The following is a 57,671-nucleotide window of genomic DNA, read 5'->3' on the forward strand; positions in this document are numbered from 1 at the left end:
ACAACCACTGTGGCAGAAAGGAATACCGCAATCCATACATCGGGCACCTTGATTCTGCAGCTCTTTTTCTTTGAGCGGTTTGGTAAACTCTTTGTAGTGTTTGATACGCTCTTTGACAGGAGCATAAACCTCATCTTGTCGCTCATATTCCATGAATCCGGTAGTCTTTCCCATTGCAATCGATTATAAGGTTTCCAATTGTTCTTTTTCCAATCTGATCAATGCCTGTCTATATTCTTCAGGGAATACCTTGATGAATTTAGAAAGACAGCTTTCCCAATTTTCCAAAATTCGCTGAGCTAACGGGCTCAATGTTGCATTATAGTGGTTTTCAATCAGTTCGCGTAATTCCCTGATATCGTTGTCTTCTTCAACGGCCAGTAAATTCAAGGCTTCGCCATTACAATTCTTTGTAAAGGAGCCATCTTCGTCAAAAACATAGGCGATACCGCCGCTCATGCCTGCACCAAAATTTCGACCGACTTTGCCAAGAATCACGGCAATACCCCCCGTCATGTATTCACAGCCATGGTCTCCGATGCCCTCGACCACAGCCTTTGCCCCAGAATTTCTGACACAAAAACGCTCACCTGCCTTACCGTTGATATAGGCCTCGCCAGAAGTGGCACCATATAGCGTCACGTTGCCGGTTATGATATTTTCCTCAGGGACCAGCGTTGATTTGTCAGGAACTTTGATGATCAATTTGGCACCCGATAGGCCTTTTCCCAAATAATCATTGGTATTGCCGTTTACGATCATGGTAAGGCCTTTTGTGGCAAAAGCCCCAAAACTTTGACCCGCAGACCCTGTGAAATTGAGTTTAAGGGTATTGTGCGGTAAGCCCTCCGCACCATAAATTTTTGAAATCTCATTGCTGATTATGGCACCTACCGCCCTATCGGTATTTTTTATGGGAAACTCCAAGGTTGTCTTTTCTTTTCTGAACAATGCCGGATGTGCCTTGGCGATGATATCAAACTCAATTGAGTTTTCAATACCATGATACTGCTTTTCGTTATTGTAAAACTTGGTGCCCTCGGGCACTTCTACTTTGTAAAGTATGGGGGTCAAGTCAACGCCCGCGGCTTTGTAATGTTCAATGGCCTTTTTTCTATTCAGTTTATGAACCTGTCCGACCATTTCATTAACGGTTCTGAAACCTAATTTGGCCATTATTTCTCGAAGTTCTCGAGCGATGAAGTACATATAGTTGACTACATGTTCTGGCTTGCCCTTGAACTTTTTGCGCAATTCAGGATTTTGGGTCGCAATGCCCACTGGGCAGGTATTCAAGTGACAAACGCGCATCATGATACAACCTGAAGCTACCAATGGTGCAGTGGCAAAACCAAACTCTTCAGCACCTAAAAGACAGGCTATCGCAACATCACGCCCAGTTTTCAATTGGCCATCACATTCCAATACGACCCGATTTCGTAAATCGTTCAATACAAGTGTCTGTTGGGCTTCTGCAATACCGAGTTCCCAAGGTAGGCCCGCATGCTTCAACGAGGTCAATGGAGAGGCTCCCGTACCGCCGTCAAACCCAGAAATCAAAATAACATCTGCCTTGGCTTTAGCAACACCAGCAGCCACGGTACCTACGCCCACTTCTGATACCAATTTCACATTGATCCTGGCATCGCGATTGGCAGATTTCAAATCATAGATAAGTTGTGATAAATCTTCAATCGAATAAATATCGTGGTGTGGGGGTGGTGATATTAACCCAACGTAAGGGGTAGAATTTCTGGTCTTCGCAATAGCGGGGTTTACTTTTGGGCCTGGTAATTGGCCCCCTTCACCGGGCTTGGCTCCCTGCGCCATTTTAATCTGTATTTCTTGGGCGCTGGCGAGGTAATTTGAGGTTACACCAAACCTGCCCGAGGCCACTTGCTTTATGGCACTGTTGCGCCAATCACCAGATTGATTTTTGTAGAATCGCTCAGCATCTTCACCACCTTCACCAGAATTGCTTTTTCCGCCTATTCGGTTCATGGCAATCGCGAGGTTCTCGTGGGCTTCTTTGCTGATGCTTCCGTAAGACATGGCCCCTGTTTTGAAACGCTTCACGATTTCTGTCCATGGTTCGACTTCTTCGATGGGTATTGGGTCAAAATTGGAAAACTCGAACAGCCCGCGTATGGTCATGAGGTTTTTTGATTGCTCATTGACCATCTCAGAGAATTCTTTATAGGTGGCCGGCTCGTTATTTCTGACCGCTTTTTGCAGTGTGGCTACACTCAATGGATTGAACATGTGTTTCTCACCATTGCGCCGCCAACGGTACTCGCCCCCGATTTCAATATCAAGGTTGGCCGCAATGCCTCCATTTTTAAAAGCTTTTTTGTGTCGTCGGGCGATTTCTTTTTCAATTTCATATAGTCCGATTCCCTGTATTCTGGTCGGGGTGTTCGGAAAGTATTTATCGACTACTTTGGTATTTAGGCCTATACATTCAAATAATTGTGCCCCCCTATAGGAGTTCAAGGTAGAAATACCAATTTTGTTCATCACTTTGAGAATACCCTTGCCGATGGCCTTGTTATAGTTTTTGATGGCTTGGTCAAAAGTGTATTCGGTGATGTCATTGTCTTTGATCTGTTGATCGATGATCTCGTTCACCATATACGGGTTGATGGCACTGGCCCCAAAACCGAACAAAAGGGCAAAATGATGTACTTCTCGAGGCTCTGCCGACTCGACAATGATGCTCAATTTTGAACGCTTTTTCAACCTGCTCAGACCACAGTTCACATAAGAACATGCCAACAATGCTGGAATGGGAGCCATTTCTTTGCTGATCATCCGGTCAGAAAGTATGATGATGTTGGCCCCTTCATCCGCTGCTTTTGAGGCTTGGTCTAAAATAGAGTCCAATGCCTCTTCAAGGCCATTGTGGCCTTTTTCGATTTCATAAAGAATGGGGATAGGAACCACTTTGTAATCTGGACTTGAATCATAGTTCTTGATTTTGTCCAGATCCTCTTTGGAAATCACCGGATTTTGAATCTTCAATTTTCGACAGTGGAGTTCATCAACATCAAAAATGTTTTGATCGCTGCCCAAGGTAAGGCTGATATCACAGATCAACTCTTCCCTGATACCATCCAAAGGTGGGTTGGTGACCTGTGCGAACAGTTGCTTGAAATAATTATAGATCAGCTGTGGGCGCTCAGAAAGTACGGCGATAGGAGTATCTGACCCCATAGACCCAATAGGTTCCTTTCCATTTTTGGCCATGGGCAGGATAATGGTGTTGATATCCTCTAATGTATAGCCAAATGCCGAACTACGGGTTTCTAAAGGAAATTCACCAAAAAACAATGGACAATCATTATAGGGAATATCCCTCAGATGTACCAAATTATTTTTTAGCCATTTTTTATAGGGATGTTGCTTGGCGATATGTTCCTTGATCTCCTCATCATTTACAATTCTTCCCTCTTCCATATTGACCAAAAACATCTTGCCGGGCTCCAATCTACCGTGAAATTCTATTTCCTCGGGTTGAAGGTCAACAACACCGGTCTCAGACGACATGATGACATAACCCTTTTTGGTTACAGAATACCTTGAGGGGCGCAGGCCGTTCCTGTCCAAAACCGCACCTATATAATTTCCATCGGTAAATGGAATGGATGCCGGACCGTCCCAAGGCTCCATCAAGCAAGAATTGTACTCATAAAAGGCCTTTTTTGATTCAGACATTTCAGGGTTCTTTTCCCAAGCTTCGGGAACAAGCATCATCATTACTTCAGGTAGCGAACGGCCAGTCATCAAAAGTAGCTCTACGACCATGTCCATACTGGCAGAGTCAGATTTGCCCGGCAGTACAACAGGAAGAATGCTCTTTAATTCATCACCGAACCATTCACTTTTCATGAGCTCTTCCCGCGAGCGCATACGGGCCACATTGCCTCTTAGCGTATTGATCTCTCCATTGTGGCACATATAGCGGAAAGGCTGTGCCAAATCCCAAGTAGGGAAGGTGTTGGTCGAAAAGCGTTGGTGCACCAATGCCAATCGGGTGACCACTCTCGGGTCTAATAGGTCTTCATAGTACCTGCTGATGTCATTGGGCATCAAAAGTCCTTTGAAAATAATGATTTTGGTCGACAGGCTCGGCACATAAAAAAATGCTGACTGCGATAGCTGTGAGTCGATGATGGCGTGCTCGGTCACCTTTCTGGCTATGAAAAGCTTCAGGTTGAACTGAAAATCATCCTCACTATCGCCTTTGGCAACGAAAAGTTGTTTTACAAAAGGCTCGGTCTCGGCCGCTATTTGGCCTGGCACACCTTTATTGACGGGTACATTGCGCCACCCGAGCAATTCAAGGCCTTGCTGTTTGATATTTTCTTCAAATATCTCAATACAGTGGTTTCGTTGGTTTTCTTTCTGTGGAAGGAATACGTTGCTTACGGCGTAATCGCCGGGTTCAGGCAGTTCAAAGGCGCAAACATCACTGAAAAAATCATGGGGTATATCGATCAAAATACCGGCACCGTCACCGGTTTTGCCATCGGCACTGACGGCACCTCTATGCTCTAGTTTGTCAAGAATCTCCAAAGCCTTGTGGATGATATCGTTCGATTTCTCTCCTCTTAGGCTACAGATAAATCCCGCTCCGCAATTGTCATGTTCAAACTCTGGGAGATATAGTCCTTGTCGTTCTGGCTTCATCTTTACGAAATTTCGGGTAAAACATCCTAAATTATAAATAAAAATCAGCCTTTACGAACAAATGAAATGGAATAATCAATGTTTAGATCAAAACATAAAAAAATATATAATTTGAAAATTTCAAAGGAGATATTTTGCCATTTTGGCAATTAGGGTCTCAGGAAATCAGTATTGAAACTTAATCCTTTAAAATAGTTCTAGAAATTACGATTTTCTGAATTTCTGAAGTGCCCTCATATATTTGGGTGATCTTGGCATCCCGCATCATTCGCTCGACATGATAATCTTTTACAAAACCATTGCCGCCGTGTATCTGAACGGCTTCAACCGTGGTTTCCATGGCCACCTCTGAAGCGTATAGTTTGGCCATGGCGCCCGATAGATCATAATTTTCACCCTTGTCTTTATCGCAGGCCGCTTTGTAGACCAAATGGCGGGCGGCTTGAATTTTGGTGTGCATATCGGCCAATTTGAAAGCTATTGCCTGATGGTTGGCAATTTCTGTGCCGAAGGCCTTTCGTTCTTTTGAGTACTTCAGTGACAGTTCATAAGCGCCCGCGGCAATGCCCAATGCTTGGGCCGCGATGCCGATTCTGCCCCCTGCCAAGGTTTTCATCGCAAATTTGAAGCCGAAACCGTCTTCACCGATACGATTCTCTTTCGGCACCTTTACATCGTTGAAGTTCAGAGAGTGGGTGTCGCTTCCACGAATACCCAGTTTGTTTTCTTTTGGACCTATTTCAAAGCCTTCCATTCCTTTTTCCACGATCAGCGCATTAATGCCCTTATGTCCCTTTTCGGCATCGGTCTGTGCAATGACCAAATAGATTTCGGCCGAGTTTCCGTTGGTGATCCAATTTTTGGTGCCGTTCAGTACATAATGGTCTCCTTGGTCGATTGCCGTGGTCTTTTGAGAAGTGGCATCACTACCGGCTTCCGGTTCTGACAGGCAAAAGGCCCCGAGAACTTCTCCTGAGGCCAAACGGGTGAGGTATTTTTCTTTTTGTTCTTCCGTTCCGAAAGTTTCCAATCCCCAACAGACCAAAGAATTGTTGACCGATACGATGACCGATGCGGACGCATCGATCTTTGATAGCTCTTCCATGACCAGTACATATGACAAGGTATCCAGTCCGCTACCCCCATATTTGGGGTCGACCATCATACCCATGAAACCCAATTCCGCCATTTTTTTTACTTGCTCTGTAGGAAATTTTTGTTGATCGTCACGTTCAATGACCCCTGGAAGCAATTCGGTCTGTGAAAAGTCTCGCGCAGCTTGCTGTATCATTAACTGCTCTTCTGAAAAGGTAAAATCCATGATAGTTGTAAAATGAACAAAATAGCAGTGCAAATATACAGTTTCGCTGCGTCATTTTCAGAAAACATCCCTTCAAAATGCGAATTACGCAAACCGCAATTTTGTCAGAAACACTGAACGACTTTAAGAAAAACTTAATTTCTTCATTTCAAAGGGTCGGTTTGTGCTAGAAAAGCTTTTTTGAATATCTTTAGCCTCATACGACATCTTGTATGTTGTTGACGATAAAACCAACTACTATATGGAAACCATTGTTATCATAGTCTTTCTTGCAGGTTATTTAGCCATTACTTTAGAACACAATCTCAAAATCGACAAACTGATTCCCGCTTTGGCCATGATGGCCATTTTGTGGGCAATTATCGCTTTGGCCCATCTTGATGTTTTTGAGGTCAATGCGCAATTAAAAGAGTTGGAGCCTACCCATATCGATGAAATTCTGTTGCACCACTTGGGTAAAACAGCAGAGATATTGGTCTTTCTATTGGGAGCCATGACCATTGTTGAGATCATTGATTATTTTGACGGGTTTGCCACCATAAAGGGCTACATCAAGACGCGTAGCAAGAGAAAACTACTTTGGATATTCTCTATTTTGGCCTTTATACTTTCAGCCATTATCGACAACCTTACGGCCACCATCGTTCTAGTGACCATTTTGCAAAAAGTGATTCGGGATCGAAACACCAGACTTTGGTTTGCGGGACTTATTATTATAAATGCGAATGCGGGGGGTGCATGGTCACCGATTGGTGATGTGACCACCACTATGTTGTGGATAGCCGAAAAAGTAGAGGCGGGCTCATTGGTGACAAGAGTATTGGTGCCCTCGATATTCTGTACCATTGTACCTACTTTGATCGCAAGTAGATTTAAGGTTTTCAGCGGCGAAATAGAAACAGATCTTGAGGGCAGTATTGAGGCACCCAAGTCGAAATTTGGCCCTACCATGCTCTATTTGGGTCTTGGGTCGATTGTTTTCGTGCCTTTCTTCAAAACGATTACGCATTTGCCCCCTTATGTGGGCATGATGCTTTCTTTGGCCATTGTGGCCACTTTTGCCGAGATTTACAGTAACGCAAAGTTCAGTATCAGTTCTGCAATTGATGAGGACCATCACGAATCTGCGCACCATAGTCCTGTGCATACGGCACTAACAAAGATTGAGTTGCCGAGCATTCTATTTTTCTTGGGAATTTTACTGGCAGTGGCGGCATTGGAATCACTCGGATATCTTTTCAACTATGCCGAAAGTCTCAATGAGGCGATACCCCAGACCGATATCGTCGTGATGCTTTTGGGAGTGGGTTCGGCGGTCATCGATAATGTTCCTTTGGTTGCAGCTAGTATGGGTATGTTCTCTGAACCTATGGACCACCCATTATGGCACTTCATTGCCTATTCTGCAGGAACCGGTGGAAGCATGTTGATCATTGGTTCAGCTGCCGGTGTGGTTGCCATGGGTATGGAGAAAATCGATTTCTTCTGGTATCTCAGAAAAATTGCTTGGTTGGCCTTGGCAGGCTTTTTGGCAGGTGCCATTGTATTCATACTGATGCGCGATTTTATGTTCTAGGCATACTTATTTCAAAAAATCTCCGTTATTATTGCAACAAAAATTGGGGATTTTTATGCTATTATTTCAAGATTTGGAAGAAGGGGCTGAGATTGGTGCAACCATTTCAGAAGAGAAAACCCTTTCGGTTATTGACTTGATCGTCAATGGTGGTACTGGTAGTATCGTGATCATTGCAGTACTTTTTGTGCTTTTATTTGTAGCGCTCTACATTTATTTTGAACGGATTTTTGCCATAAAAGCGGCGTCGAGAATCGACAAAAACTTTATGGACCAAATTCGTGACCATGTTACCAGCGGAAAATTGGAAGCTGCCAAACTGCTCTGCGCCCAAACTGATTCGCCCGTGGCCAGACTTACTGAGAAGGGAATCTCAAGAATCGGAAAACCATTGGATGACATCAATGTGGCCATTGAGAATGCTGGTACCCTTGAAGTATATAAGCTCGAAAAGAATGTGAACATTTTGGCCACTGTGGCCGGTGCTGCCCCCATGATCGGGTTTTTGGGCACGGTCATTGGCATGATTTTGGCATTTCACCAAATGGCCAGCAGTGGTGGCCAAGCAGAAATGGGGTTGTTGGCCTCAGGTATCTATACGGCCATGACGACCACTGTGGCAGGTTTGATCGTTGGTATCATCGCTTATATCGGGTACAATCACCTGGTCAACAGAACTGATAAGGTCGTGCACAAGATGGAGGCCAATGCGGTGGAGTTTCTTGATTTGTTGAACGAACCGGTTTAATGACATTGTATGAAACTAAAGGGTAGAAATAAGGTAAGTCCTGAATTTAGTATGTCGTCGATGACAGACATCGTGTTTTTGTTGTTGGTGTTTTTTATGCTGACCTCGAACGCTCCAAACGCCTTGGATCTGCTGCTGCCCAAGGCCAAGGGTAAATCGACCAATACTCAGAACGTGTCGGTCACCATAGATAAAGATCTGAGGTATTTTGTGAACAACGAGCAGATTAACGGAGAATACATTGAAATTGAATTAAAAAAAGCACTTAAGGGCCAAGAAAAGCCTACAATTATCCTGAGGGCAGAAGAAAGTGTTGCCATCAGGGAGGCGGTCAATGTGATGGATATTGCAAACCGCAACAGTTACAAGGTCATCTTGGCCGTGCGGCCAAAATAATGTCGTTTTTAGATACGAGACACAAGAAAAAATCCTTTACCCTTACCACCTTGCTGCTCAGTTTGGTGCTATTGTTGCTTTTTTATATCGGATTGACCTATCTAGATCCACCCATTGAAAACGGCATTGCCGTGAATTTTGGCACGATGGATTTCGGCAGTGGGAATATTCAGCCGAGAGAGAGGGTGCAATCAGAGCCCCGTGACATTCCGAAGCCGCCCAATCCACCAGAAGAGGTACAGGAAGCGGTTGAACAGCCCGTTGAGGAAGAGGTCATCAAAGAAGAAGTGGTTGAAAAAGAGCAGCCCAGCGAAAAATTGATGACACAAGAGTCTGAAGAGTCCATCAAAATAAAACAACAAAGGGAAGCGAAGCGAAAAGCTGAAGAGGCAGCCAAAAAGGCAAAGGCAGAAGCCGAACGAAAAGAAAGGGAGCGGCAACTGGCCGAAGAGCGCAAGCGGCAACAAGAAGAGGCCAAAAAGAAAAAGCTTGACGCCCTTATCGGTGGTATCGGAAAGTCTGATGGCAATGCTTCGGGCAGTGAGGGCGATGACAATAGACCTGGTGACAAGGGCCAACCAGATGGCGACCCTTATGCCACCACTTACTATGGTGCACCTGGCAGTGGAAGTGGAACGGGCGGTTATGGCCTGAGCGGACGGTCATTGGTGAGCAAGGGCAAGGTGCAACAAGAGTGCAATGAAGATGGCAGGGTAGTGGTGCGCATTGTCGTTGACAGAAATGGAAAGGTAATACAGGCCACACCGGGGGTGAAGGGTACGACCAATAATGCACAATGCTTATTGGAACCCGCCAGAAAGACCGCTTTACTTCATAAATGGAATCTAGATTCCAACGCCCCTGCACAACAGATAGGCTTTGTGGTCGTCAACTTCAAATTAGGACAATAGTGACCTATAAGCAGACATTGGATTTCATGTTCGCCCAGCTTCCGATGTATCAGCAAAAAGGGGTTGTTGCACTCAATGCCAAGCTTGATAACATCAAATTGTTCGCCGAAAGGCTAGGTTCTCCAGAAAGAAAGTTCAAGAGCATTCATGTGGCCGGCACCAATGGTAAAGGCTCGAGCAGTCATATGCTGGCTTCGGTCTTGCAAGAAGCGGGGTACGAAGTTGGGCTATATACTTCACCCCATTTGAAAGATTTTAGGGAACGTATCAAAATCAACGGCGAAAGCATTCCCAAAGAAAATGTCCAGTATTTTATCGAGAACCACAAGTCTTTTCTCAAAGAAAACAAGCTCTCTTTCTTTGAAATGACCGTGGGCATGGCCTTTGATTATTTTGCCAATAGAAAAGTTGACATTGCTATTATCGAAGTAGGACTGGGCGGAAGGTTAGACTCAACGAACATCATCGAACCATTGGCTACGTTGATCACCAATATCGGGTTTGATCATATGGATGTATTGGGTGATACGCTAGAAAAAATAGCTTTTGAAAAAGCGGGAACCATCAAAAAAGGTGTGCCTGTGGTCATCAGTGAAACACAAACCGAAACGGAAACTGTTTTTAAAGGGGTAGCCGCACAACACGGTTCAAGAATCATTTTTGCCGATCAAAAGGTTTCGAAACAGTACAAGACCGATTTATTGGGTCATTATCAAAAGAAGAATATGCTCGGTGTGGTCGCTTGTTTAAAAGAGTTGAAAGGCTTTGCCATTTCTGATAAGGATATTGAAAAGGGTTTAAGGCAAGTGGTCAAGAATACCAGACTTTTGGGACGCTGGCAAATTCTTGCCGAAACACCCTATGTGGTATGTGATACAGCCCATAATACTGAAGGTATAAAGAGCGTCTTGGCCCAAATTGCGCATAGTGATTTTGTGAAACTTCACATGGTACTGGGTTTTGTAGATGATAAGCGGTTGGATGCCATTTTGCCACTTTTCCCCAAAAAGGCGACTTATTATTTTGTAAGACCCAATGTACCAAGGGGGTTGGGGGAAAATGAACTTAAGAGCACTGCAGATGGTTTTGGACTGAAGGGCGATGCCTACCGATCGGTCTCCGAAGGTTTTGAAAAGGCTGTTCAAACAGCAGATAAAGATGATTTCGTATTTGTTGGGGGCAGCACCTTTGTAGTGGCCGAAGTGGTCTGATTTTTTGTTCTTTTTCTTGTCGGTAACAAAAAAATCATGCTATATTTGCACTCCATTTTAAAAATGGTATGGGCTCTTGGCTCATCCCGATAGCTATCGGGAGGTACAGAGCAACTGCCTTACAGGTAGGGGTCAGTAACTGTTTGGAAGATGGAATAAGATATAGGGCTCTTAGCTCAGTTGGTTCAGAGCACCTGCCTTACAAGCAGGGGGTCACTGGTTCGAATCCAGTAGGGCCCACATCAGTAACGACAAGGCCTCCGAGAAATCGGGGGCTTTTTTATTTCTGGGTTTTGTCGAATATATGTCGAACTTTTAGAGCTGGAATTTGCCACTGGATAGAGCCAATTGAAAAGAAATTGTGGTTGATAACTTTTAATATTGATAACCATCAATACTGTTTTTCCTTGAAATTAATTTTGAATTATATCAATTAATCGGAGTTTTGCTGGGGATTTCCCATAGGTCCCAAAGAGCATGAAAATTTCTTATAAGACAGAAATGCCTTAAACAGCTAAAAAATTGACAAGGGCTGAATGTGCTCCAACGTGTTCGTGTATGGTTTGTTGCATTTTCACTAAGATAGCAAATAAAGACAGACCTATTGTTCAGAAGCGAAAGAAATTCCGAATAGGAATTTCCGAGCAATGAACTATACACGTTGTTAGGTGCTGTTTTTTATTTTGTTTTCTATTTGTTTGAGTATATCAATGAATTTTTCAAATTGCTCAATATCATTTATTCCTCTTTCAGGTGTTAATACAATTCGGTCAGTCGATTTTTTAGGCATTGTTTCTATGTAAATTCTTTCATCGATTATACTTTCGTTGAATTGTTTATCTGAAGTGATTTGTCTGATTAGTTTTTTATCGCCTCCAAACCAAAATTGTTTTAAAATTTTTTGAGGGATAAACGCTCTTCTTTTTGGAAAAAGAAAATCCAATAGCTTATTCCACAAATCTTTTGGAAAAATATTTAATTCAGTTTGATAGGCTTTATCTAGATAAAGAGTAATCCGAAAAGGTTCAGTTCCATACATTGCGTCACTAACTTCATTTAAATTAATACTGACTTTTGATCCATCAATATTAATAATTCCATTTTTTGGTTGATAAGAATATTTTCCTGAAGGACTATTAAAACTTGCGGCTGGGTTTTCAGAGTATTTTCCGTTATACTTTTTTGTTATTTCCTGAATAATACTCATTCATTTTGAGTTTTCTAAAATTGCACCTAACGGTCTCAGCTATGATTTGTGGCGGTGAAGAAATGCGGAGCATTTCCACCGTGGCAAATCCAGCCGTTGATGGTTTCTAATTTTCAAGTTAACGAATTCCTGTCTGCCGACAGGCAGGCGCAATGAGCTATACACCATGTTAGCTTTAGTTTTTTATTTTTTCTATTTACTGGTACAAGTCCATGCGCTATCAGTATTCGAAAAACATTATTAGGTAATACAGAGGAGCGAATATCGCAATTGCCAATATATAGTTCAGAATTGTTTTTGTCATGTCCAACTTCTGGGCAACTTTTAGTCCTTTGTAAAAAAGGATGAAAGACCAAATAGCTGGCACAATCATTCCAATATTTAAAATGATTGTTAATAATGATAAGAATATGTTTGAGGAAGAAGTTTCTTCTTGAGCTAGTATAACTCTGACGAAAATTAAACTCAAAATAATTATTATGCAGGCTATTATTAATGGAATTGAAGACCATGCAAATACCGCGTATATTTTTTTCAAATTATTTTCTGCTTTGAATATTCGGCCGGTGACTTTGACTAGGTAACCAACAAATAGATTGGAAATTATTCCCCAAATCGAACCAATGACAATAATTCCCAAAATAGCACCCCAAAGCTTACCATTACTGGCAAGATTATATCCTTTTTCCGCTTTAATCAAATAGTAAACTACATAAATTCCATTTACGGCAAATAGAGGCAAAATTTCAATCCATCTAATTTCCCTAGAAAGGATATCATTAAAAGTTTTGGTCGGATTTGTCCAGAGTTTTTGAAGCATTATCAAAATTAAAGCTAACGGTCCCGGCTTTGATTTCGTTGCGCAATTTTCCGCAGGAAATATTCCCGATGTTGAGTAAGCCACATAAAAGTATGAATTTTCAAGTTGGATCATGGGACAGCAATGGATTATAGCTATTGTTGCCCAACGTTTTTTGTATCGCATCCTAGAAACTTGTTTTTTATCTAAAAAGCTGAAATATTCCTCAAGAGGATAAATATATTTGTATGCTTAGCAGGACAATTTTTTTGTTTTAGATATCCAATATATTTTAATGAATGGTTTATTTGATAAAGTTTGCCCGCACACTTCTATGTTTATCAATATTATTGTCGTCTTTTTTAATATTAATGTCTTGTTCTAGTGACAATTCTTCTAGCGAGGTAATGGATGACAATTCCTTTGGTGAGGAGACGGATGACAATTCTTCTAGCGAGGAGACGGATGACAATTCTCCTGATGATGATATGGAAAGAGCTGAATATATTCCGATGACCATTTACAGTGAAAACATTTACAGTGAGTATTCTCAAGTAACTATTTCCGAAGATGGAACAGTAACTACCACCAATCTCAATGATGAGCTTCAGCTGAATTCTGCATCAAACTACTACGAAGTATTGTCTAAGGAACTTCTCACTTTTTATTCCCTAATGGAGGATAACTTGGGAATAAAATAAAAGAATCTTGTTACTGGGGCTATTACAACACTACAGAATTTTTGCCCTTCGGATAGTACAGAAGCACTATGGAATCTTACTAGCAACGGAGATATATTCGCTAGGCTTGGTTGGGATAGAACCGAGAGCGGGCGTTTATACCATCTTGATGTATACAATGAAACAGTTGGACTACCTTGCGATAGAATTGATATTGCTGAAGTATTGAGTGAGAATATCAGTTTTAGAGTGATTGATCTAGAGAGTTATGACAATTATATCTTAGTTAACTATTATGGTGGTGATTCTGGAAAACACTTTTTAACGGTAGTTGATTTGGCTTCTGGAAGTATAGCCCATGAGTTTGTCTTCGATACTAATATTTGGACCGCTTTTATCCTGGAAAATGAAATATACCTAACTACAAACTTTTATGAATTTCAAGTATATGGACTATCTGATTTCGAATTTAAGAGAGATTTTGTATTGCCTGCACAAGCACGTCTTGGCTTTGGGCTAGTCCATCCCAAAATATATCAAAATCAGTTGGTCGTTGAACTGCCAAGAATTCAACCTTCGTCATCTGAGTCAACTCCCGGAATCATCAACATTAACGACGGAAATTTATCTTTCGAACCCAACGACGAGGATTTAGTACTTTTGAATAATGAGGTTCAACGATGGATCGTAGATAATTTGGACTTCGATTTTATACGTTCTTTTGATGATTTTATGATTGATATGAAATCTGAAACTTTTGTCTTTAAATATTTGGTTTCAGACACTTCTGGACTTATTGTTTTTGCAGATTATTCTGGGACCATATTGTCTTATGTTCCCGTACCTGTTAATCCGCAAATAATGATTTTACATTGAAGGTTAAATGATTTTTTGATGGTTTCCCTTGAGCGTGGACTAATCCGTCGGATATTCTATTCGTGAATAGACGGGAAATTACGAACAGGATTGTAAATTATTTGATGCTCCTATTGGAATTTATACCTTTTCCCGTTCTTCCTCGCAGTTGATTAAATGTTGGGTACGTTCTCTATATGGTGCGTATCCCGAAGGGTATGCACTATATATCTTGTTGTAGATAGCTTTTTAATATTTCTTTTCCAAGTACAGCTTTCGTTTGCCGTCTTTCCATATAAAGTATTTGATTCCTTCTAATGAAACTTCTTCTTCAATTACATTATCGGGAGTATTTTTTTCTAAGTTAACAGGGTTGTCCTTGTCAAGGATGCAGAATCCATCTTTTGAAACGAATAGGTATTCACCAATTTTATCTGGAAGTTCCTGATAGTAAACCACTCGCTTCAAAACATAATAGGAAGTACTGCCATTTTTTTCTTCTATCCTAGTTAATTCTTCTTTGATTTTCCTGCCTTGATTAAAATATGTAATTAGATGAATATTGGAAAAATCAGAATAACCAATGGTTTTATATAATGCACCTCCCAGATTATTGTATTTCCATAATCCCACTTTTTTCTGGTCTTTGAATTGTCCTTCAGCATGTTTGGCTTTAAGGTATCCATCTGTGTGATAAGCTTTAAATTCCTCGATACTAAAATCAAAAGGCTCTTTTCTTTCCGTTTTAGGAGTAGAATAATATTTTAAAAGCACTGTCGCAGTCATGCCATACTTATAAAAATTCTCTTCTGAATCTCCTAGGAGTTTGCTTAGAATGTCAAGTTTTAGTTCATTTTCAAAGAGGGATGTTGCATAGAATAACCCTTCATTAATTTCAATATTATCTGAGTCAAGTTGATGCAGTCCTTCAAAATGAATCTTCGATTTTTCAAATTCCTCATCAAAAAAGTATTTCCATCCCTCTTTTATATTATTGGCTGATAGAGATTGAGAACTTGATTGACTGTTAAAGATAAAAATGAAGAATATCGAAATTAAAAATGGTTTCATGTGCTTCGTCATAATTATCTACAACGGTCTCGTGTATGGCTTCGTTGCGGAAAACGTCCAACGGACTTTTCCGTGCTGAATCCAGCCGTTTTGTTTGTTTTAGGGTTTCAAGTTAGTCAGAATCTAGCAATGAATTATGGCCATTGTTAGCAACTGTGAGATATTGTTATTCCCTATTTACGACTTCCTTTGAAATGATCTATTGCAGATACAATTCTCCAATTATCATTAAACTTGTACAAAAAGATATAGTCAATCGCAACAAGTTTATCTCTTTCAAATTCTATTTTGGCACTTGCAGCATCACCTTCAATATCAAGGTAAACAATAGTGTAACTTACTTCAGGTAGACTTAAGCGTTTTTTTCTTTGTTGAATCCATTCATCTCTTGTTTTTTTTGTGAGTAAACTGTCTTTGTGTCCCAATATTATGAAATCCTCATGGATACCTTGTTTTGCTTTCTGAAAATCTTTAGCATCTATTAATCCATGGATATATGAGTCAACAATTACTTCTTCTACTTTCTTTTTATCACTTGATTGTGAAAACAAATTGAATGAGAATAATGATAAGATTATTGTTAAAAGAAATACTTTTTTATTCATATCTGTAATATTTTTTCAGTCCTTATATCTTTATGTTTTTAGTTGTTGCCAACTTGCCTATATAGATGTAAAACACATCCATATACCTACAAAATAGGGATAAAACCGATGAAAACAGTTGTTTTTTATTTTAGAGTTCAAAATCATCGAAGGGATTTTTGATTTTATCTAAACTGGTAGTGCTTATATGAGTGTAAATCATCGTTGTTTTTGGACTGTTATGCCCTAGTTCTTGAATAAAGGGCAAGTCAGTGCCGTTCTCCAACAAATGTGTGGCGTGGCTGTGCCTTAGCACATGTAACGTTATGGTTTTCTGGATTCCTGCCTTTACCAATGAACGCTTTAAGACCTGTCTTGCACTTACATCGGTGTATTTTCCTTCCTTTTGTTCTTCAAAAATAAATAGGCCAGGTTTATATGCTTCTAAATATTGCTTCAGTAGAGCAACCATTTGTACCGGTATGGGCACATATCTGTCTTTTGCCCCCTTAGCGGATTTGATGTGCATAAAGCGTCTTTCAAGATCAATGTCTTTTGGCTGAAGTTTAAGTGCCTCTCCAATTCTTGGCCCACAAGCATACAATAAACTAAGTAGGGTTTTATGCTTGAGGTTTGGGTGTTTTCTAAAATAAGCCTTACTTCATTTATGCTCAATACCGCAGTACAAAATTGAGTTTTAACAAGTAAAATCCCATCGGGGTTTATTTCTTTACCTGTAAATCCTTATCGGGAAAACCTATACTCCTCTCATTTCTTGTTAATTATATGCTAATCAATCAAAAACGCATGACAGAAATGAAAAAGTTTTTAAAAATTCTGGCCAAAAAATACCTTTCTGAACATGAACAGGAACAAGGGCGGGTATACAATGAAAAGTATAGAAAATCAGGGCTGACCCTTGAACAGGCCATTTCAATCAAGAATCAAATTGATATCGCTTTTAAAAGTGACCGATTATATCGTGATAATGACCTAGGGTTATTGGAGCTAGCAGATTATATTGGTCATGACAGGTACAAAGTATCAGAGGTAATCAACAAATATTACTCGATGAACTTTTATGCCTTACTTAATTCTTATAGAATCAATGAGGCAAAAGAACTACTGGTGACCAAACCATTTTCAAGCGTTAAATCTGTTATGTATGAAGTTGGTTTTAACAGCAAGAACAGTTTTTATAATGCATTCAAAAAAGATACGGGTCTAAGCCCCAATAGTTATAGAAATCTGCGGGCATATACCGATAGTACTCCTCGGCAACAACTTCAATTTCACTAAACGCCGGCTATATATTAAACGGAATGTTTTTTCTTCTGGTACCGCTTTTAAAACCTTTAAAAGCTGGGCCCCATTTATTAATTGAGTAAGATAAATTATTGTTTGTCCGCAGCTGTTTCTTCTTAATGACTGGGACGCCCATATGACCACGAATACTTACCTGTCTTCTTAAAGATATCATAATTTTAAGAGCAATTTCTTCCTAGTTGAAAAAGGTCTGTGAATCAATACTTTAGCTATTCAGCTCAAAAAAAAGCCGGAAATACCTTCCCTTAGAAATGTTAAAAAGAGTAGTTGCCGATGGGCAAAACACTCTTTCTTGTACTCCCCGTTTTAAAAGTACTTTTCCTAATCCGGCCTTTGATTGTTTTGTTATGCAATTGTAAAGGTAGGGCGGTGAGAGGCCTTACTTCTTTTAAAACAACTTCCATTAAGTTTTGTTTTCTCATTTAAGAGGTATTATTTGAATTAGCTATCAACACACTTCTCCCGCCCGCCTTTCTCAGTTGCACTAACTCATTATGATTTACTAACAAAACTTTAACTCTATGAAAGTAAAGAAACTGTTTGGGGCATTGGCAATTATGCTGCTCTTTGCGGCAACCGCCCAGTCCCAAGAAAAGACGATTACAGGTACGGTCGTTGACGAAGGAGGTATACCATTACCTGGCGTCAATATCGTGGTTGAGGGTACTACCACTGGTACCCAGACCGATTTTGACGGCAATTATGCCATCAGCGCCAGTGAAGGTCAGGTTTTGATCTTCACCTACATTGGGCAGAGTGATGAAAGAAGAACGGTAGGTGCCCAAGATGTGATCAATGTTCAAATGCAAGAAGATGCCCAGGCCCTTGAAGAGGTTGTTGTGACCGCACAGGGTATCCAAAGAGAAGAAAGATCTTTGGGGTATGCGGTTACCACTGTTAACGAGGATCAGGTAGCGTCAAGACCTGAAGCGGATATTGGCCGGGTACTTCAAGGAAAAGTTGCAGGTGTCAACATCACTTCCAATAATGGTTTGTCAGGTTCAGGTACCAATATAATCATTCGTGGGTACTCTTCTGTGACGCAGTCTAACCAACCATTATTTGTGGTAGATGGTGTGCCAGTTGATTCTGGAACCAATACCCAGACCTCTTTCTTGGATGGGAATACCGAGTCGAGCAGATTTTTGGATATTGACCCCAATACCATAGAAAGTCTTAGTGTTCTTAAAGGATTGAGTGCTACGGTTCTTTATGGTAACCGAGGTAGAAATGGCGTAATATTGATTACGACCAAAGGATCTACAACAGGTGAATCGGTAAGTAAAACTGAGATAACGGTCAATCAATCAGTGTTCATGTCCGATGCCATACTGCCAATCTATCAAGATAATTACGGTGGAGGTTTTCACCAAGGGTTCGGTTACTTCTTCTCAAACTGGGGCCCAAGGTTTGATAGAACCGATGATGATGGTATTTCGCAAGCGGCCCAGTTTACCGGTAATCCCGGCGGCCCGGCAATATTATTGCATCCGTATAATTTCATAGCAGACCAAACATTGATAGCAGGTAATGAGGATTTATTGTCACAGCCTTACGAGTATCGCCCATATAATGGTGTCGAGGAGTTTTTTAGAAAAGGTGTTGTGACAAGTACGTCAATAAATGTTAGGGGAGGCGCAGAAAATGTGAGCTTCAACCTGAATTATGGGCGTACCGAAGATAGGGGAATTACCCCAGGAAATAGGGTGCTCAGAAATAATTTCAGCTTGGGTGGTAATGCAAGGCTAAGCAACAAGTTCAGTATTAATGGGGTGTTTAACTTCATTCGAACCGATTTCACATCTCCACCGAACGCCGTGAGTACGGGTAGTGGTGCCGCCTTTAACGGGGGTGCAGTTTTTGGGGATTTAATGTATACCCCCAGAAGTGTCGACCTGACCAATTTGCCCTTTCAGGCAGCAGACGGTAGAAGTGTATACTACAGGTCAGGAAATGACATCCAGAACCCATACTGGACAGTGGCCAACGTGAGGACGGGGCAAGATACCGATCGTTTCTTGGGCAATGCGTCCATTAACTATGCAATCAACGATTGGATGAATATAACTTACCGACTAGGTCTTGATACGTATTCTGAATTCAATTTTTACGGTCAGAATAAAGGAGGGGTCGATGGGGTTCCCTTAGGGGTTTTGCGAACTACTTCTGTTCGAAATACCATTTGGAACCATGATATCATTCTAACAGCAGATCGAGACCTTACAGAGGATATTAATTTTAAGGCCATTGCAGGGCTTAACAGCCGAAGGGACGAATATGCCCAAGATGGTATTGAGAGCCAAGGCCAACTGGTTTTTGGTGTGCTAGAGCATTTTAACTTTACCACCCCTTCATCGGTGAATTCATTGGTAAGAACCGGTAATGCAAACCTGAACCAGAATTTTGAAGAGAATCTGGTCGGTGCCTATTTAGATTTGACGCTTTCGTACAAAGACTTTTTATTCTTCAATGCGGTAGGCAGAAATGACTGGTCATCAACACTTGAGAGGGAGAACAATTCCCTGTTCTACCCTGGTGCCAGTATTTCGTTTGTGCCGACCTCGGCATTCGAGGGAATTCAAGGAAATGCGCTGAACTATCTTAAACTACGTTTAGGATATGGTTCATCGGCTGGTTTTCCTACTCCTTTCAGTACCAGAAGTGTATTGGGCTTGAATGCAAGAAGTCTTGTTGACATCAATGGAAATGTCATCTCTTCGAATAGTGTCGACAATGTGCTCGGAAATAGGGATTTAAAGCCAGAGCGAATTGAAGAATTTGAAGTAGGTATAGATTCTAGGCTTTTCAACAGATTCAACCTAAATGTCAGTCTTTTTGAAAAAACGACTACAGATTTGATTACCAACAGGGCCTTGGATAGTTCTACAGGATTCCAAAGCACAACGGTAAATATTGGTGAAATACAGTCTCAAGGGGTTGAAGTAGATTTTGACTTTGATGTACTCAGGGAAAGCACCGATAAAATAGGCGTTAACATAGCAGGTAACTTTTCTGCCATTGAAACAACGGTAACAGATTTGGCAGAGGGTACCAATAACATCTTGCTTACAGATGCTGTTTCGGGCGAGGCTGCCAACTATGCTGTTGAAGGAAGACCTTTCGGTGTTCTCTTGGGCAGTACTTATCAGCGTGACGCAGATGGAAACAGACTGGTGAATGATGCGGGTAGATATCTGTTCGATCCCAATATCAGTGAAATCGGAGATCCAAATCCAGATTGGACAGCAGCCGTTGTACCCACGATTACGTTTAAGAATTTCACGCTTTCTGCCAATTTGCAGTACCGTCATGGCGGTGACATCTATTCTGTCACAACTGCAGCTCTAATAGGTAGGGGAGTTGTTGACTTCAACGATCCCATCGATAGGGAGTCACAATATATTCTTCCAGGGGTCAAGGCATCTGATGGTACCCCCAATGATGTGGCAATCAGTTCTACTGAATTCGGATTCAATACCTTTTTTGGTGGAAATATAAATGAGATCAACGTCTTTGATGGTACTACTATCAGGTTGCAAGAAGCTTCTTTGGGATATACCCTGCCAAAAGATCTACTGAGGGGCACGCCTTTTGGAAGCATGTCATTTACCATTTCAGGTCAAAACCTTTGGTATGATGCAGTGAATTTCCCCGACAATGTTCGATATGATACCAATTCCTCGAGTACAGGGGTAGGTAATGGTCAGGGAGTGGATTTCTTCACAGGCCCTTCTGCAAGAAGATATGGATTCACCGTAAGAGCTACTTTCTAACACGTTAAGAAATGAAAAATATTATAAAGAATAGTATGAAAAATAGGTTTAAGACTATTGGTTTGGCGTTTGTCGCCTCATCAATGTTATTGACGAACGGATGCGAGACCACAGGGTTGGAAGTGGTGCCAAGTCCGAACTTTTTAAACCCAGAACAGGCAGATGTAGATTTTTTCCTGAACAGTATTCAGCAATTGGTCGCAAAACTACATTCTGGAACCGAAGGACGTGCTGAAAACGGATGGGCCCAATTTGGTATGGAGGCCGTTCGAATTCAACATCAGTTTGGCCCAACATATAGAGAATCATATGAACCTTCAGATTTTGATCAGATTTGGGACGATGCGTATTCTGAAGCGTTGATCGATATCAGAACCATGAACCCTCTGGCTGAAGAGGCAGGTCAGTTTACACATCTTGCCATTGGTCAAATATTAGAGGCGTATATCATAACCACATTGGTCGATCTGTTTGGCGATGTTCCGTATACAGAAGCTGTACTTGGCAATGAAGGTGTCTTGAATCCGGCCTTGGATACAGGTGCTTCCATCTATGCCGCGGCCGATCAGCTGTTGGTCGATGCGATCGCCAACTTGAATCGCAGTGAATTGTCATTGCCGACAAATGATATCTATTACGGTGGCGATGAGAGCCAATGGGTAAAGGCGGCCAATACGATGCGATTAAGACTTGCCATCCAGTCTCGTTTGGCAAACCCGGCCGAATCTACCAGTATTATCAACAGTTTGGTAGCAGGAGGCAACTTGATTCTTGATTTTGCTGATGATATGCAGTTTCAATGGGGTACCAATAACGCGGCTCCTGATAGCCGGCACCCCTATTTTGATCAAAATTATGATGGTCAAGGGCCTAGTTCTGATTTCTATACCTGTAACTACTATATGGACCTCATGGCCAATCAATATGGTGATGTCGATCCCAGGATACGCTATTATTTCTATAGACAACAAAGTGATTTTTCGGGTGCCGATGTAATTACCAAAGAATGTGTCACCGAGATTACCATTCCGGCTTGGTGGGCAGACTTCAATACGTATTGTTTGGTTCCCAATGTAAATGGATATAATGGTCTGTGGGGCAGAAACCACCTAGATGATGATGGTATTCCGCCAGACGATGCTTTCCGTACGCTACATGGGTTATACCCGATCGGTGGCCCGTTTGATGATGATTCGTTCAGAAATGTTGCCGGATCGGCAGCCGTTAGTGAAGGATTGGCAGGTGGAGGCATCTCACCTATTTTCTTGGCCTCTAACACGAATTTGATGTTGGCTGAGGCCGCACTTGTTCTGGGTACGACAGGAAACGCTAGAACCTATTTAGAGAATGGGATAAGACAGTCTATGAATAAAGTAGCTGCTTTTGGTGCTGTTTTGGCAGCAGGTAGCGGTTTCGAGGCTACTCCGGCCTTGATCGATTCGCACGTGGCAGAGATTCTTACGGCTTTCGATGCGGGTGATGATACAGATAAGTTAAGAATCATAGCCGAACAGTTGTTCATTGCTGATTGGTGCAATGGTATGGATGCATACAATGCGTACAGAAGAACAGGGCAACCTGATAACTTAACACCGGCGACCAGGGTTCAAGACCCAGGTACTTTTCAACGTTCTATGTGGTATCCACAAGTCGCCGCAGACAACAATATCAATATCACTCAGAAAACCAATCCGGATACTCCGGTATTTTGGGACACAAACCCTGAAGGATTTGTAGACTGATAATTAAAAAAAATGAGAAAAATGAGAAAAATAAATAAATTCATTATTTGCTTATTACTTGTTCCAATCGCTTTTATTTCGTGCAAGGACGAGGATAAGGATCCATTCACCGTAGCTGAGGATGAAACAAACATTGCTCCTTGGGTTCGAATAAAGGATTTTCAGTCTGTTGTGGCTGCAGGTGATATAGCATCCAGTAGTTTTGACGCCACTGTTGATGTTGTTCGAGACAATGTGGCATCATGGGATGTTACGGTAAGTTTGGAGTCTGGTGGTACCACAATAGATCCAGTGCCCCTTACCTCCATTACCAGTTTTCCGGCCGATATATCCATTCCCTATACTGATATAGCCTCTCTTCTTGGTATAACCACAGATGATATGAATGGAGGGGATTTCATCCGTTTTCTGGGGACTACGACCGCAACCGACGGTAGGGTGTATACCTTTGAAAATTATAGTGCGAGTATTACGGGTCAGCCTGAACAATTGCAGGCACTGAATTTTATTGTATTGGTAAAATGTTCTCCCATTTCTGATGCAACAATTTCGGGTACTTGGACCTTAGAGATGGAAGATAGTTTTGGAGATGGTTGGGATGGTGCTTTCGTTACCTTTGAAGTCGATGGGGTAAGCACCAACTATACTATTTCTGCTGGCCAAGGTGGTGCTGCAACACATGTCATTGACGTTCCTGCAGGAACATCAGAACTGATTATCTCTTATACAAGTGGTTCTTTTGAAGAAGAGCATTCGTATACAGTAGAAACACCTGATGGTGATATTAGAGGGCCTTTTGGTGCCCCTGGACCCGATGGGCCTGGGCCGCCTCCTTGTATCAACTAATTTCAAAATTTAGAAAAACGGAAGGGTCGCAATCAGCGACCCTTTTCTTTTGGGGCATTCTTCTTCTCAATCAGTTTTTTATTTTCTTTGGTCTTGCCGAGATATGATTATTTTTACAATTACTTTTTAACTCAGTTAAATGATTGCAACAATTTGTAGAAAAGCACATTTCAATGCTGCCCATAGGCTGCACAACCCTAATTGGAGTGACGAGAAGAACGTTGAGGTTTTTGGAAAGTGCAACAGCCCAAATTATCATGGCCATAACTTTGATTTAGAGGTAAGGGTAAGGGGTGAAGTGGACCAAGATACCGGCTTTATTATGGATTTGGCCGAGCTGGGCCGAATCATAAGGGACAAAGTTGAAGAACGCTTCGATCACAAGAACTTAAACGAAGACTGTCCAGAATTCAAGAGCGTACTTCCTTCAACCGAAAATTTTGTGAAAGTCATCTATGATATATTGAAACCCGAACTGAAATCTGGACAAAAACTGCACATTACCCTGCACGAAACACAAAAGAATTCTGCAGAGTATGGAGATTGGTAACAAATTTCCGATATTTGCCGCCTCAACGGAAAGTCGGCTTTGGTTACCTGCCCGCCGAATATAATTTGGAGTATTAGCTCAGTTGGTTTAGAGCGCTGCCTTGACAGGGCAGAGGTCACTGGTTCGAATCCAGTATACTCCACTACTCTTCTTTAAAGGGAAACTGAGCAGGTCGCTGACTTTCCGAACCAATGTACCCTATTTTTAGATGCAATTTTATATACGGTATCCCGCACTGTTCTGGGAACGAACCCCAAAGGAGCGGCGATCAATTTCCATTTGGGCACCTTTGAGACAATTTTGAGAAAACCATCAGAGTGGGTAAAAATAGTGTCACATTCAATTAGTATCACGGTTTCGAGCATTTGGGTCGAGAAGCCATTCTGTAAGAGTAGTGACTGTCCTTTTCGGGATTGGAACGGAACGAACTCAAAAACATCATTTGGAGCTACTTTAAAAAGCCAATTGACCACACCATTGCAGAGATTGCATTCCCCATCGAATATGATTAGACTTTTTTTCATGAATCAAGTAGCATTGATGACTTGGTCGGACAGGTGGGCCAACTATTTCATAAGAAAGCGATATTTTACAAAATTTTAGTATTTGCTAGAGCAGATCAAGCAGACGTTCCAATGCCATGCCTCGAGAGCCCTTGATCAGAATGGTAGAAGGCTCTAAGGGATTTTCCTTTAAATGATCGGCTATTTTCTGAAAATCCTCAAATTTTTGAAAACTGTTTTTGGTCTGGCTGAAATTTTTACCGATGAGATAAACATGGTGAAATCCTAAATCGGCAGTGACATCAGTGATTTTTTGATGTTCTTGTGCCGAAGCTTCACCAAGTTCGAACATATCGCCCAAAAACAACACTTTTGGGGCACCTGCCATGGTGACAAAATTCTTCAGCGCGGCCAACATACTGGTCGGATTGGCATTGTAGGCATCCAGCACGATCGTATGATTGTTCTTCTTTAAGACTTCAGACCTGTTGTTTGCAGGGCGATAGCCCTCTAGGGCCAATTTTATATCTCTCTTGGGCACATTGAAGTACTTGCCCACGGTGATGGCAATGGCACAGTTGCTAAAATTGTATTCCCCGATCAGTTGTGTTTCAATTTGCAGCCCTTCAAATTCGATGACCACAAAGGGATCCGTTTTCACTGGTCGTATTTGGTAAAAGTCATGATTGTGGGTGCTGAATCCGATTTTTTTGATGTATGGCGCGAGTTTTTCCCTTTGAATGGGATCGTCTGCGTTCATGAAAACATATCGGTCGTTGGCCATTAGGTAATCGTAGAGCTCGCTTTTCCCTTTTATGACCCCCTGTACCCCTCCAAAACCTTCAAGATGCGCCTTACCGAAATTTGTGATATAGCCATAGTCAGGCTGTGAGATACCAGAAAGAAATGCAATTTCTCCCTGATGGTTGGCCCCCATTTCAATAATGGCTATTTCTGTATCTTCTTTGATGGTCAATAGGGTAAGGGGCACCCCGATATGGTTGTTCAGGTTTCCTGAAGTTGCTATGGTGCGGTATTTTTTGTCGAGCACTGCATGAATCAGCTCTTTTGTGGTGGTCTTGCCGTTGCTTCCGGTCAATGAGATGATTTTGGCCTTGCAATGGTTTCGATGGTAAATGGCAAGCTTTTGTAGGGTTTCCAACACATTTTCAACCAAAATGGTCTTTCCCTCTTCATGAAACCCTGGTTCATCGATAATGGCATATTTTGCTCCTTTTTCAAGCGCTTCGGCCGCAAATTCATTTCCGTTGAAGTTAGGTCCCTTAAGGGCAAAGAAAAGGCAATCTGATTCAATTTTTCGGGTATCTGTACTGACTATGGGGTATCTCAAAAAGAGGTCGTGAAGTGCTGTCAATGTCATGGGTCGAAGATAAAAAAAACCCTGACGTTGTCGGTCAGGGTTTCAAATTTCCATAGAATTTTTTTATCGTGCTTTTTTGTGCCGTACGGTCTTGTTCTTTGTCTTTGACTTTGAACCGACCCTTGACATGGCACATCTGAATCCGATATCATCGGTGGCCATGTATTGGGGCAAATATCTTCTTTGCGCTGGGTCTAACCAAAAGGCCCTATCACGCCAAGAACCACCTTTGTACACCCGTACTTCATCATTGATCAGTGATGTTCTGAAGTTCGAGGTGTCGTATTGACGTAAGATTTTACCGGTAGAATCACGCTCTACCTTATGCTGTGGAGAATCGTACATTTTTCTAGAGTCACCGTCATCATCGCTGAACCTTTCGAAGAAACGTGAAGAACCTGGGTCACCATCGCGATAGCCCCTGTTGTCACTTTTTGAAAAATTGGTTCTTAGATAGGTCTCTTCATCCCCAACAGGTACTTCTTTGATTTCACCTGGCAGGTTAAGGGCCACAATTCTACCATTGGGAAGGGTATCGTAGACAATGGAATCTCTCAATACCTTTACCTTACCGTCTTCACCTATGGCCTTTTTGGTATAGATGTTTCCGCGGTAATAGTTGAAGTCGCTGATTTCATCATCAACAATGGGGCGGTATACATCGGCAACCCATTCTGAAACATTGCCGGCCATATCGTAAAGACCAAAATCATTGGGCTTGTATGATTTGGCAGGTGCAGTGATATCGGCACCATCATCTGACCAACCAGCTATTCCGCCATAATCACCCTTGCCTTGTTTGAAGTTGGCCAATTGGTCACCACGGCCAACGCGTTGGCCATTTCTTGTATAATCGCCTTCCCATGGATATTTTTTCCTTCCGCGGTAATTGTTGTACTCTCGGCTTCCGATAAGCGCCTGTGCGGCATATTCCCATTCGGTTTCGGTAGGCAATCTGTACTCGGGCATCAAAACACCACTGGTTCTCTTGGCAAAAACTGAGATGGAATCTCTCTTCTGCTTTCCTTGAAGGGAATCGATTTCGCCACCATAGACCGACTCTGGATTATTGAGGTATGCGTCGGTGCTGAAAGTGCCTCCGACCTCACCGTTCAAAACGCTATACAAGGCCTCTTCTTGAATGAAGCCCTCTTTGGCCAACATCAGTTCGTTTACCCTATCGGTACGCCATTCGGCATATTGGGTAGCTTGTACCCAGTTTACACCGACCACTGGGTATTCGGCATATGCAGGGTGTCTTAGATAGTTGTTGGTCATGGTCTCGTTGAAACCGAGCCTGTTTCGCCAAACCAAGGTGTCGGGCAAGGCGCCTTTATAAATATTTTCGTATTTCGGATTTTCTGGAGGATATACCTTCTTCAAGTAATCAAGGTACTCCATGTACATTTTATTGGTCACCTCCGTTTCATCCATGTAGAATGACTGCACGTGCTGTTGGGTAGGGGTATTGTTCCAATCATACATCACGTCGTCTTGTACCTTACCTTTGGTAAAGGTTCCACCTTCTATGAACACGGTGCCTGGAGGAGTCTCTTGTTCTTTGAAATCTGAATTGTACTGAAAACCGCCATCCTTGGCATTGATTTTCCATCCTGTTGCGCGTGAAAGATTTTTTGATGAGGACATTGACGAATTTTTGCAACTTGTAATGCCTACCATGATTACTGCACAAGAAAGTACAACCTTGATAGAGTGTTTTTTCATAATTTGGGCTTGAGTACTTGAAAAACAGGTATTTACTCCATTTTTCACAATAATTCAATTAGTGTTTACATTCAGTTTCGCCAATAGAACGCATAAAATCGGAAGATATTTTGCGGTGTCGCATATTTGTGGACAAAAAAACTTCGTATTATGTGATGGCTACCCTGATAACGTTTTGAAGGGCAAATTAGTATTGAAATCAATGCAAAAGTATAGCTCAGTGGGGGTACAGACCCTTTGATTTCAAATTAATTTGAAGAGAGGAATAAAAATTCAAAAAAAAGCACTTCAATACACAAGAATTTGTTAAAACACCCGTTTACAGGTAATACATCTAATTTATTTTCCCTTTTTGGACATATTTTAGACTTTTGCGATCGTAAAAAACTAAATTGAAATAATGAAAAAGTTACTGATTTGTTTTCTGCTCGTAGGCTTGTTGAAAACCTTTGGCCAACAAGAGCGGGTAATCACCACAGCCGTTCCCTTTTTGAACATTGCTTCTGATGCCAGATCCTCTGGTATGGGCGATATGGGTGTGGCCACTAGCGTAGATGCTTTCTCTCAACAGTGGAATCCGGCCAAGTTTGCCTTTGCAGAGCGAAAAATGGGCATTGGGGTTAGTTACACGCCCTATCTTGAAAGTATCGTCAATGATGTTTCGTTGCTCAATGCCAACTACTACAATAAAATAAACGAGAGAAGTGCCTTTGCAGTAAGTTTGAGATATTTCGGTCTGGGTGAAATCGAGTTAAGACAGACCATTGACCAAGAGGCCACTCTGGTGAAGCCCAATGAATTTGCCATTGATGGATCGTATTCGTTGAAGCTGAGCGAGACGTTTTCGATGGCCGTTGCAGGGCGCTTTATCAGCTCGAACCTAAGATTTCAAGAAATTCAGAATGTCGACTCACAAGCTGCCAATGCCTTTGCGGTAGATGTGGCCGGTTTTTATCGTTCGCGCGAAATTGCCTATAACAGTTTTGATGGCCGATGGAGAGCAGGTTTCAATCTTTCAAATCTTGGTGGAAAAATACAGTATGATGAGGGGGGGCAAGAAAACTTTTTGCCCACTAACCTGAAGTTTGGTGCCGGATTTGACTTCATTTTCGATGCTGATAATACTTTGGGCATCCACACAGAATTCAATAAGCTGTTGGTGCCTACCCCTCGAGATTTCGATGGTGATGGCGACATTGATGCAGAAGACAACGATGAATACCAACAAATCGGTTTTTTCAATGGTGTTTTCGAGTCATTTGGCGATGCTCCAGATGGCTTTAGCGAAGAACTGCAAGAAATTACGTGGGCATTGGGGGCTGAATATAGCTATCAAGATGTATTCATGTTGCGCACCGGTTATTTCAATGAGAGCGAAGAAAAGGGCTCACGTCAGTTCTTTACCCTTGGTGCAGGTTTTAAGTTCAAGGTGGCGCAAATCGATTTATCGTACCTGTTCTCGACTTCACAAGTCCGTAATCCATTGGAGAATACGCTGCGTTTTTCGCTTACCTTTAATTTGGGTGAGGAATTTTATAACGACTAGACACCTAAATGTCATAAGAAACAAAGAAACCTGTCAATCGACAGGTTTTCTTATTTTTAAGGATAACCAAACGCAATAATGGAAAAGAAACATATCGGTTTTGACCTTACCATTCTAGCTTCAGAAGATGAGCTTTCCATAGAAGAAAGTACACTGCTCAAAGAAGCCGAAAAGGCTAGAAGAAAAGCCTACGCCCCATATTCGAATTTCTTTGTTGGTGCGGCGGTTTTGATGGAAAATGGCGAAATCGTTTTGGGCAACAACCAAGAGAATGCTTCCTATCCTTCTGGGCTTTGTGCTGAACGAGTGGCCGTTTTTCAAGCTGGGGCAAGGTTTCCCAATGAAACCATAAAGGCCATTGCCATAAGTGCATCCTCAAAGAACTATACGGTAAAAATTCCAGCGGCCCCCTGTGGTAATTGTAGGCAGTCCATCGCCGAATACGAACAACGGCAAAATTCACCTATATCCATTCTTTTCAGGGGAGAGGAGGGCCCGGTTTACAAGTGCGGTTCAATAGGTGATTTGCTACCACTAGGGTTCGATAATTCCTATCTGGGCAATTCTTGAACCAAATTTTTTTCAGGAACGGATATATATGTATTTTTGTTTTTCCCTATTCTGGGAGAACATTGTATAACATTACTGTTTGATGAAGAAAATTACAAAAGAGATTTACCTGAAATGGTATGAAGACATGCTGTTTTGGCGCAAGTTCGAAGACAAGCTCGCAGCGGTCTATATTCAACAAAAGGTAAGGGGGTTTCTCCATCTTTATAATGGACAAGAAGCGGTTTTGGCCGGGTCGTTGCACGCGATGGATCTGACCAAAGACCGTATGATCACAGCGTATCGAAATCATGTGCAACCGATCGGTATGGGCGTTGACCCCAAAAAGGTCATGGCCGAACTCTTCGGTAAGGTGACCGGTACCTCAAAAGGTATGGGCGGTTCTATGCATATTTTTTCAAAGGAATATCGTTTTTACGGTGGCCACGGTATTGTTGGGGGCCAGATTCCCTTGGGAGCGGGCTTGGCCTTTGCCGATAAATATTTCAAAAGAGATGCCGTGACGTTATGCTATATGGGAGATGGTGCGGTTCGACAAGGTTCGTTGCATGAAACGTTCAATTTGGCCATGCTGTGGCAATTGCCGGTGGTTTTCATCTGTGAAAACAATGGGTATGCGATGGGTACTTCGGTGGCCCGTACCGCATACACTACCGATATTTGGAAACTGGGCCTTGGCTATGAAATGCCGTGCACCGATGTCGATGGTATGGATCCCGCTGTTGTGGCCAAAGAGGTGCACAAGGCAATTGAACGGGCCCGAACGGGTGGCGGACCTACCTTTTTAGAGATGAAGACCTATCGCTATCGCGGCCATTCGATGTCAGATGCACAACATTACCGTACCAAAGAAGAGGTCGAAGAGTATAAAAAAATCGACCCCATCACACAGGTGAAAGACGTTATTCTAGAAAAGAAGTATGCCACTGAAGAAGAGATAAAAGTTATCGATAAAAGGGTAAAGGACTTGGTCTCTGAATGTGAGAAATTCGCTGAAGAATCAGACTTTCCGCCAATTGAGCAACTGTATGATGTGGTGTACGAACAAGATGATTATCCATTTTTACAACATAAATTATAGGCACTATGGCAGAAGTGATAAACATGCCCCGATTGAGCGATACCATGGAAGAAGGTACCGTGGCAAAATGGCTCAAAAGTGTAGGTGACAAGGTGGAAGAAGGTGATATTCTGGCCGAAATCGAGACCGACAAAGCCACGATGGAGTTTGAGTCTTTTCACGAAGGCACACTTTTGCACATAGGCATCAAGGAAGGTGAAGGTGCCCCGGTCGATTCACTGCTTGCCATTATCGGTGAGGAAGGGGAAGATATTTCAGCCCTGCTCAATGGAGGTCCCTCAATACCTGAGGACAGTGCCCCAGCAGTTGAAGAAACAACAGAAGAGAAGCAAACTACATCAGCGGCTCCTAGTGCCGAAATTCCTGAAGGGGTTGAGATCATTACCATGCCCCGATTGAGCGATACCATGGAAGAGGGCACCGTTGCCTCATGGCTGAAGAAAGTCGGTGACACGGTTGAGGAAGGTGATATTCTGGCCGAAATCGAGACCGACAAGGCCACAATGGAATTTGAATCGTTCTATTCTGGAACGCTTTTGCATATCGGCATAAAAGAAGGAGAAGGCGCACCCGTTGACTCGCTTTTGGCAATTATAGGCCCGGACGGAACAGATACCGATGCGGTATTGAAAGCTCATACGGGCGGTGGTGCTTCTTTAGAAAGTGCCCCAACGGCGATTGATGAGAAGGTTGAAACCCCCAAAGAAGAAATAAAAACGGAAAGTGCCCCACAAATTCAAGTTGATGGGCAACGTATTTTTGCTTCACCGTTGGCAAAGAAAATAGCATCGGAAAAAGGCATCGACCTATCGCAGGTGAATGGTTCTGGTGACCATGGCCGTATCGTAAAACGAGATGTAGAGAACTTCAAACCTTCAGAGCAGAAAGCGACACCGACCGTTGCAGCACCAGAGACAGCCATGACCGCACCGGTAGTTCCGATTCAATTGCCCGTGGGCGAAGAGAGCAGCGAAGAGGTCAAGAACTCACAGATGCGAAAGATCATTGCCAAGCGTTTGGCCGAATCAAAGTTCACGGCACCACATTATTATTTGACCATCGAGGTCGATATGGCCAATGCAAAGGCATCACGTGTGCAGATCAATGATTTGCCCGATACCAAGGTATCGTTCAATGATATGGTTTTGAAGGCCTGTGCGATGGCCTTGAAGAAACACCCACAAGTAAACACGTCATGGAATGGCGATACCACCAAATACAATCACCATGTGCACATGGGTGTAGCGGTGGCCGTTGATGAAGGTTTGGTCGTACCTGTGTTGAAGTTTGCCGATCAGATGACCCTGACCCAAATTGGGGCTTTGGTCAAAGATTTGGCAGGAAGGGCGCGAAACAAAAAAATCAAGCCCGATGAAATGGAAGGTAGTACCTTCACGGTTTCCAATCTGGGTATGTTCGGTATTCTCGAGTTTACCTCAATCATCAACCAACCCAACTCGGCCATCTTATCGGTTGGGGCCATTGTTGATAAACCAGTGGTGAGAAATGGTGAAATTGTCGCGGGCAGCACCATGAAAATTACATTGGCCTGTGATCACAGAACCGTAGATGGTGCCACAGGGGCCCAGTTCTTGCAAACACTGAGAGCTTATTTGGAAAACCCAGTGACCATGTTGGCGTAAAGCCCATGACCTTTTTGTTACACCGGGCCTGTCGAGGTGTTTGAAGTGAAGACAGAAACAATTTTTGGAAGCATCCTTTTATCAGGATGCTTTTTTTATCTTTAAATACACTAAAGGTCCGCTATGAAAAATATTGGTTTTTTACTTGTTTTCTTATTGTTGACAGCTTGTGGTACCACTCAAATGGTACAGTCGCCAGAAACACCTCCAGCAGGTCCTGATGGGTTGAAAGCCAATACGAACGGTATCGTCGAAGTTTCCAAAGAAGTGAACTTTACCGACGCCAACCTGGTCGGGGGGCATATGAATTACCTGGCCTCTGACAAGTTAAAAGGGAGGGATACCGGTAGTGAGGGCATTGAAATGGCGGCACGCTATATTGAGAACCGTTTTAAAGACTATGGGGTGAAGCCCTATTTCAAAACCTATCGAGATACACTTTCGAATTATAAAAAACCTGCTTACAATATTGTCGGTATGGTGTTGGGCAGCGATTCAAGCCTTAAAGATGAGTTTATACTGATAGGTGCCCATTATGATCATATTGGCGTAACCAGGCCGCAAAACGGCGATTATATTGCCAATGGCGCAAACGACAATGCCTCGGGTACTTCAACGGTATTGGAATTGGCACGGTATTTTGGTACGAAAAAGGTCAATAAGCGCAGCCTTATCTTTGCCCTTTTCAGTGCTGAAGAAAAAGGATTGTTGGGGTCGGAGCACTTGGCCAAAAAACTAAAAAAAATGGATTTGAACCTTTATACCATGCTTAATTTTGAAATGACAGGGGTTCCATTAAGGGGAAAAGATTACGAGCTCTTTATCACCGGATACGACATATCAAATTTGGCCAAGGTCAGCAATAAATATGCAGGTGAAAAACTGATCGGGTATTCGTCCATCGCCGAAGAGAATGATTTGTTCAAAAGATCTGACAATTATCCCTTTCACAAGGTTTTCGGAGTGCCTTCACATACCTTTTGTGGCTTTGACTTCACCAACTTTCCCCATTATCATAGACCCAGCGATGAGAACAGTGAAATGGACTTTGATCATATGGCCCGTGTGGTGAACAAAATGATTCCTGTAGTGGAGGGCATTGCAAACGCCCCAAATCAAGAAATCAAAAAGAAATAATACAAATGGCCAATGTTATCATAACGGGTACCAGCCGCGGCATCGGCTTTGAACTCGTAAAACTTTTTGCCGAAGACGGGCATCGGGTTCTAGCCCTTTCACGAAACGAAAAACCTGTGGCCGATTTGAATTTGGAGGGGGTCACAGCTTTCCCTTTTGATTTGGGCAATACTACTGATTACCATAAAGTATCCAAGTTTTTAGAGGGATGGGAAAAGGTAGATGTGCTCATCAACAATGCCGGGAGCCTTTTGAACAAACCTTTTTTGGAAACCACTACTCAAGAATTCAAAACGGTGTATGAAGTAAATGTCTTTGGTGTGGCCGAAATTACGCGTACCGTGTTGCCCAAAATGAATAAAAAGGGCCATGTGGTGACCATCAGTTCGATGGGCGGTGTACAGGGAAGCATGAAGTTTGCTGGCTTGTCGGCCTACAGCTCAAGCAAGGGGGCCGTTATCACCTTAACAGAATTGCTCGCTGAAGAATTCAAGGAAACAGGTCCTTCGTTCAATGTATTGGCGTTGGGTGCCGTGCAAACTGAAATGCTCGAAGAAGCTTTCCCAGGTTACCAAGCACCGCTCACGGCCTTGGAAATGGCCCACTATATAAAACAGTTTGCCCTGACAGGACAGCAATACTACAATGGCAAGCTGTTACAGGTGAGCAATAGTACGCCTTGATTCTAATTCTTTTACAGTATGGATGCTTCAATGGTGATGTCGGCGTGCTTCCAAGCCTTGTCAAATTCTTTTTTAATGTTGTTGGCCTCATCGTTTTTGCCTTGGGCCTTGAGACTTTGATAAAGTCCCATCAATGACCAACCGTTCTGTCTGAGTTGTTCCAAATCTTCATTATAGATTTTCTCTGCCTCACTATACTTTTCGGCTTTCATTAAAATGGCCCCCAAAGTCTGTCGTGAGGGGATATGCCATGGCGAAGGCTCACTGTAAATCAATTGATCTTCCAGTTCCACCGCTTTTTTCAGATGTCCAATGGCATTGATAAGGTCTCCCTCTTTGGCTGCAATTTCACCGGTCACCACTTCATAGGTCACTTTGGCGATATTGGAGGTAGGATTCGTATAGTTCGCAATGACATCATCAAGGCTAGGGTCATCTTTCATGGCTTCTATGGCCTGTAATTCTTCTTTGGCCTCTTTCAGATTGTCTTTTCGCAAAAAGGCAATGCTACGGGCATAGTGCCATATAAGTTTGAGGTGCTTGTAATCGTCTCCTTGATAGGGAATGGTCAAAATCTCGTTCCATTTACCGAAACGGGTGTATGCCAAAAGGGGCGTTGAGGCAAAATCCTGTAAGAAAGGCAATGTGGCCAATTCAGCTATTGGCACTTTTTCAGCAGTTTTTTTTGCGGCATCGATGGCCGTTTCACTATCACCTAGCAGACTGGCGGCCGACCACAAAAAGTGGAGATTATGTGGATAATATCCCAAGGGGTACATGCCTTGCGAATAGCACTGCGAGATATAATCCTCATCGGCTAAGATAGCCTTCTGGTTTGATGCCACGGCGTCTAGATAACGGCCCACACGAATGTAAATGTGCGAGGGCATGTGCACCAAATGCCCAGCTGCGGGCATGAGACCGCCCAATTTATCGGCACTTGGCACGGCCAAATCAGGTTGGGGCAGTTCGACCATATGTATATAATAATGGTGTGCCCCTGGGTGGTCGGGATTGATCTTGATCGCTTTTTCAAGTGCTGCCTTGCCTTTCAATGTGTTTGGTGCCGGACTACCATCATTGTTCCAATAATTCCAGGGCATGGTGTTCATAATGGCGGCCGCATAAAGTGTCTGCACATCGGCATCTTCTGGAAATTGATCGGCCACTTTGGCCATCGACTCCATATAGGCAATGTTCAGCTCGGCAATGTCTTTGTTCATATTATCGCTATAGCGAGACCCCAGTGCCGCAATAAGTGCTTTTTCTTTGGCAGAGGCTTTGTCAGTGGTTTTTTGTGCCTTTTGCAATGCCTTGAAAGCACTCATTTTTCGTTCATCATCGGGTAATGGATCATTAATGTTCGGTCCCAACGCGTATGCCTGTCCCCAAAATGCCATAGCGGAATTGGGGTCTAATCGTGCAGCTTCCATGAACGAACGGTGGGCCTCGGCATGGTTAAAGGCATAGGTAAGCCGCAACCCTTGGTCAAAAAAGGTCTGCGTCTCATCGGTCGAGGTCGAAATGGCAAAACTGTGGTTGCCCAGATTTTCAAAGAGAGGGGCGATCTGTTGGGTGGTGTCAACGTCTGTCAGCATGAATTTGGCAACAGTGCACTTCAAAAAGTTCATTGAGGCCATTTGGGGTGGTGGATTCGTCTTTTGCTGTGTTTTTGTAAAGATAAAAGTTGCTAATAGGGCCAATGCCACTAAAAGCAATAGTTGCGACTTTTTCATTGTGATGGTACTGTAGTGTTTTTCGTATTGTGGTACTACGGATATCCGTAAAGGGGAGAACTGCTTAAAAGCCCTAATTTCGAGAACTTTAAAGATAATGAAAATTTGGGCAATACCGCAATGGCCCATATGCGGTGCAAGACAAGTCGACAACTGTGTTATTGTCGAAGAAACAGGCTGAGTACATCATTTCTTAGGGAATACCGCTGTTTTTTTATAGTTTTTCAAGATTGACTTGAATTTAACATGATAAATTGCTGTAGTAGGGCTCTTGAGGCTGTCGCTGCTTGTGAAGTACAAAGAATTTTCATCGCGGGTCAAAAAGGGATAGAGGTCACTGCCCGACGTGTTCAACTCTTTGATGTTTTGCGGTGCTGTCCAACCGTTTCGGTGTTTGAAACTGATATAAAGATCGCCGTATGAAGAAACATTTTGGGCTCTTTGTGATGCTTCAAAGAGCAATATATCTGCACTGTCGTTTATTTCGAGATTCCATTCCCCGGTTGCTGAATTGATGGTATTTCCCATATTGATAGGGGTGCCCAGTCTTTTATCTTCTAAATATGAGATATATAGATCACCCTGACCATATCCACCAGGTCTGTCAGACGCAAAATACAGGTTTCCATTCTTATCGGTTCGCGGGCTGTATTCTCTCTCGGTAGAATTTATCGGGTAAGGCAACCAAATGGGATCGCCCCATTGACCATTCTTGTTTTTTACGGCCATCCAAATATCCGCTGATGCGGTAACACCTTTTGAAGGTCTATCTGAAATAAAATATATGCTGTTGCCATCTTTGCTCAAATGCGGGTCACTATCATCGTATTTACCAGAAAACGAAACAACTTTTGGCATTGACCATTTGCCTTTTTTCTTTACTGTATGATATATTGAGCTCTTGAGATTTCCACCACCCCATTTTTGATGGCTCGCAGCAAAATAGACTTCCTTTTCTGAAGCGGACAAAGTGCACGAATATTTCACTGAAAACGCTGATGTTGTTTGAGGCATGAAAACATGCACATTTGCATCTCTGCCCGACTGTGCAAGCGTTGTATTTGAAAGAAAAATGAGCAATATTATTTGACAGACAATAAGATGTTTCATCAATGGTTTTGAAGGAAATGGATGAATAAATACGATGTTCACTCCCAATTTACACATAATAGATACAATTGGGACATCTTTGTTTTCTTTTCAAAAAATCAAACCCTTATTTTTACCCTGTGAGCGAAACCTTGCAAAAATACCTGCCCGAAAGAGCAGTTGAATCCTGTTTTGAGCTGATCAAAACGCATGGGGTGCATCTTAAGATCGTGAACCATCGGGTGACACGGCATGGTGATTACCGCAAAATGCCTCAGGGTGGGCATCAAATCACGGTCAATGCTTCGTTGAACAAATATCGTTTTTTGATTACGTTGGTACATGAAATTGCCCATTTGGTAGCTTTTGAGCGTTTTGGTCGGGGTATCAAACCCCATGGGGCAGAGTGGAAGCGTACTTTTCAACAACTGATGCTCCCGTTTATCAGGCCCGAAATTTTTCCCTCGCAGTTGTTGCCCTTGATCGCCCAACATTTCAAAAACCCGAAAGCGAGCAGTAGCACCGACACCAGATTGTCTGTGGCCCTACAGAAATTTGACCCCGTTGACCGTACCAAGAGCTATGTGTTCGAGCTGCCCATGGGCAGTACTTTTCGCCTCTATAATGGCAAATTGTTCAAAAAGGGAAAGAAGCGCGTAAAACGCTACGAATGTATTGAATTGGCCACGGGTAAACTATATTTGTTTCAACCGAACGCTGAGGTTGATTTTGTCAGGGAATAAATTATCTCGGGGCAATCCCGATGGCTATCGAACCATTTAAATCTCGATTATCGAGTAAACAAGATGAACAAAAACTATTATGCCGTTTTAATGGCCGGAGGGGTGGGATCTCGCTTTTGGCCCGTGAGTACAGAGGCCTATCCGAAGCAATTTCACGATATGCTGGGAGTGGGCAAAACACTGCTACAGAGTACGTTTGAACGCCTTACCCGATTTATTCCGAAACAGAATGTCTTGATATTGACCAATGCGCGTTATAACGATTTGGTACTCGAACAATTACCGATGGTCACCCAAGAGCAGGTGGTGCTCGAACCCGCCATGCGCAATACGGCTCCTTGTATTCTGTATGCGGCCCTGAAGATTCAAAAGATGAATGCCGATGCAGTGATGATAGTGGCCCCAAGCGATCATTGGATAGAAGATGAAGCAGCTTTTGAAGACAATGTCAAGAAATGTTTTGAGAAGTGCACCCAAGAGGCAGTACTGTGTACATTGGGCATTCAACCAACCGAACCGAACACCGGCTTTGGGTACATAGAGTTTGAGAAAGATAGCACTGAATCTTTAAAAAAAGTTGTTCAGTTCAGGGAAAAACCTGATTTGGAAACCGCAAAAGAATTCCTCCGGCAAGGTAATTTTCTTTGGAACGCAGGTATCTTTATGTGGAGTATCGAAACGATTGTCGAGGCATTCAAAAGCCATCAACGATCCCAATACGAACTGTTTGAAAGCGGTATTTCTTGCTACAATACTTCTGAGGAAAAAGACTTCATTGAAGAAAATTATCCCAAGGCCGAAAACATTTCAATCGATTATGCTATCTTGGAAAAGTCTAAAGCCATCTATACCTTGCCCGCCACTTTCGATTGGAATGACCTTGGTACTTGGGGTGCGCTTTATGAAAAGCTCGAAAAAGACGCCGCCAAGAACGCCGTGGTGAACGCGGGGGTCTTGTTGAAAGATGCCAAGGGCAATATGATACGGTCAAAAACAGGAAAAGTGGTCGTGGTCGATGGATTGGAAGATTTCATCATCGTTGATAAAGATGATGTCTTGTTGATCTACCCCAAATCAAAACAACAACATATCAAAGAAGTACGTGCCTCTGTTCAAAAGAACTTTGGCGATAAGTTTGTATAAACATGGAAGGTAAATTCGGCCAACAAAATGTCACTCCTACCCCAAACGAGAATAGCGGTGAGGAAATGAAAAAAGACTTCAAGGGCTTTTTGGGAAGCACCAAAAAGTTTCTGATGGAAGTTCTAGAAATTAAGAGCAACACAGATCCGGTCGCTGCTAAAGAATCGATTATTGCCGATATTCCCTTCAAGGGACACACTTCATGGATTTTGATCTGTTCCATTTTCATCGCCTCGGTGGGGCTCAACGCAAACTCTACGGCCGTGGTCATCGGAGCGATGCTCATTTCACCACTAATGGGTCCGATTTTGGGTATGGGCATGTCTTTGGCCATCAATGATATCGATACTTTACGCCGTTCATTGAAGAACTTTGCCGTGATGGTGGTGTTGAGTGTGGTGACCGCATTTCTGTTCTTCTACTTTTTTCCCTTACGTGATGAATCTTCAGAATTATTGGCACGAACAAAACCTGATATTCGAGATGTGTTGATCGCCTTCTTTGGTGGGTTGGCCCTGGTTATTGCAAGGGCAAAAAAAGGTACCATTGCCAGTGTTATCTTTGGTGTGGCCATAGCCACGGCGCTGATGCCGCCATTGTGTACGGTGGGCTTTGGTCTGGCCATCGGCAAACCGCTTTATGCCGCTGGGGCTATGTACCTTTTTATCATCAATACCATTTTTATCGGTCTGGCGACTTTTTTGGTCATCAAGTACCTTAGGTTTCCCATGGTGCGTTATGCCAATTCGCGAAAAAGGCGATTTATCGCCCGGGTAGCTTCTTTGGTTGGGTTGGCGGTCATGGTTCCGGCCGGATTTACTTTTTATAATGTTTTTCTCGAATCGCTTTTCAGAAAACAGGCCCAGCAATTCTTGTCCGATACAGTGGAGATTTATGAGTTCAAGGGAAACGGTCGTTATGAGAATGATCTGACCGATATACACTTTGATAAAAATGAGGGCTCATATCTTGAAGTCGCTATTTTGGGCACCGAGGAAGTGCCTGAAAACATCATCAATACGTGGAGGAACAAGAAGAACGGGTATAGTCGTTTAAGGGATGCTGAACTACGGGTGCTTCAAGGGGGCAAAGATGATTCAGAAGAAAAGTTCAATTATGTGAGCGAGCTCTATGAATCAAAAAAAGCAGAGCTCTTGACCAAAGATGAACGCATTCGGGTATTGGAAGAAGAGCTTGCCTCGTTGAGTGAAGCTGCGGCCATGCAAATTCCCTTTCAAGACATTAGCGCAGAGGCACGGGCGAATTATGAAAATATTGACGCAATGGGTTTTTCATATCGCATTCAGACCGATTTCAATAAACTCGATACCATTCCGCTCTTTGAGGTAAAATGGAAACAGAACATTGGCCAGGGCCAAATCGACAATGATCAAAAGAGATTAAGCGATTGGCTCAAACTTCGACTTCAGAACAATAAGATACAGGTGAAGCAGGTGAAAGATTAATTTCGCTCCTCAATATACATCTGCCGTACCTTTTTGAAGAGCTCAGAAGAATACACAAAATTGGTGACGGCCTCATTGTCGGTCTTGAAGATTTCTTTGTTGGTGCCTTCCCATTCTTTGAAACCATTTTTCAAAAAGATAATTTTTTCGCCAATTTCCATGACCGAGTTCATATCATGGGTGTTGATAATCGTGGTGATGCTGTACTCATCGGTGATTTCTTGGATCAGGTTGTCGATCAAAATGGCCGTTTTGGGATCTAGGCCCGAATTCGGCTCGTCGCAGAAAAGGTATTTCGGGTTCATGACAATCGCCCTTGCAATGGCCACCCTTTTCTGCATGCCGCCTGATAATTCTGAGGGATATTTTTCATGTGCATCGATGAGGTTTACCCTTTTCAATACAAAATCGATACGGTCTCGCATTTCACCTTTTGATTGCTTCGTGAACATTTCTAACGGAAATTTCACATTGCCCTCGACGGTCATCGAATCAAAAAGCGCACTGCCTTGAAAAACCATTCCCATCTCTTGGCGCAAGTTTCGGCGTTCATCCAACGACAGTTCTGAATAGCGCTGCCCGCTGTAACAGATGTTTCCTTCATCGGGCTCTATAAGGCCCAACATGCATTTCATGAGCACCGTTTTGCCAGAACCACTTTGGCCTATGACCAGATTGGTCTTTCCTTGCTCAAAGGTGGAGGTTATTCCCTTTAAAACATGGGTGCCGCTGAATGATTTGTGTATGTCTTGAATTTCTATCATCAGCCGAGCAGCATTTGGGTCAGAATATAGTTGAGAATGATGATGACAACGCTCGTCCACACGAAGGAAGTAGTGGCCGCTTTGCCCACTTCGAGTGCACCGCCCTTCATATAATAGCCATGAAACGAAGGCACTGTGGCAATGACAAAGGCAAAGACCAAGGTCTTGATAAAGGCATAGGTCACGTGAAAAGGAGTGAAATCCAATTGTACTCCCTCTACGAAAGTACCGCTGGGGGCATATTCACCGAACACGGCGGCGACCCACCCCCCTGCAATGCCCACATACATGGCAATGGCCACGGCAAATGGGTACATGAGCATGGCAATGATTTTCGGAAAAACCAAATAGTTCAATGAGTTTACTCCCATGACCTCCAAGGCATCGATTTGCTCGGTGACCCGCATGGTACCGATACTCGAAGTGATGTAAGAACCAACTTTTCCGGCCATGATGATGGAGGTAAACGTAGGGGCAAATTCGAGAATCACCGACTGTCTTGTGGCAAAACCGATAAGACTTTTTGGTATTAGCGGATTGCTCAAATTCAATGCGGTCTGAATGGTCACTACGCCGCCTATAAAGAAAGAAATAAAGATGATGATGCCCATTGAGTTGTAGATAAGCTCATCTATCTCTTTCAAAATCAAAGACTTCATAATGTGCCATTTGGTAGGTTTTTTAAAAACCTCCCAAATCATGATAAAGTACTTGCCAATCGCCGCAAGGTAGTTCATGTACTAAAAATAGACTTATAGGGTAAAAATAAGAATATTGCATTCATTTAACCTCCGATTTATAGTTTTAAAGGGATATTTGAATAGATTTGCTGGCGTGGTAATTTTGGTATAAATGAAAAACCCCCTTTCCCTTTTGACCCTCTTTGCACTACTTGTCTGTATGGTGGCCAATGCGCAACGAAATGGCAAGAAAAGAAACCAACCCATTGAAGACAATAGCCCTCCAAAATTGATCATAGGTATTGTGGTCGACCAAATGCGATTTGACTATCTCACCCGATTTTGGGATCAGTATGGTGATGGCGGGTTCAAACGAATGGTAAATGAGGGTTTTAACTGTAAGAACCATCATTTCAACTATGCGCCCACAAGTACAGGGCCGGGCCACGCCTCGATCTACACAGGTACTACACCGTCGATGCACGGTATCATTGGCAATAATTGGTATGACAAAGAAGAGAACGAAACCGTGTACTGTGCTTCAGATACCAGTTTTAAATCTGTCGGCACTGTTTCCGAGGTCGGACAAATGTCGCCCCATCGCATGGTAACGACCACGATGACCGATCAGCTACGGCTACACACCCAAATGCGCAGTAAGGTTATCGCAGTCGCCTTAAAGGATAGGGGAGCTGTACTACCGGGAGGCCATACGGCCAACGCCGCGTATTGGTTTGAAGGAAGTGATACAGGACAATGGATTACCAGTTCATATTATATGGAGCAGTTGCCCGACTGGGTGAATGCATTCAATGCATCAAGTACCATCACAGATTATAAAAAAGCATGGATTCCTCTAAAGGACATCAATTCATATGTTGAAAGCGGCAGTGACAACAATGCTTTTGAAGGATTGTTTGAAGACGAGACCACGCCTACTTTTCCGCATAGCACTCCCAATCTTTTAAGTAAGGAAAAAGACTTTGAAATTCTCAAATATACCCCTTATGGAAACAGTCTGACCACTGATTTTGCCCTGGCGGCCCTTGATGGGGAAAAACTGGGAACCGATAGAGACACTGATTTTTTGGCGATCAGCTATTCGAGTACAGATTATGTGGGCCATAAATATGGGGTCAATTCAAAAGAGGTTGAAGACACCTATCTGCAATTGGATAAAGATTTGGAAAGACTCTTTGCAGCGTTGGATAAAAAAGTGGGCTTGAACCAATACACCGCTTTTTTGACCGCTGACCATGGAGCCATTCATGTGCCCGCCTATTTGAAGGACAATAAAATACCTGCGGGCTATTTAAATTCCGATCAAATAAAGAGTGATTTCATAGACTTTATCAAGTATCGATACGGAACTACCGATATCATCAAGAACATAAGCAACTATCAAGTGTTTCTAGACCATAGGGTCATTGCCAACCTAGATATGGATTTGGATGATGTTCAAGAAGAGATCGCAATGGAGTTCTTGAAATATGATGATGTCTATAAAGTATTTACTGGGCATCAGATGTGGCAGAATAGCTATTCTGACGGCATACCCTACATTTTGCAGAACGGTTGGAACCAAAAACGCTCAGGTGATGTTATGTATGTTCAGAAACCCGGTTATGCCTCTTATCACAGAACAGGTTCAACACATGGTTCGCCCATGATCTATGACACCCATGTGCCTTTGCTTTTCTTCGGAAAGGGAATCAAAAAGGGTAGTACGGCCGATCGGACAGAGATACCCGATATTGCCCCTACCATTTCAGTATTGATGGGCATGGCATTCCCCAACGGTAGCACTGGGAAACCGATTTCCAAGGTATTAAAATAGCTTTTTGAATATACCTTTCCAGCGATATTTTCTAATGAAGGTGCCCTCTTCGTAAGTGACATATCTCGGAAGTCTTTTCACGGTGGCTTTTAGATAGCCAACAATGGCCTCTATATATAGTTTTGGGCTACGTGCTTGCCATGCCATTTTTAGCGCCGCCAATTTGGCCAGTACGATGCCATAGCGCATTTTGTAAAAAGCTTCACCCTTTGCCCGATGGTTTTTTTGGGTGTACCCATGGCCCGTGGGCCGTAGATGCTTGACGACCATGTCTTCGTCGACATAGGTTCTGAAACCATGGTATTGCGCCAAGAGTACATCGACGGTATCCCAACCCACCCCAATACGAAGTCCGTTCATTTTTTCAAAACATGCCCGATGGTAAAGTTTGATGGGCCCCCTGATATGGTTTTTGTCCGCAATATTTTCATACACCCATCGGTTTTCGCTTTTGATGTGGAGTATGCCCGAGCACATGCCCAGTTTCCAATCAGACTGAAAATGGTTGAGCATGGTTTCAAAATAGTGGTTGGGGAGCATGATGTCAGCATCAAACTTTCCCAATAGATCGTAGCTTTTGACATGTTGTAGCCCAAAATCAAAAGCTTGAACGACCTTGGCACCCGGCGCATGTTCTTTCGAAGATTCATGCTTCAAAACCCTTATCCAACCATATTTTTGCGCATAGTCGGTAGCTATGGCATTGGTGCTGTCCGTTGAGTGGTCATCGACGATTATGAGCTCATCGACCAAATGGGTCTGGGCCACAAAAGCATCCAGACAATCTTTTAGGTAAAGCTCTTCGTTATGTGCGGGAATGATGATGCAAATTCGCATTTGTTAAAATTAGTAATTCAAACGAATTTCCATACTAACAAGATTAGAGGTAAATAAAGAACACCTCTCTCAGTGCCTCCTTTTTAGGAAGGAGGTCAATTTCTTTCTGCATAGACGATATAGTATCTATTGGTAAAATACCTAAGTATAGGGCGTAGGCCTATTTTTTTGGTGGAATTGGTCCATTTCATGGAATCTTTGATTTCCCACCCCGCTTTTTCAAGCAGCCAGTCAAATTGCCAATCTTCAAATTCGTGATAATGTCTGTCCCAAGGGTCGGTCTTGCTGCGATAGGCAGAAGCGAACCACAATCTCAAAGGAATACTGGCCACTAGCTTATTGGCCCTTATTTTTCGCAGTACATTAAAGGGGGCCACCATATGTTCGAAAATTTCGAAAGCAGTGACCACTTGGGCATTTGAATTGATCACATTGTCAAATTGAACGTCAAGATCTTCGCCTTGGGTATTTTCAACCTTATACCCCTTGGTTTTCATGATCTCTGAGAAGGGGTTTTTCACCCCAAGGTCTAAAATGGACTCTTGGGTGTCAATATGTTTTTCCAAAAATGCTAGCGTGTGTCTGTAACGTTTGCTCGGATAGTTGTTTTCGTACATTTAATATCGATATACAATGGCATTGATGTTCATGCCGGCACCAACACTGGCAAAGATAACAACATCTCCCCTTTTTAACCCGTGCTTTTGTAGCTCGCCCTTTTTTACCATGTCGAACAATGTAGGAACAGTCGCCACTGAACTGTTGCCCATCTCATGAATGATCATGGGCATGATGTCTTCAGGCATTTCTTTACGATAGATTCGGTAAAAACGCTTGACAATGGCCTCATCCATCTTTTCATTGGCCTGGTGGATGAATATTTTTTTTACTTCATCAATGGCCACGCCACTTTTATCGAGACAATCGGCAATGGCCTGGGGCACATGGGTAACGGCGAATTCATAGATCTTTCGCCCGTGCATTTTGATATATCGGGTATCATTACAACCATTCTGGTGATAGGTCTTGTCAAAAAATAGGTAGTAGGCTTCTTCGTTGGCATAGGTGGCCGAGATATGGCCCAAAATCTCTCCTGAACCGGTATCGGCCTCGATTATGGTGGCCCCGGCACCATCAGAATAGATCATGCTGTCACGGTCATGGTCATCTACCACCCTTGAGAGCGTTTCGGCACCTATGACCAGGCATTTCTTGGCCATACCGCTTTTGATGAAAGCTTGTGCTTGAATCACTCCCTCGATCCAACCTGGGCAACCGAATAATACATCGTATGCCACACAGCGTGGATTTTTGATGCCTAGAAGGTGCTTGACCCGAGTGGCTAGACTCGGCAGCGTATCTCCTTGAATTTTTCCATGGGTCACATCACCGAAATTATGGGCGAAAATGATATAATCGAGTTCTTCGCTGTCGATTTTTGCATCTTCAATGGCTTTTTCGGCAGCGAAAAAACCAAGATCTGAAGTGTTGTGCTCTTGTTCTGCATATCGGCGCTCGGTAATGCCTGTAATCGATTTGAACTTCTCTATAATGACCGTATTGTCATGATCAAAAGAGCTTCCATCAGAGCTTAGAAAGTTATGCTTTAAAAAATGGTCGTTCTCCGTGACGACAGAGGGAATGTAACTTCCTGTACCTGTAATGCCTATTTTCATTTGTTTTTTTGGTAGTGCTGAACACAAATATTGGGCTTTTCCCCAGAAAATCAATGTAAATGGCCCAAATGCTACTACGTTCAAACAACGGAAGGACCATATTTATGCAATCAGAAAGAACATGTCGCCACTATCAGAAACGGGCGTTGGGCCTAGTACTGCTATGACGTTTGCTCTTCCATATACGCCTCAATTGGCGCACATGTGCAGATTAGATTACGATCCCCAAAGGCCTCATCGGTACGCCTGACCGCTGGCCAGAACTTGTTTTCTGATACAAATGACAGTGGAAAGGCCGCTTTTTGCCTGCTGTATGGGTAATGCCACTCGTCACTTGTGACCATTTGCAATGTATGTGGCGCATTTTTCAAGACATTGTTGGGTTCGTTTGCCGATGTCTCATCAATTTCTTTTCTGATGGATAGCATCGTATCACAGAACCTGTCCAATTCTGCGAGACTCTCACTTTCTGTAGGTTCTATCATCAAAGTTCCCGCTACCGGAAAGGATACGGTTGGGGCATGAAATCCATAGTCCATCAAGCGTTTGGCAATATCGGTGACCTCGATACCATGCGCTTTGAACGGTCGGCAATCGACAATCATTTCATGGGCCGCCCGGCCCCTTTCGCCAGCATAGAGTACATCAAATTTTCCCTTGAGCCTTTCTTTGATGTAGTTGGCACTCAATATGGCAATTTTGGTGGCCTCGGTAACACCTTTGGCCCCAAGCATTTTGATATACCCGTAAGAAATCAGACAGGCCAATGCACTGCCCCAAGGTGCCGCTGAGATGGCCGTAATGCCTTTGTCTCCACCCGTTTGTATAATGGGATTGGTGGGTAGAAAAGGTTTGAGTTGCTCAGCCACACAAATGGGTCCCACGCCTGGGCCACCCCCACCATGTGGAATTGCAAAGGTTTTGTGCAGGTTGAGATGGCATACATCTGCGCCAATGGTCGCAGGATTGGTAACGCCTACTTGTGCATTCATATTCGCACCATCCATATACACCTGTCCGCCATGGTCATGGATCAATTTGGTGATATGCTTGATCGAAGATTCAAAAACTCCGTGTGTAGAGGGGTAGGTGACCATTAGTGCCGCTAAGTTTTCGGAATGTAATTTTACCTTTTCTTCAAGATCGGTCACATCGATATTGCCTTTCTCATCGGTTTTGGTGACAATTACTTTCATGCCCGCCATGACAGCAGAGGCGGGATTCGTGCCATGTGCCGAGGCAGGAATGATACAAATATTGCGATGACCTCCACCATGTGATTCGTGATAGGCCCTGATGGTCATCAGGCCTGCGTATTCACCTTGTGCCCCAGAGTTTGGTTGTAAAGATGTAGCGGCAAAACCAGTTATTTCAGTAAGGTAATCTTCGAGTGCCGACAACATGATCTGATAGCCCTCAGCTTGCTCGATAGGTACAAAGGGATGAATATTTCCCCAATTTGTCCAGCTCAATGGAAGCATTTCAGACGCAGCATTGAGTTTCATGGTACAGCTGCCCAGTGAAATCATCGAGTGGTTCAAGGCCAAATCTTTACGCTCTAATTTTTTGATATAGCGCATCAGCTCTGTTTCTGAATGGTACGAATTGAACACGCCATGTGCTAAAAATGGACTTTTTCGCTGAAGGGAATGAACAATAACTTCTGGTGTCTCCTTTTCTTCAGTGGGTTTGTCAAAACCGTTCGTGCCACCAAAACATGCCGCAATTTGTTGCAAGTCTTTTTGGCTGGTCGTTTCATTGATTGATATCGAAAGGTTTTTATCATCGATATAGTTGAAATTGAGGCCAAACCCTTCTGCTTTACCTTTGATGGATTTGACATTGTCAACGGTAATCAAAAGTGTATCAAAATAGCATGTATTTTGCTGTTTGTAACCCATTTCTTCAAGATGGGCAGCCAAGATTTTCGTATTTTCATGTACTTTGTTGGCGATATGGTTGAGACCTTTTGGCCCATGATATACGGCATACATGCCCGCCATGACAGCCAAAAGCACCTGCGCGGTACAAATATTCGAGGTGGCCTTGTCTCTTTTGATATGTTGCTCTCGGGTCTGAAGTGCCATTCGAAGTGCCGGGTTTCCATCTGTGTCTTTGGTGACTCCGATTATTCTACCGGGAATACTTCTTTTATAAGCATCTTTAGTAGCAAAAAATGCAGCATGTGGCCCACCATATCCCAATGGTATTCCAAAGCGTTGTGTAGTGCCCACCACAACGTCTGCACCCCATTCTCCGGGAGGGGTCAGTAGCACAAGGCTTAAAATATCGGCGGCGACAGCGGTTTTGATTTCATTTTCTTGGGCCCTTTTTATAAAATCAGCATAATCGTTGACTTGCCCATACTTGCCAGGATATTGCAACAATGCCCCAAAGAAATCGGGTGAAAACCCAAATTTCTCATGGTTGCCGACAACCAGTTCGATATTCAAGGGGGTTGAACGTGTCTGTAAAAGTGAAAGGGTTTGGGGCAATACTTCTTCAGAAACAAAGAACTTGGTGACGCCATCTTTCTTTTGTTGGCGCGACCGTAGATCGAACAACATGGTCATAGCTTCTGCAGCGGCCGTGCTTTCATCTAAAAGTGAGGCATTGGCGACCTCCATACCTGTCAAATCACAGACCATGGTCTGATAGTTCAAAAGGGCCTCAAGTCTTCCTTGGGCAATTTCAGCCTGATATGGGGTATATGCGGTATACCAGCCTGGATTTTCCAAGATGTTTCTTTTGATCACCGATGGGGTCAGGCTTTCGTGATAACCCAGCCCAATGTAGCTCTTGAAAACCTTGTTCTTTTTGGAAAGTTCTCGAAGATGTGTCAGAAATTCATGTTCACTGATGGCTTTGGGCAAATTCAAGTCTTTTTTCAAACGAATGTCATCAGGTATGGTCTCATGGATCAATTGTTCCATAGAATCAACCCCTATGGCAGCAAACATTTTCGGAAGGTCTTTTTCTCTTATGCCGATGTGGCGTAATGCAAAAATTTCAGTATTCATGAGCTATCAAAAAAGTTGCACAAAATTAGGCATTAATTTGATGAAAAGAGCATCAATTTCCTGTGTGGATGTTCAAAGTTTTTTACCTGAAACATGACCTATTGTTCTTCTGTTACCTTTGTAGGGTGAAGCTTCTTAAGGTACTCTTTGATTTTTATATCGATGCCAGTATTCATGTGGCCTTGGCAGTACTGTCATTATATTTGGTAACCCTACGAATTTTAGGGCTGCCCCACAATTTTTTTTTGGCGGGATTTATGGTATTGAGCACTATTGTCTGCTATAATTTCATAAAGTATGGGGTCGAGGCTGAGAAATATTTGATAGTTGACAATTCATATCACAAAATTATCCAAGCCTTCAGTTTTGTATGCTTTGGGGCCATGGTCTATTTTGCCTTTCAATTATCGCTTGATGTTTTAATGGCCATTTCTGTCTTGACGATATTTTCTGTCTTATATGCACTGCCCGTATGGCCCAATGGCAATAGTCTGAGAAGTCTAGGTGTTCTGAAGATTTTTATTGTGGCTTTGGTATGGACAGGTTTTACGGTCATACTGCCCATTATCGATGCGCAGGTAACATACACTTGGGATGTTTGGATACTGCTCGTTCAGCGATTTCTGCTGATTTTGGTGCTCATTCTACCTTTCGAGGTGCGTGATGTAACATTTGATTATCCCGAAGTGAGCACCATACCGCGAAGATTGGGTCTGCAATCAACAAAGAGATTGGGGTATTTTTTGGTCATTCTGTTCTTCGGATTAACTTTTTTAAAGGACGATATTCAAAATGTTGAACTGATGGGAAGGTCATTTGTAACCTCGGCACTTTTTTTGGTCATTTACCTGACCAAAGAGAAACAGTCTCGATACTTTTCCTCTTTTTGGGTTGAGGGAATTCCCCTGTTCTGGTTTTTTGCTGTGGTAATGCTGGAAAACCTCTAAAGTTTTTTCTCTAGCCTCTTCTTCATGGTTTCTTTTTCGGTCTTTGAAAGCACCTCTAGGTTGGCCTGTTCGCACAAAGACGTAAGCTTTGTGTTTTTTGCAGAGAATTCAGCACACTCCTTCCATAAGAATAAAAACACATTAAGTTGCAGTAATTCCCACCAAGTTGCTTCTCCATATTGACTTTTGGTGCAAATTTCCTTTGCCTTTTCACGAAATACTTTCATACGTCTAAAACCATGTTTCATTCATACATCCCATGAGCGCAGTACGCGCTCTATGGATCATCACCCATAAATTGGACGGGTTAATACCCAATTCATTACAAATATCTTCCGTGCTCATGCCTTGAACGGTTTTCATATTGAACACCAATGCCTGTTTTTTGGGCAATTTTGAGATGCATTCTTGTATAGCCATTCCCAATTCCTCATTTTCAATGGCATCGTCACCCCCTTGACCAAAAGGGTCGGCTACCCGTTCTTCCAACCAATCGCCTTCGGCATCACTCTGCGTGCTATAGTTGACTTTTACTTCTGCTTTTCCCTTTTTGGAGTTGATCTTGCGGTAATGATCAATGACCTTTCGTTTAAGAATGGCTATCAACCACGTACGTTCTGCAGCATCGCCTTTGTAGTTTTTGGCTGACTTCAATCCGGCAAAAAATGTTTCTTGCACCAGATCTTTTGCAATTTCACCGTCACTGACCCTTGATACAGCGTAATTGTAGAGATAATCTGCATATAGATCTACCCAATTTTCAGGATGTAGTTCGTGAGCTGGCATCTGTCGTTTTAATAGTCTCAAAATTACGGTTTTTGTTAATGATTTCTATTCATGACAAATAACCCTTTGAAATATCACAAAATCATTGCAAATCAATACTTTGGGTAAATGTTAACAGTTAAACGACTTCGGCCTTGAATTTTTGGGTATTGTGATGGCTACTGTTTAATTTGTTAAATTGTAGTTCCCCATCCTATTAAAATACTGCGATTATCATGGACTTTGAGATTAAGGCTGATTTGATTCCCCTTTTTCGCGGTTTGGTCACCGGGCTGGTACCCTACGCCCAGGCCCAGGATGTTGAACTGAGGTTTCAGCCCAAGGTAGACACTTTGTATGCCTCATACAATCCTCAAAAAGTACTGTCAGAGATTACGGTGCTGTTGAGCAGGGTCATCACCTTTACCCCGCAGTCGTATCAAATCAAGGTGAGTATTGGCAGTGGTGATGCGGGTAATGATAAATGTATGCTCGTTATTGAAAATACAGGTGTGAACCTTTCAAAATTGGGAGAGATCATCGCTTCGGTATCTAGCGGACTTTCAATCGAAGAGCTCCCCAAGGGTACCCGCTTTGTCGTGGAGATTCCCATAGCTGAAGAAAAAATGGGCATATATCTCAACGGTAAGGACAATTTGCTGCCCAAACAATATCCACAATATTTTAGTACGATCCATAAACGCCTCACAAACTACTTTGACAATACAGCTAAGATTCAAGAAGCGGCAGAGGCAAAAGGCTCTGAATATGGTGTGTTCATGAAAAAAGTAAATGCGGTTATCAATGCCAATATAGACAATTGTGATTTTTCGGTAGACGGCTTGGCAGATGCGATGGCCCTGAGCAGGGCCCAGTTGTTCAGAAAGGTGAAGCAGCTAACACAAATGTCTCCCAGTGCATACATTAAATTCACCCGTTTAGAGGAAGCCAAACACCTTTTACAGAGCAAAAAAGTAGATTTTAATGTGACCGAGGTAAGCTACGCTGTGGGTTTTTCAAATGTGAGCCATTTTACCCGTTCGTTTAAAAAACAATTTGGCATGAACCCATCAAGTTTGGTGGCATAATTGCAACCCAGTCACAAAAAAGTGCAACCTAGGGTCAAGTGGGTGATATTCTTACATCTTAATTTTGAAGCAGTTGTAACTCTGATGAATTGACAATATGGAAAATCTTAAGAAAAATAGGGAATTTATAATTCGATATTTCAATGCCATTTCAGGTGCGAAAAAGACCCGCGAACTGTGCGAACAGTTTACCAATGACGAAAAACTTATAGAGCACATCCAATTTTTTGAAGGGGCTTTTCCGAAGTATGAACTTTTCATCGAAGAGATGGTGACCGAGGGCAACAAGGTGGTCGTTAGGGGCCGGGCCACGGGTATCCATAGCGGGGTGTTGAACGGCATACCCCCAACGGGCAAAAGAATGGATTTGCCCTTTATAATACGCTACACTATTGAAAACGGAAAAATTTCTGATCATTGGCTATTGGCCGACCAAATGATTTTAATGGAACAATTGGGTATAATGCCAAAAGAAGAAACACATTAAAAGGCAATCGATGAAAACCTATATAACGATACTTTGCCTGACCATTGTTTTTTGGTCATGCACCGACACAAAAACGTCAGAAGAACTAGAAAGGGCAAAGTCGGCCCTTGCGCAATTTGAAACAAAGCAAGCCCAAGAAGCGGGTACCAAAAAATTCATTGAAGATTATCTTAATGCGATTACCGGAACGAATTGGAGGGAAGATATCATGCCCTTTTTGGTGCATGGTGAAGAAATGGATAATTTTTTGGCGCAACATGCCGAGTTTAGGGCGTCGTTTCCCAATTATACGTCTGAAATAAAACATATGGCCATTGATGGCAACGAGGCCATTGTCTGGCTTGAAATCAATGCAAACTATGCAAAGACCTATGATTACGATAAGGGTTTTGAGGTGGTCAGGGGCATTGAAGCCAAAGACCAACCCGTAAGTTGGCAAGAGGCTTGGTATTTTAATGTGGTAGACGGCAAGTTTGGTGATAAATGGGCCATGTTAAAGGACAATTATAAGATCTTGACAGATTTGAAAGTAAAAGGAGTGCCTAGCGGCTACATTGAAGACTAATAATATTATGGATATTTCATCAAAAATTTTGTGCACAATTTGTTTGGTGCTTTTTTCATTGGTAGGCCTTGGTCAAGAGAAGGAGGAACCATCTGGCAAAATCATGGCCTTTCGTCCCTTGACCCTTTTAGAAAATACCGAACCCACCGAATTGGAACGATTCGGCAGAGAGCAGTTGACCCCGACGTTCAAAAAGTATGTCCCAGGTGTAGAATCATATATCATTAAGGGAGAACGGGGCGATAACAAGGGCAATTATGTGCATCTGTTGCTATTTGATAATAAGGCCACGCGTGATTTTTACTTTCCGTACGAACATTCTGGAGAAGACAATATTCCCGAAGCGGCCCTTAAACTTTGGCGCCCGGGGCAGGTTATGCTTTTAGACAGCTTACCTAAATATGTAAAATCTTTGGAGTCTATCCAAAATTATACGGATTACATTTTTCTAGAGTGAATCATGCCAAAAATCCTGTGCCCCTTTGAACTTTATCACTGAAGAAATCGATAGGCCAACCTGATCTGCTTTTTAATTACTAATGGTTGTTGTAGCAATGGTGTTGGTTTGCATCTCCATTAACATTTTCATATTGTTGGGCATCTCCATTTCCATCTTCATGGGCAGTATGGTCTCATTTCTGATCATCAGATAATTTGCAATGTCGTATTGCATTTTTCCGGTGCCTTCACCTTCTGCCTTAAGATTCATGTTTTCTTGTCCTGTGGCCATGGAGATGGATTGGGCAATGTCAAAAAATGCAATTTGCCCTTCAATTTTTTTAAGATGATACGTAGAAATAATAATAATTTCCATAGGCTTCATATTGCCCATGGGTATGGTCATGGGAGTGTTGTTGATAAATGAATCCCCTTCTTGAATCGGATCTTTTGGAAATTCAACCAGATTTTGGGCTTGTACCAATGTGGCTTTGAGTGTATTCTTTATTTGCTCGTCTAGGCCTTCTCCAGCGATGGAATCGAGTTTCATTTTTCCTTCAAAGGAGTATTCCCCATAAATTTTGACTCCCAAAAAAGGATTTTTTTCTTGGGGCATGGTATTTCCATTCATTGTAGTGGAGGCTTCCATTTTGTCATAGAAAATGGTAAAAGGAACATTACCCTCGCCATCTTTTTCATGGGTCTGGTTAATTATTGTCATATCACTTTCTTGCTGCATTACTATGGGCAATTCCATTCCGTTGGATTTCATGCCTTCCAAAATTGCTGCATCGGCATTAAAATTCACGGTGCTGTTGGCTTTAGAAATAGTCTTTGTGATATATTTTGAGTTCGGTTCAAACCTGGTTTTGAAAATAAAGGCTTCTTGCGCACTAACTAGGCTGCCAAATAATAAAGTCGATAGAATTAAAAATTGTCGCATGAATTCATTTTACTGGGTTAGCAATCCCGCCCTTTCCAACAATGCTTCGATTTTTGGTTCTTGCCCCCGAAAGCGTTTATAGAGTTCCATGGGGTTTTCCGTACCTCCTTTTGAAAGTATATGCTCTTTGAACTTTTTGGCAATCTGTGGATTGAAAATGCCGTTTTCCTTAAAATAGGCAAATGCATCGGCATCCAATACCTCGGCCCATTTGTAGCTATAATAGCCTGAAGAATAGCCGCCCTGAAAAATATGGGCAAAGGCTGTACTCATACAGGTTTCAGGAGTGTCAGGATAAAGTTGTGTGCCTTTAAAAGCTTCGGTTTCAAAAGCTTTTACATCTTTGATGGAAGTGGGGTCTTGGCCATGCCAAGCCATATCCAACAATCCAAAGCTCAATTGGCGAAGGGTTTGCATGCCTTCTTGAAACGTGGCGGATTCCTTTATTTTTTCAACCAATGTCATGGGAATCAATTCCCCGGTTTCATAGTGATGGGCAAACAATTCCAAGGCCTCTTTTTCATAGCACCAATTTTCCATGATTTGACTCGGAAGTTCCACAAAATCCCAGTAGACCGAAGTGCCCGAAAGGCTCGGGTAGGTGGTATCGGCCAACATACCGTGCAGCGCATGGCCAAATTCATGGAAGAGTGTGGTCACTTCATTGAAAGTCAATAAAGAAGGCTTACTTTCAGTAGATGGCGTAAAATTGCAGACATTGGAGACGTGAGGTCTCACGTTTTCACCATTTTTTCTGAACTGCGATTTAAATGAGGTCATCCAAGCCCCACCGCGTTTACCTGATCTTGGGTGAAAATCAGCATAGAACAATGAGATAAAATTTCGGTCTTGGTCATAGACCTCAAAGGTTTTTACCTCTTTATGATAGGTTTCAACGTCAAAAACTTCTTTGAAGGTCAATCCAAAGAGCTTCTCGGCCACTTTGAACACCCCATCAATTACATTTTCAAGCTTAAAATAGGGCTTGAGTTTCTCATCGTCTAAATCGAATAACTTTTGCTTTAACTTTTCGGAATAATAGGCGCCGTCCCACTTTTGTAAATCTTCGATACCATCCAAATCGCGGGCAAAATCTTGTAATTGGGCAAATTCCCTTTTAGTGGCGGGTTTTGCTTTTTCGAGTAACTCGTTTAGAAAATCCAATACCTTTTCAGGATTTTCGGCCATACGTTCTTCGAGTACAAAATGGGCATGTGTGTCATATCCCAATAGCTTGGCCCTTTCGTGCCTCAGATTGACAATTTTCAGAACGTTTTCTTGATTGTCCAATTCATCACCATGAAAACCTTTGCTTCCGAAGGCCAAGGCCAATTCTTTTCTGAGCTCGCGATTTTTGGCATATTTCATAAAGGGGATATAGCTCGGATAATCCAACGTGATCAACCAGTCTTCTTTCCCTTTTGATTTGGCCAATTGGGCCGCCATTTCCTTTGCACCTTCGGGAAGCCCGTCCAAATCAATTTCATTGGTGAGGTGCATTTCATATTTATTGGTCTCTGCCAACACATTCTCCCCAAATTTTAGCTTCAACTTAGCCAGCTCCGCATCGATTTCCCGAAGCCTTTTTTTCTTTTCTTGTGGAAGATTGGCCCCGTTTCGACTGAAGCTTTTGTAACGTTTTTCAAGTAGCGTTCTTCGCTCAGGGTTAAGGTGCAAGCTTTCTTTTGATTCATGAACCGACTTGACCTTGGCAAAAAGCGCTTCATTGAGTGTTATATCGTTACTGAATTCAGATAGTAGGGGAGAAACTTCTTGTGCAATTTTCTGAATTTCCTCATTGGTTTCTGCCGAATTCAGGTTAAAGAAAACGCTTGAAACTCTTTCTAACCGATAACCAGAGTAGTCTAAAGCCGCAATGGTATTTTCAAAGCTTGGTGGTTCTGGATTTTTAACGATGGCATCGATCTCATTTCGAGCTGATTCCATCGCTTCCAAAAAAGCAGGTTTAAAATGCTCGTTCTTGATTTTTGAGAATGGGGCTTGATCAAAGGGTTGGAGCAGGGGGTTGTTGGTTTTTTTTACACTTTGGGACATTTTAACGAAGTGATTTTTATATTAATGTTCAAGGTTCAAGGTTCAGGGTTCAGGGTTCAGGGTTCAGGGTTCAAGGTTCAGGGTTCAAGGTTCAGGGTTCAAGGTTCGAGGTGTGATTTTAGTTTGCACAAGTCATAAAGCCTCGATTGGACACGAATTTCACAAATTGTCGCGATTTTTTCTCTACAGTCTACAGTCTACTGCTTACCCCTAACTGTTTTTGCCCCTTTTATAACCTTTTCTTTGAGTCCGGCTTTATAGATCTCAATTTTATCCATGACACATTTATCTGAACTTCCAATAATCTGCGCTGCAAGGATTCCCGCATTTTTGGCTCCATTTAGTGCCACGGTAGCCACGGGAACCCCCCCAGGCATCTGTAAAATGGAAAGGACGGAGTCCCAACCATCAATGGAATTGGAGCTTTTGACTGGAACGCCAATTACGGGAAGCGGCGATAATGAAGCGACCATACCAGGTAAATGGGCTGCGCCACCTGCACCGGCAATTATTACGGCGTACCCATTTTTATGGGCATTTTTACCAAATTCAAACAGTTTTTCAGGGGTTCGATGGGCAGAGACAATGTCTACGTCTACCTCAATGTCAAATCCTTTTAAAATATCGATGGCATCTTGCATGACCGGAAGGTCACTGGTACTGCCCATGATGACGGCGACTTTGCTCATTTGCTTACAACTTTGATTTTTTCTTTTACTTGTTGGGCGATTTCCCTTGCCCGGTCAACATTCTCGTTCACGATGGTCACATGGCCCATCTTACGGAAAGGCCTCGTCTGTTTTTTGCCATAAATATGGGGGGTGACCCCTCTTTTGGC

General features: G+C 42.6%; 50 protein-coding genes, 2 tRNA genes and 1 pseudogene (2 of these 53 cut by a window edge). 29 read left to right on the top strand and 24 right to left on the bottom strand.

The window, feature by feature from the left end; genetic code table 11:
• The 3 genes from L0P89_RS10950 to L0P89_RS10960 all read right to left on the bottom strand — a co-directional run.
• A protein-coding gene (locus tag L0P89_RS10950; RefSeq protein ID WP_235265141.1) for a glutamate synthase subunit beta crosses the window boundary here: on the bottom strand, positions 1-174 show its 5' end (the start). The gene continues 1,293 nt to the left of window position 1, outside the view; only the first 174 of its 1,467 coding nucleotides appear in the window; its start codon is at positions 172-174; the stop codon falls past the left edge of the window.
• A 9-nt stretch (positions 175-183) separates the two neighbouring features.
• Positions 184-4,689, bottom strand: coding sequence for a glutamate synthase large subunit (gene gltB / locus L0P89_RS10955; RefSeq protein WP_235265142.1), 4,506 nt, complete (start codon positions 4,687-4,689; stop codon positions 184-186).
• Between the two features lie 178 nt (positions 4,690-4,867).
• On the bottom strand, positions 4,868-6,010 hold the full coding sequence (locus tag L0P89_RS10960) for an acyl-CoA dehydrogenase (protein WP_235265143.1): 1,143 nt from the start codon (positions 6,008-6,010) through the stop codon (positions 4,868-4,870).
• A gap of 241 nt (positions 6,011-6,251) precedes the next feature.
• On the opposite strand from L0P89_RS10960, the gene nhaD reads away from it, so the two are divergent.
• The 6 genes from nhaD to L0P89_RS10990 all read left to right on the top strand — a co-directional run bounded on the left by nhaD (position 6,252) and on the right by L0P89_RS10990 (position 11,092).
• A complete protein-coding gene (nhaD, locus tag L0P89_RS10965; RefSeq protein WP_235265144.1) occupies positions 6,252-7,586 on the top strand; it encodes a sodium:proton antiporter NhaD in 1,335 nt (444 codons plus the stop codon).
• 55 nt (positions 7,587-7,641) lie between these two features.
• Positions 7,642-8,334, top strand: a complete 693-nt coding sequence (locus tag L0P89_RS10970; protein WP_235265145.1) for a MotA/TolQ/ExbB proton channel family protein — start codon at positions 7,642-7,644, stop codon at positions 8,332-8,334.
• Positions 8,335-8,343: 9 nt separating this feature from the next.
• Positions 8,344-8,730, top strand: a complete 387-nt coding sequence (locus L0P89_RS10975) for an ExbD/TolR family protein (protein ID WP_235265146.1) — start codon at positions 8,344-8,346, stop codon at positions 8,728-8,730.
• A complete protein-coding gene (locus L0P89_RS10980; protein ID WP_235265147.1) occupies positions 8,730-9,641 on the top strand; it encodes an energy transducer TonB in 912 nt (303 codons plus the stop codon). Before L0P89_RS10975 ends, L0P89_RS10980 begins: the two co-directional genes overlap by 1 nt.
• Positions 9,641-10,852, top strand: a complete 1,212-nt coding sequence (locus L0P89_RS10985; protein WP_235265148.1) for a bifunctional folylpolyglutamate synthase/dihydrofolate synthase — start codon at positions 9,641-9,643, stop codon at positions 10,850-10,852. The genes L0P89_RS10980 and L0P89_RS10985 overlap by 1 nt, the downstream gene beginning before the upstream one ends.
• Before the next feature lie 165 nt (positions 10,853-11,017).
• Positions 11,018-11,092: transfer RNA gene (locus tag L0P89_RS10990), tRNA-Val, on the top strand.
• A gap of 424 nt (positions 11,093-11,516) precedes the next feature.
• On the opposite strand, the gene L0P89_RS10995 is transcribed toward L0P89_RS10990, so the two are convergent.
• Both L0P89_RS10995 and L0P89_RS11000 read right to left on the bottom strand, forming a co-directional pair.
• The gene (locus L0P89_RS10995; protein ID WP_235265149.1) at positions 11,517-12,059 is read right to left on the bottom strand and encodes a hypothetical protein; all 543 of its coding nucleotides are present in this window, start codon (positions 12,057-12,059) and stop codon (positions 11,517-11,519) included.
• A 220-nt stretch (positions 12,060-12,279) separates the two neighbouring features.
• Positions 12,280-12,993, bottom strand: a complete 714-nt coding sequence (locus L0P89_RS11000) for a YIP1 family protein (RefSeq protein ID WP_235265150.1) — start codon at positions 12,991-12,993, stop codon at positions 12,280-12,282.
• Between the two features lie 236 nt (positions 12,994-13,229).
• Here L0P89_RS11000 and L0P89_RS11005 point away from each other — a divergent pair, with 236 nt between their 5' ends.
• Positions 13,230-13,559, top strand: coding sequence for a hypothetical protein (locus L0P89_RS11005; RefSeq protein WP_235265151.1), 330 nt, complete (start codon positions 13,230-13,232; stop codon positions 13,557-13,559).
• Between the two features lie 204 nt (positions 13,560-13,763).
• Complete coding sequence (locus L0P89_RS11010; protein ID WP_235265152.1) at positions 13,764-14,414, top strand: hypothetical protein; 651 nt, start codon at positions 13,764-13,766, stop codon at positions 14,412-14,414.
• A 228-nt stretch (positions 14,415-14,642) separates the two neighbouring features.
• Here L0P89_RS11010 and L0P89_RS11015 read toward each other — a convergent pair whose 3' ends face one another.
• From L0P89_RS11015 to L0P89_RS11025, 3 genes and pseudogenes are all read right to left on the bottom strand, one after another.
• On the bottom strand, positions 14,643-15,464 hold the full coding sequence (locus L0P89_RS11015; RefSeq protein WP_235265153.1) for a hypothetical protein: 822 nt from the start codon (positions 15,462-15,464) through the stop codon (positions 14,643-14,645).
• A gap of 173 nt (positions 15,465-15,637) precedes the next feature.
• The gene (locus L0P89_RS11020) at positions 15,638-16,069 is read right to left on the bottom strand and encodes a nuclear transport factor 2 family protein (RefSeq protein ID WP_235265154.1); all 432 of its coding nucleotides are present in this window, start codon (positions 16,067-16,069) and stop codon (positions 15,638-15,640) included.
• A gap of 130 nt (positions 16,070-16,199) precedes the next feature.
• Positions 16,200-16,667, bottom strand: a pseudogene (locus L0P89_RS11025) (tyrosine-type recombinase/integrase); the annotation flags it as partial.
• Positions 16,668-16,864: 197 nt separating this feature from the next.
• On the opposite strand from L0P89_RS11025, the gene L0P89_RS11030 reads away from it, so the two are divergent.
• From L0P89_RS11030 to L0P89_RS11055, 6 genes are all read left to right on the top strand, one after another.
• Complete coding sequence (locus tag L0P89_RS11030; protein ID WP_235265156.1) at positions 16,865-17,347, top strand: helix-turn-helix domain-containing protein; 483 nt, start codon at positions 16,865-16,867, stop codon at positions 17,345-17,347.
• A gap of 584 nt (positions 17,348-17,931) precedes the next feature.
• Entirely contained in the window at positions 17,932-21,147 is a 3,216-nt protein-coding gene (locus tag L0P89_RS11035) for a SusC/RagA family TonB-linked outer membrane protein (protein ID WP_409557575.1), read from the top strand.
• Between the two features lie 35 nt (positions 21,148-21,182).
• Positions 21,183-22,889, top strand: coding sequence for a SusD/RagB family nutrient-binding outer membrane lipoprotein (locus tag L0P89_RS11040; RefSeq protein WP_235265158.1), 1,707 nt, complete (start codon positions 21,183-21,185; stop codon positions 22,887-22,889).
• Between the two features lie 21 nt (positions 22,890-22,910).
• Entirely contained in the window at positions 22,911-23,735 is an 825-nt protein-coding gene (locus tag L0P89_RS11045) for a hypothetical protein (RefSeq protein ID WP_235265159.1), read from the top strand.
• 139 nt (positions 23,736-23,874) lie between these two features.
• Positions 23,875-24,285: a 6-carboxytetrahydropterin synthase gene (locus L0P89_RS11050; RefSeq protein WP_235265160.1), complete on the top strand. Its 411-nt coding sequence runs from the start codon at positions 23,875-23,877 to the stop codon at positions 24,283-24,285.
• Positions 24,286-24,352: 67 nt separating this feature from the next.
• Positions 24,353-24,427: transfer RNA gene (locus L0P89_RS11055), tRNA-Val, on the top strand.
• Between the two features lie 10 nt (positions 24,428-24,437).
• Here the strand turns inward: L0P89_RS11055 and L0P89_RS11060 are convergent.
• The 3 genes from L0P89_RS11060 to gldJ form a co-directional block, all read right to left on the bottom strand.
• Positions 24,438-24,809 (bottom strand): thiol-disulfide oxidoreductase DCC family protein, encoded by a 372-nt coding sequence (locus L0P89_RS11060; protein WP_235265161.1) that lies wholly within the window; start codon positions 24,807-24,809, stop codon positions 24,438-24,440.
• A gap of 85 nt (positions 24,810-24,894) precedes the next feature.
• Positions 24,895-26,169, bottom strand: coding sequence for a UDP-N-acetylmuramoyl-tripeptide--D-alanyl-D-alanine ligase (murF, locus tag L0P89_RS11065; RefSeq protein ID WP_235265162.1), 1,275 nt, complete (start codon positions 26,167-26,169; stop codon positions 24,895-24,897).
• Between the two features lie 63 nt (positions 26,170-26,232).
• The gene (gene gldJ, locus L0P89_RS11070; protein WP_235265163.1) at positions 26,233-27,894 is read right to left on the bottom strand and encodes a gliding motility lipoprotein GldJ; all 1,662 of its coding nucleotides are present in this window, start codon (positions 27,892-27,894) and stop codon (positions 26,233-26,235) included.
• A 400-nt stretch (positions 27,895-28,294) separates the two neighbouring features.
• On the opposite strand from gldJ, the gene porV reads away from it, so the two are divergent.
• The 6 genes from porV (at position 28,295) to L0P89_RS11100 (ending at position 34,554) form a co-directional block, all read left to right on the top strand.
• Complete coding sequence (gene porV, locus L0P89_RS11075; protein WP_235265164.1) at positions 28,295-29,440, top strand: type IX secretion system outer membrane channel protein PorV; 1,146 nt, start codon at positions 28,295-28,297, stop codon at positions 29,438-29,440.
• A gap of 78 nt (positions 29,441-29,518) precedes the next feature.
• Positions 29,519-30,010 (top strand): cytidine deaminase, encoded by a 492-nt coding sequence (gene cdd / locus L0P89_RS11080; protein WP_235265165.1) that lies wholly within the window; start codon positions 29,519-29,521, stop codon positions 30,008-30,010.
• Positions 30,011-30,092: 82 nt separating this feature from the next.
• A complete protein-coding gene (gene pdhA / locus L0P89_RS11085) occupies positions 30,093-31,091 on the top strand; it encodes a pyruvate dehydrogenase (acetyl-transferring) E1 component subunit alpha (protein ID WP_235265166.1) in 999 nt (332 codons plus the stop codon).
• A 5-nt stretch (positions 31,092-31,096) separates the two neighbouring features.
• Positions 31,097-32,734, top strand: coding sequence for a pyruvate dehydrogenase complex dihydrolipoamide acetyltransferase (locus tag L0P89_RS11090; protein WP_235265167.1), 1,638 nt, complete (start codon positions 31,097-31,099; stop codon positions 32,732-32,734).
• Between the two features lie 123 nt (positions 32,735-32,857).
• Positions 32,858-33,871 carry a M28 family metallopeptidase gene (locus tag L0P89_RS11095; RefSeq protein ID WP_235265168.1) on the top strand — a complete coding sequence of 338 codons (1,014 nt, stop codon included), beginning with the start codon at positions 32,858-32,860 and terminating at the stop codon, positions 33,869-33,871.
• A gap of 5 nt (positions 33,872-33,876) precedes the next feature.
• Positions 33,877-34,554: an SDR family oxidoreductase gene (locus tag L0P89_RS11100; protein ID WP_235265169.1), complete on the top strand. Its 678-nt coding sequence runs from the start codon at positions 33,877-33,879 to the stop codon at positions 34,552-34,554.
• An 11-nt stretch (positions 34,555-34,565) separates the two neighbouring features.
• Here L0P89_RS11100 and L0P89_RS11105 read toward each other — a convergent pair whose 3' ends face one another.
• Both L0P89_RS11105 and L0P89_RS11110 read right to left on the bottom strand, forming a co-directional pair.
• On the bottom strand, positions 34,566-36,185 hold the full coding sequence (locus tag L0P89_RS11105; protein WP_235265170.1) for a tetratricopeptide repeat protein: 1,620 nt from the start codon (positions 36,183-36,185) through the stop codon (positions 34,566-34,568).
• A gap of 291 nt (positions 36,186-36,476) precedes the next feature.
• Positions 36,477-37,148: a hypothetical protein gene (locus tag L0P89_RS11110; RefSeq protein ID WP_235265171.1), complete on the bottom strand. Its 672-nt coding sequence runs from the start codon at positions 37,146-37,148 to the stop codon at positions 36,477-36,479.
• A 371-nt stretch (positions 37,149-37,519) separates the two neighbouring features.
• Between L0P89_RS11110 and L0P89_RS11115 the strand changes: the two genes are divergently transcribed.
• From L0P89_RS11115 to L0P89_RS11125, 3 genes are all read left to right on the top strand, one after another.
• Positions 37,520-38,122: a SprT-like domain-containing protein gene (locus tag L0P89_RS11115; RefSeq protein ID WP_235265172.1), complete on the top strand. Its 603-nt coding sequence runs from the start codon at positions 37,520-37,522 to the stop codon at positions 38,120-38,122.
• Between the two features lie 63 nt (positions 38,123-38,185).
• On the top strand, positions 38,186-39,265 hold the full coding sequence (locus tag L0P89_RS11120; protein ID WP_235265173.1) for a mannose-1-phosphate guanylyltransferase: 1,080 nt from the start codon (positions 38,186-38,188) through the stop codon (positions 39,263-39,265).
• 2 nt (positions 39,266-39,267) lie between these two features.
• Positions 39,268-40,731, top strand: a complete 1,464-nt coding sequence (locus tag L0P89_RS11125; RefSeq protein ID WP_235265174.1) for a DUF389 domain-containing protein — start codon at positions 39,268-39,270, stop codon at positions 40,729-40,731.
• Here the strand turns inward: L0P89_RS11125 and L0P89_RS11130 are convergent.
• Together L0P89_RS11130 and L0P89_RS11135 are read right to left on the bottom strand one after the other, a co-directional pair.
• A complete protein-coding gene (locus L0P89_RS11130) occupies positions 40,728-41,495 on the bottom strand; it encodes an ABC transporter ATP-binding protein (RefSeq protein ID WP_235265175.1) in 768 nt (255 codons plus the stop codon). The two genes, L0P89_RS11125 and L0P89_RS11130, sit on opposite strands and share 4 nt — an antisense overlap.
• Positions 41,495-42,232: an MlaE family ABC transporter permease gene (locus L0P89_RS11135; RefSeq protein WP_235265176.1), complete on the bottom strand. Its 738-nt coding sequence runs from the start codon at positions 42,230-42,232 to the stop codon at positions 41,495-41,497. The genes L0P89_RS11130 and L0P89_RS11135 overlap by 1 nt, the downstream gene beginning before the upstream one ends.
• A gap of 115 nt (positions 42,233-42,347) precedes the next feature.
• Here L0P89_RS11135 and pafA point away from each other — a divergent pair, with 115 nt between their 5' ends.
• Positions 42,348-44,012: an alkaline phosphatase PafA gene (gene pafA, locus L0P89_RS11140; RefSeq protein ID WP_235265177.1), complete on the top strand. Its 1,665-nt coding sequence runs from the start codon at positions 42,348-42,350 to the stop codon at positions 44,010-44,012.
• On the opposite strand, the gene L0P89_RS11145 is transcribed toward pafA, so the two are convergent.
• From L0P89_RS11145 to gcvP, 4 genes are all read right to left on the bottom strand, one after another.
• Positions 44,004-44,849, bottom strand: coding sequence for a glycosyltransferase (locus L0P89_RS11145; RefSeq protein ID WP_235265178.1), 846 nt, complete (start codon positions 44,847-44,849; stop codon positions 44,004-44,006). The two genes, pafA and L0P89_RS11145, sit on opposite strands and share 9 nt — an antisense overlap.
• A 95-nt stretch (positions 44,850-44,944) precedes the next feature.
• Complete coding sequence (locus tag L0P89_RS11150; RefSeq protein ID WP_235265179.1) at positions 44,945-45,466, bottom strand: methyltransferase; 522 nt, start codon at positions 45,464-45,466, stop codon at positions 44,945-44,947.
• The gene (locus L0P89_RS11155; protein WP_235265180.1) at positions 45,467-46,525 is read right to left on the bottom strand and encodes a 3-oxoacyl-ACP synthase III family protein; all 1,059 of its coding nucleotides are present in this window, start codon (positions 46,523-46,525) and stop codon (positions 45,467-45,469) included.
• 161 nt (positions 46,526-46,686) lie between these two features.
• The gene (gcvP, locus tag L0P89_RS11160) at positions 46,687-49,545 is read right to left on the bottom strand and encodes an aminomethyl-transferring glycine dehydrogenase (RefSeq protein WP_235265181.1); all 2,859 of its coding nucleotides are present in this window, start codon (positions 49,543-49,545) and stop codon (positions 46,687-46,689) included.
• 68 nt (positions 49,546-49,613) lie between these two features.
• On the opposite strand from gcvP, the gene L0P89_RS11165 reads away from it, so the two are divergent.
• Positions 49,614-50,492 (top strand): hypothetical protein, encoded by an 879-nt coding sequence (locus L0P89_RS11165; protein WP_235265182.1) that lies wholly within the window; start codon positions 49,614-49,616, stop codon positions 50,490-50,492.
• A gap of 231 nt (positions 50,493-50,723) precedes the next feature.
• On the opposite strand, the gene L0P89_RS11170 is transcribed toward L0P89_RS11165, so the two are convergent.
• A complete protein-coding gene (locus tag L0P89_RS11170) occupies positions 50,724-51,278 on the bottom strand; it encodes a sigma-70 family RNA polymerase sigma factor (protein WP_235268027.1) in 555 nt (184 codons plus the stop codon).
• Positions 51,279-51,493: 215 nt separating this feature from the next.
• Here L0P89_RS11170 and L0P89_RS11175 point away from each other — a divergent pair, with 215 nt between their 5' ends.
• The 4 genes from L0P89_RS11175 to L0P89_RS11190 all read left to right on the top strand — a co-directional run bounded on the left by L0P89_RS11175 (position 51,494) and on the right by L0P89_RS11190 (position 53,854).
• Complete coding sequence (locus L0P89_RS11175) at positions 51,494-52,345, top strand: helix-turn-helix domain-containing protein (protein WP_235265183.1); 852 nt, start codon at positions 51,494-51,496, stop codon at positions 52,343-52,345.
• Positions 52,346-52,442: 97 nt separating this feature from the next.
• A complete protein-coding gene (locus tag L0P89_RS11180; protein ID WP_235265184.1) occupies positions 52,443-52,832 on the top strand; it encodes an ester cyclase in 390 nt (129 codons plus the stop codon).
• Between the two features lie 10 nt (positions 52,833-52,842).
• On the top strand, positions 52,843-53,397 hold the full coding sequence (locus L0P89_RS11185) for a hypothetical protein (protein ID WP_235265185.1): 555 nt from the start codon (positions 52,843-52,845) through the stop codon (positions 53,395-53,397).
• Between the two features lie 103 nt (positions 53,398-53,500).
• Complete coding sequence (locus tag L0P89_RS11190) at positions 53,501-53,854, top strand: hypothetical protein (RefSeq protein ID WP_235265186.1); 354 nt, start codon at positions 53,501-53,503, stop codon at positions 53,852-53,854.
• Between the two features lie 72 nt (positions 53,855-53,926).
• On the opposite strand, the gene L0P89_RS11195 is transcribed toward L0P89_RS11190, so the two are convergent.
• The 4 genes from L0P89_RS11195 to L0P89_RS11210 form a co-directional block, all read right to left on the bottom strand.
• The gene (locus L0P89_RS11195) at positions 53,927-54,778 is read right to left on the bottom strand and encodes a hypothetical protein (protein WP_235265187.1); all 852 of its coding nucleotides are present in this window, start codon (positions 54,776-54,778) and stop codon (positions 53,927-53,929) included.
• Positions 54,779-54,787: 9 nt separating this feature from the next.
• A complete protein-coding gene (locus L0P89_RS11200; RefSeq protein WP_235265188.1) occupies positions 54,788-56,833 on the bottom strand; it encodes a M3 family metallopeptidase in 2,046 nt (681 codons plus the stop codon).
• A gap of 197 nt (positions 56,834-57,030) precedes the next feature.
• Entirely contained in the window at positions 57,031-57,522 is a 492-nt protein-coding gene (purE, locus tag L0P89_RS11205; RefSeq protein WP_235265189.1) for a 5-(carboxyamino)imidazole ribonucleotide mutase, read from the bottom strand.
• Positions 57,519-57,671 carry the 3' end of a 5-(carboxyamino)imidazole ribonucleotide synthase gene (locus L0P89_RS11210; protein ID WP_235265190.1) on the bottom strand. It continues 1,002 nt past the right edge of the window, so 153 of the gene's 1,155 nt are visible here — the last part of the coding sequence; its start codon lies off the right edge, out of view; it ends in the stop codon at positions 57,519-57,521. The genes purE and L0P89_RS11210 overlap by 4 nt, the downstream gene beginning before the upstream one ends.

Origin of the sequence: Muricauda sp. SCSIO 65647, from assembly GCF_021534965.1 — a bacterium.
In the GTDB taxonomy this organism is placed as follows: Bacteria; Bacteroidota; Bacteroidia; order Flavobacteriales; family Flavobacteriaceae; genus Flagellimonas_A.

What these genes read in the sequence shown, in the direction of transcription:
- gltB (WP_235265142.1), bottom strand. Translation starts at nt 4,689, where the DNA reads ATGAAGCCAGAACGACAAGGACTATATCTCCCAGAGTTTGAACATGAC.
- L0P89_RS10960 (WP_235265143.1), bottom strand. Translation starts at nt 6,010, where the DNA reads ATGGATTTTACCTTTTCAGAAGAGCAGTTAATGATACAGCAAGCTGCG.
- nhaD (WP_235265144.1), top strand. Translation starts at nt 6,252, where the DNA reads ATGGAAACCATTGTTATCATAGTCTTTCTTGCAGGTTATTTAGCCATT.
- L0P89_RS10970 (WP_235265145.1), top strand. Translation starts at nt 7,642, where the DNA reads ATGCTATTATTTCAAGATTTGGAAGAAGGGGCTGAGATTGGTGCAACC.
- L0P89_RS10975 (WP_235265146.1), top strand. Translation starts at nt 8,344, where the DNA reads ATGAAACTAAAGGGTAGAAATAAGGTAAGTCCTGAATTTAGTATGTCG.
- L0P89_RS10980 (WP_235265147.1), top strand. Translation starts at nt 8,730, where the DNA reads ATGTCGTTTTTAGATACGAGACACAAGAAAAAATCCTTTACCCTTACC.
- L0P89_RS10995 (WP_235265149.1), bottom strand. Translation starts at nt 12,059, where the DNA reads ATGAGTATTATTCAGGAAATAACAAAAAAGTATAACGGAAAATACTCT.
- L0P89_RS11000 (WP_235265150.1), bottom strand. Translation starts at nt 12,993, where the DNA reads ATGATCCAACTTGAAAATTCATACTTTTATGTGGCTTACTCAACATCG.
- L0P89_RS11005 (WP_235265151.1), top strand. Translation starts at nt 13,230, where the DNA reads ATGTCTTGTTCTAGTGACAATTCTTCTAGCGAGGTAATGGATGACAAT.
- L0P89_RS11015 (WP_235265153.1), bottom strand. Translation starts at nt 15,464, where the DNA reads ATGAAACCATTTTTAATTTCGATATTCTTCATTTTTATCTTTAACAGT.
- L0P89_RS11020 (WP_235265154.1), bottom strand. Translation starts at nt 16,069, where the DNA reads ATGAATAAAAAAGTATTTCTTTTAACAATAATCTTATCATTATTCTCA.
- L0P89_RS11030 (WP_235265156.1), top strand. Translation starts at nt 16,865, where the DNA reads ATGAAAAAGTTTTTAAAAATTCTGGCCAAAAAATACCTTTCTGAACAT.
- L0P89_RS11035 (WP_409557575.1), top strand. Translation starts at nt 17,932, where the DNA reads ATGCTGCTCTTTGCGGCAACCGCCCAGTCCCAAGAAAAGACGATTACA.
- L0P89_RS11040 (WP_235265158.1), top strand. Translation starts at nt 21,183, where the DNA reads ATGAAAAATAGGTTTAAGACTATTGGTTTGGCGTTTGTCGCCTCATCA.
- L0P89_RS11045 (WP_235265159.1), top strand. Translation starts at nt 22,911, where the DNA reads ATGAGAAAAATAAATAAATTCATTATTTGCTTATTACTTGTTCCAATC.
- L0P89_RS11050 (WP_235265160.1), top strand. Translation starts at nt 23,875, where the DNA reads ATGATTGCAACAATTTGTAGAAAAGCACATTTCAATGCTGCCCATAGG.
- L0P89_RS11060 (WP_235265161.1), bottom strand. Translation starts at nt 24,809, where the DNA reads ATGAAAAAAAGTCTAATCATATTCGATGGGGAATGCAATCTCTGCAAT.
- murF (WP_235265162.1), bottom strand. Translation starts at nt 26,169, where the DNA reads ATGACATTGACAGCACTTCACGACCTCTTTTTGAGATACCCCATAGTC.
- gldJ (WP_235265163.1), bottom strand. Translation starts at nt 27,894, where the DNA reads ATGAAAAAACACTCTATCAAGGTTGTACTTTCTTGTGCAGTAATCATG.
- porV (WP_235265164.1), top strand. Translation starts at nt 28,295, where the DNA reads ATGAAAAAGTTACTGATTTGTTTTCTGCTCGTAGGCTTGTTGAAAACC.
- cdd (WP_235265165.1), top strand. Translation starts at nt 29,519, where the DNA reads ATGGAAAAGAAACATATCGGTTTTGACCTTACCATTCTAGCTTCAGAA.
- pdhA (WP_235265166.1), top strand. Translation starts at nt 30,093, where the DNA reads ATGAAGAAAATTACAAAAGAGATTTACCTGAAATGGTATGAAGACATG.
- L0P89_RS11090 (WP_235265167.1), top strand. Translation starts at nt 31,097, where the DNA reads ATGGCAGAAGTGATAAACATGCCCCGATTGAGCGATACCATGGAAGAA.
- L0P89_RS11095 (WP_235265168.1), top strand. Translation starts at nt 32,858, where the DNA reads ATGAAAAATATTGGTTTTTTACTTGTTTTCTTATTGTTGACAGCTTGT.
- L0P89_RS11100 (WP_235265169.1), top strand. Translation starts at nt 33,877, where the DNA reads ATGGCCAATGTTATCATAACGGGTACCAGCCGCGGCATCGGCTTTGAA.
- L0P89_RS11105 (WP_235265170.1), bottom strand. Translation starts at nt 36,185, where the DNA reads ATGAACTTTTTGAAGTGCACTGTTGCCAAATTCATGCTGACAGACGTT.
- L0P89_RS11110 (WP_235265171.1), bottom strand. Translation starts at nt 37,148, where the DNA reads ATGCCAAAAGTTGTTTCGTTTTCTGGTAAATACGATGATAGTGACCCG.
- L0P89_RS11120 (WP_235265173.1), top strand. Translation starts at nt 38,186, where the DNA reads ATGAACAAAAACTATTATGCCGTTTTAATGGCCGGAGGGGTGGGATCT.
- L0P89_RS11125 (WP_235265174.1), top strand. Translation starts at nt 39,268, where the DNA reads ATGGAAGGTAAATTCGGCCAACAAAATGTCACTCCTACCCCAAACGAG.
- L0P89_RS11130 (WP_235265175.1), bottom strand. Translation starts at nt 41,495, where the DNA reads ATGATAGAAATTCAAGACATACACAAATCATTCAGCGGCACCCATGTT.
- L0P89_RS11135 (WP_235265176.1), bottom strand. Translation starts at nt 42,232, where the DNA reads ATGAACTACCTTGCGGCGATTGGCAAGTACTTTATCATGATTTGGGAG.
- pafA (WP_235265177.1), top strand. Translation starts at nt 42,348, where the DNA reads ATGAAAAACCCCCTTTCCCTTTTGACCCTCTTTGCACTACTTGTCTGT.
- L0P89_RS11145 (WP_235265178.1), bottom strand. Translation starts at nt 44,849, where the DNA reads ATGCGAATTTGCATCATCATTCCCGCACATAACGAAGAGCTTTACCTA.
- L0P89_RS11150 (WP_235265179.1), bottom strand. Translation starts at nt 45,466, where the DNA reads ATGTACGAAAACAACTATCCGAGCAAACGTTACAGACACACGCTAGCA.
- L0P89_RS11155 (WP_235265180.1), bottom strand. Translation starts at nt 46,525, where the DNA reads ATGAAAATAGGCATTACAGGTACAGGAAGTTACATTCCCTCTGTCGTC.
- gcvP (WP_235265181.1), bottom strand. Translation starts at nt 49,545, where the DNA reads ATGAATACTGAAATTTTTGCATTACGCCACATCGGCATAAGAGAAAAA.
- L0P89_RS11165 (WP_235265182.1), top strand. Translation starts at nt 49,614, where the DNA reads ATGTTCAAAGTTTTTTACCTGAAACATGACCTATTGTTCTTCTGTTAC.
- L0P89_RS11170 (WP_235268027.1), bottom strand. Translation starts at nt 51,278, where the DNA reads ATGCCAGCTCACGAACTACATCCTGAAAATTGGGTAGATCTATATGCA.
- L0P89_RS11175 (WP_235265183.1), top strand. Translation starts at nt 51,494, where the DNA reads ATGGACTTTGAGATTAAGGCTGATTTGATTCCCCTTTTTCGCGGTTTG.
- L0P89_RS11180 (WP_235265184.1), top strand. Translation starts at nt 52,443, where the DNA reads ATGGAAAATCTTAAGAAAAATAGGGAATTTATAATTCGATATTTCAAT.
- L0P89_RS11185 (WP_235265185.1), top strand. Translation starts at nt 52,843, where the DNA reads ATGAAAACCTATATAACGATACTTTGCCTGACCATTGTTTTTTGGTCA.
- L0P89_RS11190 (WP_235265186.1), top strand. Translation starts at nt 53,501, where the DNA reads ATGGCCTTTCGTCCCTTGACCCTTTTAGAAAATACCGAACCCACCGAA.
- L0P89_RS11195 (WP_235265187.1), bottom strand. Translation starts at nt 54,778, where the DNA reads ATGCGACAATTTTTAATTCTATCGACTTTATTATTTGGCAGCCTAGTT.
- L0P89_RS11200 (WP_235265188.1), bottom strand. Translation starts at nt 56,833, where the DNA reads ATGTCCCAAAGTGTAAAAAAAACCAACAACCCCCTGCTCCAACCCTTT.
- purE (WP_235265189.1), bottom strand. Translation starts at nt 57,522, where the DNA reads ATGAGCAAAGTCGCCGTCATCATGGGCAGTACCAGTGACCTTCCGGTC.